Annotated in this window: 70 protein-coding genes; 9 read left to right on the top strand and 61 right to left on the bottom strand. The window is 54.9% G+C overall.

What is annotated here, in order from left to right; all coding sequences use genetic code 11:
• Positions 1-123 precede the first annotated feature (123 nt).
• Complete coding sequence (locus tag BCT27_RS25575; RefSeq protein ID WP_198597498.1) at positions 124-468, bottom strand: hypothetical protein; 345 nt, start codon at positions 466-468, stop codon at positions 124-126.
• Positions 469-472: 4 nt separating this feature from the next.
• Between BCT27_RS25575 and BCT27_RS02175 the strand changes: the two genes are divergently transcribed.
• The gene (locus BCT27_RS02175; protein WP_338417992.1) at positions 473-766 is read left to right on the top strand and encodes a helix-turn-helix domain-containing protein; all 294 of its coding nucleotides are present in this window, start codon (positions 473-475) and stop codon (positions 764-766) included.
• Between the two features lie 247 nt (positions 767-1,013).
• On the opposite strand, the gene BCT27_RS02180 is transcribed toward BCT27_RS02175, so the two are convergent.
• The 58 genes from BCT27_RS02180 to BCT27_RS02445 form a co-directional block, all read right to left on the bottom strand.
• A complete protein-coding gene (locus BCT27_RS02180) occupies positions 1,014-1,937 on the bottom strand; it encodes a DNA-methyltransferase (protein ID WP_198597494.1) in 924 nt (307 codons plus the stop codon).
• Between the two features lie 122 nt (positions 1,938-2,059).
• A complete protein-coding gene (locus BCT27_RS02185; protein WP_102394893.1) occupies positions 2,060-2,296 on the bottom strand; it encodes a hypothetical protein in 237 nt (78 codons plus the stop codon).
• Between the two features lie 86 nt (positions 2,297-2,382).
• Entirely contained in the window at positions 2,383-2,775 is a 393-nt protein-coding gene (locus BCT27_RS02190) for a hypothetical protein (protein ID WP_102394894.1), read from the bottom strand.
• 15 nt (positions 2,776-2,790) lie between these two features.
• Entirely contained in the window at positions 2,791-2,925 is a 135-nt protein-coding gene (locus tag BCT27_RS25955; protein WP_277871995.1) for a hypothetical protein, read from the bottom strand.
• Between the two features lie 81 nt (positions 2,926-3,006).
• Positions 3,007-3,231: a hypothetical protein gene (locus tag BCT27_RS02195; protein ID WP_102394895.1), complete on the bottom strand. Its 225-nt coding sequence runs from the start codon at positions 3,229-3,231 to the stop codon at positions 3,007-3,009.
• 80 nt (positions 3,232-3,311) lie between these two features.
• Positions 3,312-3,938, bottom strand: coding sequence for a ParA family protein (locus BCT27_RS02200; protein ID WP_102394896.1), 627 nt, complete (start codon positions 3,936-3,938; stop codon positions 3,312-3,314).
• Positions 3,939-4,095: 157 nt separating this feature from the next.
• The gene (locus tag BCT27_RS25445; protein WP_157939225.1) at positions 4,096-4,266 is read right to left on the bottom strand and encodes a hypothetical protein; all 171 of its coding nucleotides are present in this window, start codon (positions 4,264-4,266) and stop codon (positions 4,096-4,098) included.
• 39 nt (positions 4,267-4,305) lie between these two features.
• The gene (locus BCT27_RS25960; protein WP_277871996.1) at positions 4,306-4,440 is read right to left on the bottom strand and encodes a hypothetical protein; all 135 of its coding nucleotides are present in this window, start codon (positions 4,438-4,440) and stop codon (positions 4,306-4,308) included.
• A 13-nt stretch (positions 4,441-4,453) separates the two neighbouring features.
• Positions 4,454-4,681, bottom strand: a complete 228-nt coding sequence (locus BCT27_RS02205) for a hypothetical protein (protein WP_102394897.1) — start codon at positions 4,679-4,681, stop codon at positions 4,454-4,456.
• A gap of 309 nt (positions 4,682-4,990) precedes the next feature.
• Entirely contained in the window at positions 4,991-5,248 is a 258-nt protein-coding gene (locus BCT27_RS02210) for a hypothetical protein (protein ID WP_102394898.1), read from the bottom strand.
• A gap of 239 nt (positions 5,249-5,487) precedes the next feature.
• The gene (locus BCT27_RS02215) at positions 5,488-5,892 is read right to left on the bottom strand and encodes a membrane lipoprotein lipid attachment site-containing protein (protein WP_102394899.1); all 405 of its coding nucleotides are present in this window, start codon (positions 5,890-5,892) and stop codon (positions 5,488-5,490) included.
• A 14-nt stretch (positions 5,893-5,906) separates the two neighbouring features.
• The gene (locus BCT27_RS02220; RefSeq protein WP_102394900.1) at positions 5,907-6,332 is read right to left on the bottom strand and encodes an AcrIF11 family anti-CRISPR ADP-ribosyltransferase; all 426 of its coding nucleotides are present in this window, start codon (positions 6,330-6,332) and stop codon (positions 5,907-5,909) included.
• A 281-nt stretch (positions 6,333-6,613) separates the two neighbouring features.
• Entirely contained in the window at positions 6,614-7,243 is a 630-nt protein-coding gene (locus BCT27_RS02230) for a site-specific integrase (protein ID WP_102394902.1), read from the bottom strand.
• Between the two features lie 794 nt (positions 7,244-8,037).
• The gene (locus BCT27_RS02240) at positions 8,038-8,865 is read right to left on the bottom strand and encodes a hypothetical protein (RefSeq protein WP_102394904.1); all 828 of its coding nucleotides are present in this window, start codon (positions 8,863-8,865) and stop codon (positions 8,038-8,040) included.
• 520 nt (positions 8,866-9,385) lie between these two features.
• Complete coding sequence (locus tag BCT27_RS02245) at positions 9,386-10,357, bottom strand: contractile injection system protein, VgrG/Pvc8 family (RefSeq protein WP_102394905.1); 972 nt, start codon at positions 10,355-10,357, stop codon at positions 9,386-9,388.
• A 16-nt stretch (positions 10,358-10,373) separates the two neighbouring features.
• Positions 10,374-10,577: a tail protein X gene (locus tag BCT27_RS02250; protein WP_102394906.1), complete on the bottom strand. Its 204-nt coding sequence runs from the start codon at positions 10,575-10,577 to the stop codon at positions 10,374-10,376.
• Positions 10,574-11,005 (bottom strand): phage tail protein, encoded by a 432-nt coding sequence (locus tag BCT27_RS02255; protein WP_102394907.1) that lies wholly within the window; start codon positions 11,003-11,005, stop codon positions 10,574-10,576. Before BCT27_RS02255 ends, BCT27_RS02250 begins: the two co-directional genes overlap by 4 nt.
• Before the next feature lie 45 nt (positions 11,006-11,050).
• Positions 11,051-13,906, bottom strand: coding sequence for a phage tail tape measure protein (locus tag BCT27_RS02260; protein ID WP_198597496.1), 2,856 nt, complete (start codon positions 13,904-13,906; stop codon positions 11,051-11,053).
• Positions 13,907-13,965: 59 nt separating this feature from the next.
• Positions 13,966-14,118 (bottom strand): GpE family phage tail protein, encoded by a 153-nt coding sequence (locus BCT27_RS25360; RefSeq protein WP_106427224.1) that lies wholly within the window; start codon positions 14,116-14,118, stop codon positions 13,966-13,968.
• 2 nt (positions 14,119-14,120) lie between these two features.
• Complete coding sequence (locus BCT27_RS02265) at positions 14,121-14,381, bottom strand: phage tail assembly protein (protein WP_102394908.1); 261 nt, start codon at positions 14,379-14,381, stop codon at positions 14,121-14,123.
• 77 nt (positions 14,382-14,458) lie between these two features.
• Positions 14,459-14,971: a phage major tail tube protein gene (locus BCT27_RS02270; protein WP_102394909.1), complete on the bottom strand. Its 513-nt coding sequence runs from the start codon at positions 14,969-14,971 to the stop codon at positions 14,459-14,461.
• A gap of 13 nt (positions 14,972-14,984) precedes the next feature.
• Positions 14,985-16,121: a phage tail sheath C-terminal domain-containing protein gene (locus BCT27_RS02275; protein ID WP_102394910.1), complete on the bottom strand. Its 1,137-nt coding sequence runs from the start codon at positions 16,119-16,121 to the stop codon at positions 14,985-14,987.
• 107 nt (positions 16,122-16,228) lie between these two features.
• Positions 16,229-16,486 carry a phage tail assembly chaperone gene (locus BCT27_RS02280; RefSeq protein ID WP_102394955.1) on the bottom strand — a complete coding sequence of 86 codons (258 nt, stop codon included), beginning with the start codon at positions 16,484-16,486 and terminating at the stop codon, positions 16,229-16,231.
• Positions 16,487-16,544: 58 nt separating this feature from the next.
• On the bottom strand, positions 16,545-17,261 hold the full coding sequence (locus tag BCT27_RS02285; RefSeq protein WP_102394911.1) for a hypothetical protein: 717 nt from the start codon (positions 17,259-17,261) through the stop codon (positions 16,545-16,547).
• Positions 17,262-17,275: 14 nt separating this feature from the next.
• On the bottom strand, positions 17,276-17,941 hold the full coding sequence (locus BCT27_RS02290; RefSeq protein ID WP_102394912.1) for a hypothetical protein: 666 nt from the start codon (positions 17,939-17,941) through the stop codon (positions 17,276-17,278).
• The gene (locus BCT27_RS02295; protein WP_102394913.1) at positions 17,942-18,253 is read right to left on the bottom strand and encodes a hypothetical protein; all 312 of its coding nucleotides are present in this window, start codon (positions 18,251-18,253) and stop codon (positions 17,942-17,944) included.
• Positions 18,246-18,608 carry a hypothetical protein gene (locus tag BCT27_RS02300; protein WP_102394914.1) on the bottom strand — a complete coding sequence of 121 codons (363 nt, stop codon included), beginning with the start codon at positions 18,606-18,608 and terminating at the stop codon, positions 18,246-18,248. Before BCT27_RS02300 ends, BCT27_RS02295 begins: the two co-directional genes overlap by 8 nt.
• A gap of 9 nt (positions 18,609-18,617) precedes the next feature.
• Positions 18,618-19,142 (bottom strand): phage tail-collar fiber domain-containing protein, encoded by a 525-nt coding sequence (locus tag BCT27_RS02305; protein WP_102394915.1) that lies wholly within the window; start codon positions 19,140-19,142, stop codon positions 18,618-18,620.
• A complete protein-coding gene (locus BCT27_RS02310; RefSeq protein ID WP_102394916.1) occupies positions 19,139-19,882 on the bottom strand; it encodes a phage tail protein I in 744 nt (247 codons plus the stop codon). Before BCT27_RS02310 ends, BCT27_RS02305 begins: the two co-directional genes overlap by 4 nt.
• Positions 19,879-20,718 (bottom strand): baseplate assembly protein, encoded by an 840-nt coding sequence (locus BCT27_RS02315; RefSeq protein ID WP_102394917.1) that lies wholly within the window; start codon positions 20,716-20,718, stop codon positions 19,879-19,881. The genes BCT27_RS02310 and BCT27_RS02315 overlap by 4 nt, the downstream gene beginning before the upstream one ends.
• Entirely contained in the window at positions 20,711-21,058 is a 348-nt protein-coding gene (locus tag BCT27_RS02320) for a GPW/gp25 family protein (RefSeq protein WP_102394918.1), read from the bottom strand. The genes BCT27_RS02315 and BCT27_RS02320 overlap by 8 nt, the downstream gene beginning before the upstream one ends.
• 5 nt (positions 21,059-21,063) lie before the next feature.
• A complete protein-coding gene (locus BCT27_RS02325) occupies positions 21,064-21,258 on the bottom strand; it encodes a hypothetical protein (RefSeq protein ID WP_102394919.1) in 195 nt (64 codons plus the stop codon).
• A gap of 11 nt (positions 21,259-21,269) precedes the next feature.
• Positions 21,270-21,872 carry a phage baseplate assembly protein V gene (locus BCT27_RS02330; RefSeq protein ID WP_102394920.1) on the bottom strand — a complete coding sequence of 201 codons (603 nt, stop codon included), beginning with the start codon at positions 21,870-21,872 and terminating at the stop codon, positions 21,270-21,272.
• Positions 21,869-22,396, bottom strand: coding sequence for a hypothetical protein (locus BCT27_RS02335; RefSeq protein ID WP_102394921.1), 528 nt, complete (start codon positions 22,394-22,396; stop codon positions 21,869-21,871). The genes BCT27_RS02330 and BCT27_RS02335 overlap by 4 nt, the downstream gene beginning before the upstream one ends.
• Positions 22,397-22,404: 8 nt before the next feature.
• Positions 22,405-23,025, bottom strand: a complete 621-nt coding sequence (locus BCT27_RS02340; protein WP_102394922.1) for a hypothetical protein — start codon at positions 23,023-23,025, stop codon at positions 22,405-22,407.
• Positions 23,006-23,383 (bottom strand): head-tail joining protein, encoded by a 378-nt coding sequence (locus BCT27_RS02345; protein ID WP_102394923.1) that lies wholly within the window; start codon positions 23,381-23,383, stop codon positions 23,006-23,008. Before BCT27_RS02345 ends, BCT27_RS02340 begins: the two co-directional genes overlap by 20 nt.
• Positions 23,383-24,402, bottom strand: a complete 1,020-nt coding sequence (locus tag BCT27_RS02350; RefSeq protein ID WP_102394924.1) for a major capsid protein — start codon at positions 24,400-24,402, stop codon at positions 23,383-23,385. Before BCT27_RS02350 ends, BCT27_RS02345 begins: the two co-directional genes overlap by 1 nt.
• Before the next feature lie 42 nt (positions 24,403-24,444).
• Positions 24,445-24,801, bottom strand: a complete 357-nt coding sequence (locus BCT27_RS02355) for a head decoration protein (protein WP_102394925.1) — start codon at positions 24,799-24,801, stop codon at positions 24,445-24,447.
• Between the two features lie 42 nt (positions 24,802-24,843).
• Positions 24,844-26,181 (bottom strand): S49 family peptidase, encoded by a 1,338-nt coding sequence (locus BCT27_RS02360; protein WP_102394926.1) that lies wholly within the window; start codon positions 26,179-26,181, stop codon positions 24,844-24,846.
• Positions 26,171-27,658: a phage portal protein gene (locus BCT27_RS02365; protein ID WP_102394927.1), complete on the bottom strand. Its 1,488-nt coding sequence runs from the start codon at positions 27,656-27,658 to the stop codon at positions 26,171-26,173. Before BCT27_RS02365 ends, BCT27_RS02360 begins: the two co-directional genes overlap by 11 nt.
• Positions 27,658-27,873: a phage head-tail joining protein gene (locus BCT27_RS02370; protein WP_102394928.1), complete on the bottom strand. Its 216-nt coding sequence runs from the start codon at positions 27,871-27,873 to the stop codon at positions 27,658-27,660. The genes BCT27_RS02365 and BCT27_RS02370 overlap by 1 nt, the downstream gene beginning before the upstream one ends.
• Positions 27,874-27,882: 9 nt before the next feature.
• Positions 27,883-29,946: a phage terminase large subunit family protein gene (locus tag BCT27_RS02375; protein WP_157939226.1), complete on the bottom strand. Its 2,064-nt coding sequence runs from the start codon at positions 29,944-29,946 to the stop codon at positions 27,883-27,885.
• Entirely contained in the window at positions 29,936-30,439 is a 504-nt protein-coding gene (locus BCT27_RS02380) for a DUF1441 family protein (protein WP_102394930.1), read from the bottom strand. Before BCT27_RS02380 ends, BCT27_RS02375 begins: the two co-directional genes overlap by 11 nt.
• 69 nt (positions 30,440-30,508) lie before the next feature.
• Positions 30,509-30,805 (bottom strand): Rz1-like lysis system protein LysC, encoded by a 297-nt coding sequence (lysC, locus tag BCT27_RS26035; protein WP_422386134.1) that lies wholly within the window; start codon positions 30,803-30,805, stop codon positions 30,509-30,511.
• Positions 30,714-31,094 (bottom strand): hypothetical protein, encoded by a 381-nt coding sequence (locus tag BCT27_RS02385; protein WP_102394931.1) that lies wholly within the window; start codon positions 31,092-31,094, stop codon positions 30,714-30,716. The genes lysC and BCT27_RS02385 overlap by 92 nt, the downstream gene beginning before the upstream one ends.
• 9 nt (positions 31,095-31,103) lie before the next feature.
• Entirely contained in the window at positions 31,104-31,685 is a 582-nt protein-coding gene (locus tag BCT27_RS02390) for a lysozyme (RefSeq protein WP_102394932.1), read from the bottom strand.
• A complete protein-coding gene (locus tag BCT27_RS02395) occupies positions 31,682-31,978 on the bottom strand; it encodes a hypothetical protein (protein ID WP_102394933.1) in 297 nt (98 codons plus the stop codon). Before BCT27_RS02395 ends, BCT27_RS02390 begins: the two co-directional genes overlap by 4 nt.
• A 210-nt stretch (positions 31,979-32,188) precedes the next feature.
• Positions 32,189-32,479: a hypothetical protein gene (locus tag BCT27_RS02400; protein ID WP_102394934.1), complete on the bottom strand. Its 291-nt coding sequence runs from the start codon at positions 32,477-32,479 to the stop codon at positions 32,189-32,191.
• A complete protein-coding gene (locus BCT27_RS02405; RefSeq protein WP_102394935.1) occupies positions 32,476-32,865 on the bottom strand; it encodes a hypothetical protein in 390 nt (129 codons plus the stop codon). Before BCT27_RS02405 ends, BCT27_RS02400 begins: the two co-directional genes overlap by 4 nt.
• Entirely contained in the window at positions 32,855-33,073 is a 219-nt protein-coding gene (locus tag BCT27_RS02410) for a DUF7940 domain-containing protein (protein ID WP_102394936.1), read from the bottom strand. The genes BCT27_RS02405 and BCT27_RS02410 overlap by 11 nt, the downstream gene beginning before the upstream one ends.
• A 347-nt stretch (positions 33,074-33,420) precedes the next feature.
• The gene (locus BCT27_RS02415; protein ID WP_102394937.1) at positions 33,421-33,603 is read right to left on the bottom strand and encodes a hypothetical protein; all 183 of its coding nucleotides are present in this window, start codon (positions 33,601-33,603) and stop codon (positions 33,421-33,423) included.
• A gap of 39 nt (positions 33,604-33,642) precedes the next feature.
• Positions 33,643-34,887: a tyrosine-type recombinase/integrase gene (locus BCT27_RS02420; RefSeq protein ID WP_102394938.1), complete on the bottom strand. Its 1,245-nt coding sequence runs from the start codon at positions 34,885-34,887 to the stop codon at positions 33,643-33,645.
• An 18-nt stretch (positions 34,888-34,905) separates the two neighbouring features.
• The gene (locus tag BCT27_RS25455; RefSeq protein ID WP_157939228.1) at positions 34,906-35,064 is read right to left on the bottom strand and encodes a PA3496 family putative envelope integrity protein; all 159 of its coding nucleotides are present in this window, start codon (positions 35,062-35,064) and stop codon (positions 34,906-34,908) included.
• The gene (locus BCT27_RS02425; RefSeq protein WP_102394939.1) at positions 35,057-35,437 is read right to left on the bottom strand and encodes a hypothetical protein; all 381 of its coding nucleotides are present in this window, start codon (positions 35,435-35,437) and stop codon (positions 35,057-35,059) included. Before BCT27_RS02425 ends, BCT27_RS25455 begins: the two co-directional genes overlap by 8 nt.
• 8 nt (positions 35,438-35,445) lie before the next feature.
• Entirely contained in the window at positions 35,446-35,652 is a 207-nt protein-coding gene (locus tag BCT27_RS02430) for a hypothetical protein (protein ID WP_102394940.1), read from the bottom strand.
• Positions 35,649-35,891 carry a hypothetical protein gene (locus BCT27_RS02435; protein ID WP_133153363.1) on the bottom strand — a complete coding sequence of 81 codons (243 nt, stop codon included), beginning with the start codon at positions 35,889-35,891 and terminating at the stop codon, positions 35,649-35,651. The genes BCT27_RS02430 and BCT27_RS02435 overlap by 4 nt, the downstream gene beginning before the upstream one ends.
• Complete coding sequence (locus BCT27_RS02440) at positions 35,888-36,316, bottom strand: hypothetical protein (protein WP_102394942.1); 429 nt, start codon at positions 36,314-36,316, stop codon at positions 35,888-35,890. Before BCT27_RS02440 ends, BCT27_RS02435 begins: the two co-directional genes overlap by 4 nt.
• Positions 36,313-36,558, bottom strand: coding sequence for a helix-turn-helix domain-containing protein (locus BCT27_RS02445; protein WP_102394943.1), 246 nt, complete (start codon positions 36,556-36,558; stop codon positions 36,313-36,315). The genes BCT27_RS02440 and BCT27_RS02445 overlap by 4 nt, the downstream gene beginning before the upstream one ends.
• Before the next feature lie 192 nt (positions 36,559-36,750).
• Between BCT27_RS02445 and BCT27_RS02450 the strand changes: the two genes are divergently transcribed.
• From BCT27_RS02450 to BCT27_RS02485, 8 genes are all read left to right on the top strand, one after another.
• Positions 36,751-37,401 (top strand): XRE family transcriptional regulator, encoded by a 651-nt coding sequence (locus BCT27_RS02450; protein WP_102394944.1) that lies wholly within the window; start codon positions 36,751-36,753, stop codon positions 37,399-37,401.
• 110 nt (positions 37,402-37,511) lie between these two features.
• A complete protein-coding gene (locus BCT27_RS02455; protein WP_102394945.1) occupies positions 37,512-37,784 on the top strand; it encodes a hypothetical protein in 273 nt (90 codons plus the stop codon).
• Positions 37,777-38,115: a MalT transcriptional regulator family protein gene (locus BCT27_RS02460; protein WP_102394946.1), complete on the top strand. Its 339-nt coding sequence runs from the start codon at positions 37,777-37,779 to the stop codon at positions 38,113-38,115. Before BCT27_RS02455 ends, BCT27_RS02460 begins: the two co-directional genes overlap by 8 nt.
• A gap of 11 nt (positions 38,116-38,126) precedes the next feature.
• Positions 38,127-38,744, top strand: a complete 618-nt coding sequence (locus BCT27_RS02465; protein WP_102394947.1) for a DNA N-6-adenine-methyltransferase — start codon at positions 38,127-38,129, stop codon at positions 38,742-38,744.
• Complete coding sequence (locus BCT27_RS02470) at positions 38,741-39,112, top strand: hypothetical protein (RefSeq protein ID WP_102394948.1); 372 nt, start codon at positions 38,741-38,743, stop codon at positions 39,110-39,112. Before BCT27_RS02465 ends, BCT27_RS02470 begins: the two co-directional genes overlap by 4 nt.
• Before the next feature lie 95 nt (positions 39,113-39,207).
• Positions 39,208-39,996, top strand: coding sequence for a coiled-coil domain-containing protein (locus BCT27_RS02475; protein WP_133153365.1), 789 nt, complete (start codon positions 39,208-39,210; stop codon positions 39,994-39,996).
• The gene (locus BCT27_RS02480) at positions 39,993-40,382 is read left to right on the top strand and encodes a hypothetical protein (RefSeq protein ID WP_102394950.1); all 390 of its coding nucleotides are present in this window, start codon (positions 39,993-39,995) and stop codon (positions 40,380-40,382) included. The genes BCT27_RS02475 and BCT27_RS02480 overlap by 4 nt, the downstream gene beginning before the upstream one ends.
• Complete coding sequence (locus tag BCT27_RS02485) at positions 40,379-40,603, top strand: hypothetical protein (RefSeq protein ID WP_102394951.1); 225 nt, start codon at positions 40,379-40,381, stop codon at positions 40,601-40,603. Before BCT27_RS02480 ends, BCT27_RS02485 begins: the two co-directional genes overlap by 4 nt.
• A gap of 29 nt (positions 40,604-40,632) precedes the next feature.
• Here the strand turns inward: BCT27_RS02485 and BCT27_RS02490 are convergent, their stop codons facing one another.
• Together BCT27_RS02490 and BCT27_RS02495 are read right to left on the bottom strand one after the other, a co-directional pair.
• Positions 40,633-41,952, bottom strand: a complete 1,320-nt coding sequence (locus tag BCT27_RS02490) for an ISL3 family transposase (RefSeq protein WP_102394952.1) — start codon at positions 41,950-41,952, stop codon at positions 40,633-40,635.
• Positions 41,939-42,880, bottom strand: coding sequence for a DNA-methyltransferase (locus tag BCT27_RS02495; RefSeq protein ID WP_198597497.1), 942 nt, complete (start codon positions 42,878-42,880; stop codon positions 41,939-41,941). The genes BCT27_RS02490 and BCT27_RS02495 overlap by 14 nt, the downstream gene beginning before the upstream one ends.
• Positions 42,881-42,963 lie beyond the last annotated feature (83 nt).

Here is a 42,963-nt window from a genome sequence, read left to right on the forward strand (position 1 = left end):
ACACTTAAATCCGAATACCCAAAATAGAATCAACAGGGGCAATTAATATCAGCATCAAACCTCATTTAAACGAAATAACCTAGACCACCAAGCCCAAAAGGCCCGCATGATGCTGGCCTTTTTTTATTGGGCGGTCACCCCTTCGATACGCTCGACCAGGCAGGCGATTAATATCAAGCCGGCCAGGGTTTCTTTCTTCACGTCATCCGTTGACAAATTCGCATCCTCTAACATTCGCAAAATGCATCGAACGCTATCGCATTTTGCAGCGATTAGCGCGCTTTTTTCGATATTTATCACGTTTAACCTTTCATGAAAAACGGGGCAACTCCCGAGGGCGGCGAATATACTGCGCTTGCGGGCAACATAAAACCCCACTCCCCAAAATGGTCTCATTCTTGCGTTAAACTCCCCGAAATAGTCCTTTTTTGGTGAACGGATGCTAAGAGAACCGATTATAGAAGTCATAAAAATGCGCCGAAAAGCGGCGGGCATGACACAAACGGCACTCGCAAAAAAAGCCGGGATGACGTTAAAGACCTACCAGCGAATAGAGCAAGGGGCCGACATGCGGCTCAGTTATTACCGCGCCGTCATTGAAGCGCTAGAACTTGCCGATCTCGACATTTCGCTCGACATGCTCGACGTGGACACCACCACCGCGCACGATGTGGCCGCCGCGGCGCGATTGCTCAGTGAAGAAAACCGCCGATTGCTCATTCAGATCATCATCAGCGAATGGCAGCGGCAGCAAGAAGAAATATAACAGGCGCACCCAAACCCGGTGCGGTTTAGGCGCTATATGTTAAATAGGCGCGTTGTGGCGCGGTTTTGAGGCGTTGGCGGTGATATGGGCAGCAAGGCCGAGAAAGTGCGGGCAAAATGGCGCACAGGGGGCTTAATGGCGGGTGAAAGTTTATGACAGTTTGGCGGGTATTTTGGCGGGCGTTTTGGGCCGATCAGTTTGATGACCATAAAACGACGAAACCGCCAAAAGTGGCGGTTTCTTGTTTTTATACTGCAGCGTCCATTTCATCTTTGGCCGTGGCCAATCGGTCACGGGCAACGCCGAAATATTCCGGGTCGCGCTCGATGCCAATAAAAGGGCGGGCGGTTTTTAGGGCCGCAACACCCGTTGACCCTGATCCCATCGTGAAATCGAGCACCGTATCGCCGGGGCGGCTGTAGGTCTCGATCAAGTCAACCAACAACGCAACAGGCTTTTGCGTTGGGTGCAGCCCGGTTAAATCGCGCTTGTATTGCAACACATTACTTTTAAACTTCTTGCCCGGTGCAAGGTTAAACGTTCGCGGCCAGCGGGCCTTAATTTCATCACGGAACGCCTGATCAATGCGTTTAATTTCGGCATAAGGCTTATCAAAGCGCCCGGTGGCCGCTTGTATGGTCTGCAGCTTGCTTTCTGACGGCACCGTAAATTGACGCCCATCCGTGAAATAGTGCCCCGCCGTCGAACCAAAGCGCTTGACCGCCTCTGCGCGCGTCAGCCCGGCCGCAATCAATTCACTATCAAACCACGGCTTTAACGGGTGCTCTCTAAAATCATCACTCCGCTTAAAATAAACCACCATGTCTTCGACGTAATTGGCGGGCACCTTGGACACCATAAACGGCGAGCCGAAATGCTCTTTAATCCAAACAAGGCGGTGCGAGAACGGCATCGAGCCGTGCCCGGATAAAATCAGCTTGCTCGTGAATGGCTCTTGACCAAACAATATCAATGCGCCATTAGGGCGAAGAATACGAAAGCATTCGAGAAACATGGCGGGCATGTCGATCACATCGTCCCAATCTGTTCTCATGCCTTTGATGCCCTTGATAGTGCCATAGGGCGGGTCGGTCAAAATCAAGTCCACACTGCCCGACGCAATGCCCTTCATTTCCTCTAGGCAATCGCCGCGGAAAATGGTGTATGTCATTACAATTTCCTCTACTACGTTGATGACGTGCCAATGAGACCACAAAGCGTGGTTAAATACATCACAGCGCAGATTTTAGGCACAAAAAAAGCGCCAGCGGCGCTTTCTTCTCTCTTTTCCCCTTAATTCGGCAACTGTGGCCACTTGCCACCGTTTCGCATGATGCGCTCAATCGAGGCGGCGGGGTTTTCTGGGTCATACAGCCCCCAATAACGTTTGGCGCGCTCGCCTTTGCCGTCGTGGCCAACATCCAAGCATTGGACAAACGCAAACGCCCGGCCATCGGCTTGGCTCGTGATGCACAGGCACTTTTCATGCTGCGCGTCATACACAAGGTTTGTATTCGTTTCTATTCTCATGATCCCTTTTCCTTATTCCCTGTCAGCCATCAGCACATCATAAAAAAACGGTGGGCGCGATACTGGTTAAAAAAACATGTCCACTTTTAGGACACATCAAAGATAGTGATTTGCTCATCGTCGGCTTGCTTGACGTCCAGTTGTTCGCCCGTGCGGTCGCGGTAAATCCCGGCGGCCGTGTGGCGGCCCACATTTGATAAGCGTAAAAACAAACTCAAATTGTGGCCGCGTTCGACGTCAATCAATCCGCGCGAGGCCATCGTGTGAACCCCTTTGCGAAAATTCGACGGGTCAATGGGAGCGGGCCGCGTGGTCGTGGCCATGTCCCTCACCCGCGCGGCGGGGATTAATCCCGTTTTGCCATTCACCTCAAGCAAGGCCAACAAAAACAGCACGTCTTTTTGTGTCTGTGATAATCGTTGCGCTTTCATTTTCTTAATCACCTCACGAGTGAATAAGGGCGAACGGTTTGCCACCATTAGCCCACCCTTTTGTTATGCGTTGGCTTGGCTCATGGCCGCGCGCAATTCTGACAACAACAAACGCAACTCAGACCCCGACAGCGGCCCCAAATGAATTGATTTACCCGCGGCGTGCGCTTTGATAAGATCGTTAACTAAATGGCTCATGTAGTACCCCTATGTGATGTTGTTTGAGCCGCCGATGGCCTGCAAAACTTTCGGCGGCTTTTTCTTGCCTTTATCTAAGCGCTACAATGCGCCGTCTCTCTCTAGCTTTTCTCTCACGGCTTCCAGAATGTAAGCCGAAAATGAAAGCCCCGTTCCGCCGCGATTTTTCAATGCGTCGTGACCGTCAAAATAACTCACAGGCACAGCGCTCAAAAGTTTAGGTTTGCTCGACTTGCCCGCGTTGTCTTTGTTTTCTTTTAATGGGGCCGCATCACCGACCTTGCCCAACTTATCCCAATCCGCCATAACCGCACCTATATTTAAAATGTATCCCTTAGATACTCTTTGAATATACATTATATATATAAAGCATATCTAATGTATATTTATTTCCCTAGTAGGGCATCAATTTCACCCTTAATGCCTCTCATATCCCTAGCCGCATCGCTGTACTTGGTGGCCCGACACTCGACAACACCAAGCCCCTTAGCTGCCGCCGTTGGGTAGCTTTTACGCATTGGCATAATCGTCTGCAAACGAGTGAGATGTTTAGCGTTATTAATAAAGGCTTCGGCGTCTTCAAATCGGCGGCGATTTGGGTGTACACGATTAAAGATGACGTGCGCCGTGATGTGCTTATCCATCTCTTTGCTGACCGTCGCCAAGACATCATCAAAACTACGCAAACCAATTAACTCGTTAATGTCGTCATTGGCAGGAACCAGAACAAGATCAGCAGCAGCAACAGCAACCCGGTTTAAATCAGAGTCAAACCCGCCACAGTCAACAAGCACTGTTTTTCCTTGTTCACTTTGTCGTAATTGCGCAATCAGTTCGCCCCGGTCTTTACAGGTCACCACGTTGAGCGGTACATCGCGCAACGTGTTGAGAATAACCAAGCTCTGGTGCAAGTCTTGATCGATGACGATGTCAGGATGAATCACGGCCGACAAGTTGAGAGAGAGCGTGGTTTTACCCACACCGCCTTTATTGTGCGCAACTGCAATAATCATGTTCTATATCCTTTGTTTGAGTGCATGTGTATATATTTAAACTATATCCACTCCATACGCAAGAAATATCCTTTATATATACAACATATATATAAAGGATATTGAGAGTACAAAAAAACCGCCAGCGTGGGCGGTCAGTCTTTGACAGGAAATTACATCAGCGGGGCGGGCTTGTCTCTTTCAATGTCTCCAGCGTGTAACACATCAACAGCGCCGCCAAATCATTCGTGGCGACAGTAGACACCCCGTCCTTGCTGTCGATAAGCGCCGCGCGGCTTAGGCGTTCAAACACGGCTTTCATTTCCTCGGTGTTTGTCATGATGGCCATACATTCCCCTTTGTGGGCACACGTGCCCACCTGTCAAATCTACTCTCTGACTAAAACAATGCCGTCTTCTGATGGCATAGCCCCTGTAATTACCGTTCCATCTTCGGTGCGAACCAAGCCAAATTCTTCGGCGTCTTGAATGGCTTGTCGTAGTGCTTCTAGTGCTTGTTCCATTGAAACATTCCCCTTAGTTTTCCTCGGCCTTCTTTTCGACCGAAATTTTGAGTGTGGTGAGGTCATAACCTCGCTTTTCTAATTCTTCCAAAAACGAGTCGTTCCAGACCTGACTGACAGGGCTAAACGTTTTTCCGCCAACCAGGTTAAACAACAACGCCCGATCACAACGTGGGATGCCTTCGCCGTAGGCAATGACATGATCATCGCAGCCATCGACGCGGCCGTACTGCAGCTTCATTTGCCCCGGCCTTGCCCGAGGCGTCCCATACCGTTTAGCCACTGAAAAAATTCCCCTTTAATTTTTATCTGGTTTTACCTAGCGCAACCAGTTCATCCACATATTTAGCCTTGGTTCTGCCGCAGCCACTACACCCCGGCGCGTCACAAACAACTGTTGAATAATCGCTAGTTGTGTAGTGATAGCCACTAAACGCCGAGTGATGACTTTTGTATTGCAAGACACGCCACTGACGATCTTTAAGCGGTTTCTTACGCTCACCACACTTACAATTAAAACTCGCGGCCATGGTCAAAAATTCCCCTTAGATTATCCCGCCGTTGAATGCACTTGATTTGGAAATTCGAGAAAGACGCCAAACGCAGCGCCCAATTCATCACAAGCCGTGCAAAACTCGCCAGAACCCTCATGTAAGCGATCGTGAACTTCATCAACCATCGTGACATCGAAAACACCAACGTCACGATCGCCATTAGCGTAGAACCCAAGGCGCTGACTCGGACACGCATCAAGTAACTTTTGCATGTCCTTAATCCAATTTTTCTCTTTTGCTGTTAGCTTTGCCATGGTCAAAAATTCCCCTAAGATTTCTTTTTAAATGATTTGCATGGGTAGCTGCCAATCGACGGAGTAGCTATCAAATACTTATTCTTAACATTGCACTTGCCGGTCTTAAACATTCTACGACCAGCTTTATCTTTATTGAAAAATGAATGAGCGCAGCCTTTACACTTGCCGTTGTACTCAAATTCATCGTTCGTATACATGTACTTATCTGGCTCAGTCACGCGAAAATTCCCCTTAGATTAATGCCTGTCGTTCAATAGTTCCGAGCCGTCAATATTCAGGTCGATTTCAGGAACAATGGTTTGAGGTTTGAAAACGATTCGATGGTGATAAACGCTCACATCAGTTCCCGTTAAATGTTCCGCGAAATAGGTGACGTTATCAGACAGCCCCAACTGGTGACGCTTGAAAGAGTTTGAGCCAGTTTTACAAGTGACTTGCACCTTGTGGCCGCTGTCTTCAATTGAACACTTGCCCTCAATCGTCAGCATGTAATCGCCAGTAATGCCGTTATAGAAAACAACACGACGGTCGATTTCAAACATGTCTGCGGCCTTGGATAGATTGCTTGAAGCAACTTGCGCGTCTCTGCTACATCCTGCTAAGGCAGCCAAAACCACTGCTGTAAAAACGATTTTTTTCATATTAAAAATTCCCCTTATTTAGTTTCAATTAAGTCAGCTTCGCGGCCTGACATTGGCACGATATACACCGTGCCTTGCTCGTCTTCGTCTTCACACGCATCAAAGCCCATCTTCTTTGCGCACTCGCCGCGTAGCGCTTGCAGTTTCCAAGATTTATCGGCATCGCAATCAAAGTCCCACTCGCTTTCAGACGCATCAAGCAAGCTCTCGGCTTGTTCTTCGTCGCAATCAAACAACGCGGCAATTTCAGACACAATCGCTTCGTCATACAACTTTGAAGCACTGATCACTTTGCTGTCGTCCAGTTCCAGCGAGTAAACAACGTGGCTACCCGATGCAGTCATCACGTAAACGTCAGCAGAGAAAAACAAGCAATCGCCAAACGTGCCAAAGCGCGTGATGGTTTCGATTTTCTGAGGGCTAGTGTGGAAAACTTTCATTGCGTGTCTCTCTAAACGTGATGTTGTGATAATGGAATTATTGTACATACATTAATTAACCATTTCAATTATTTTTTGTGTGTACTAAAATGAGCGCATGAAAACAGAGAAACGCCCGGTAGGGCGACCAAAAAAAGAAGTCACAGCAGATAAGCGCGTTGGCCTTCGAGTAAATAGCACGCAGCATCAAGCATGGGCTGAGGCTGCGATTCGTGACGGGTACGAAAAGGGAGGTGAACCCAATATAAGCGGCTGGTTGAAAGACCTAGCCGATCAGAAAGCTAAAACGCCATCTCAGCAATAGCGCCCATATCGACCGGGTCTGAATCCAATAGCCTGTAAGTGGTCGATAAATCTTTATTCCCCAGCATTAAATGAATTGTCGGCACGTCAACACCGTGCCGTTTCAATCTCACCGCAAACGTTCTACGCCCTGACAAGATTGACGGGCTTTCTATACCGCCATCGTTTAACAGCCTTTTAATGTGATTATTTAGCGCGTTACAGTGATAACTGTCATTCCCCCTTGCCGTCGTCCGTCTTTTGACATTAAACGCGTCTCCGTTGCTCCTAGTGAAGAATTGGCCGCTAGGGTCATGCCCTTGAAAGTAATCAGGGTGATCGCCGTCTTTCTTGCGCTTCTCGATGTAGCGTTTGACCAACGCTTTTAAATCCCCGTTCGACAGATAGAAATCCCGCTCAACATCGCCACGAACAGCAAAGCACCGAGCCAGTTCTCCCGACTTGGTGATCACGTCACCGACTTGAACCCGGCACAGTTCGAGCGTAGTCATGCCCGAACCCAAAAAGAAACCGAGCAGGCACAGATTAAGGTCAGCTTCTTTGGATTGGGCTGTGACTTTAAACAACCACTTTCTTTGTGAGTCTTCGATTAATGTCGGTAGGGCCATGTGTGCAGATTCCTTTTAAACACTCGAATACATAAACACTAGCAAAGGAATAAACGGGAATTGATGTTTTGAACTGGATTTAAAAAGGCTTTCGGGGAAAAAGAGAGCAAAGAGAGAAAAAGGGAAAAGACCAGGAGGGAACGGGGACACGGTTTGCGCGTGTGACGGCGTCACGCCTTGCTCGCAGGTAACGCCCGGTGCGGGCCGTGGTGCTCTTGATGGTCGCAGACCATATAAGCCGCATCAAGATAGGTGTTTATTGCATGGCGGTTGATAGCGGCGCGCCCAGCGTCATAAAAAAGGCCCTGATCACCCCCTTTGCTGTTAGGCCCCGCGAAGCGGTTTGCGTCCGTTGAGAGCCTGCGGTGTTGGTGAGCGCAATCTTGCGCCAGCGAGACGAGAAGGCCATCACCAGAGCACCACCACCGCAATGGCTTGGGGTTGTCGTGTCTTGTGTGTGGTGCGACGGGGCCCGTTAAATTGGCGGGCCAATGTTTGGGGGTTTATCTCGGTAATGGGTCCAATTTCATGGGAGGTAACTTTGTCGCGAAGCGACACTATTGTGTTTCTTTTACTATGGGAGAGTGTGCGCTTGCTGTAAAAAGTTTGCACGCCATTTACATGGGGATAAGTTTTGCGGCGGCGACAAAAGGGGGTGATACGCGCCCTGACATCGCCAAGAACACGCCCTTATTGTACCCCAAACCCCACGCCCAGGCCGTGATGTTGCGCCGTTTTACGGGGCGCTCAACGGGCTTTGACCGCAATTAAGCGGCATGGTCATTTGAGGTTATTTAATAGGGTATGTCGTCGGTTTTGTCGAAATGCGCTTGAATGGCCTCGCGCGTCATCCCTTGCTCTAGCAGGGCCAGCGTCTCGGCGGTGCGGTTGCTTTTCTGTGCGTCGGCCAGGGCCGCCACACGGCGGGCGGTGGCCGCCTCGGCGCGTTGGTTCACGCGTTTGACGCGGACCGTTTCGGCGGTGGTGCGGTAGCTGTCGAGCACAACGTCGGTCGGCGTCTTGGTCACTTTCTTGATGTCCTGGCGCTGTTTGGCGTTCGCGCGTTGCACGCTCGCCTCACGGCCCAATCCCAGCCAGTTAAACAGGCCCATGTTTAAACGCTTGATCGAGGCGCGGCCGCGGTGGCCTTCTTTCGTGCTTTCGCGCTGCTCAAAAGACAGGTATAGCCCGGCCTCTTTGATGGTCGCGATCACGTTGTCCACGGTGCGCGGGGCCATGCCCAGGCGGTCGGTGAACAAATCGTTTTCACAGCGTTGCAGCTTGCCCATCTTGTCGCGGGTCGCGACCAGGTTCGCGGCGAGATCGTAATGCACGATCGCCGTGGCCAACACTTTTATGCAATTTTGATAGTGATCGCCGCGCTGACATAAGCGGGTAATGAATTTTTTCGGGTCGGTGGCCGCGGCGCAGACATCGCGCGCGGCTTGCAACAACACGAACGGCAAGCGCGGACTGACAGGAAAACCAAGGAAATCAGAGATGTATTTTGCGTTGTCGGCCGCGTTTTTCTTGGCCCAGGTGCTCTTTTCGGCCGCGGTGTACTCGCGAAACTCGGGGGTAGCCGGCACCAGGGCGGGCACAGTTTGCGTCATATTGATCATAACGGTTGCATTTTAACCTTGTTTGGGCTTGCAGCAACCGAGTACAGGAAGTAAACTTAGCATTGAGTTTCCCGGTATTCTAAATTCTGCCGCCAAAACAGATTTAGAGGGTTGCTAAATATGGCTTCCTTTGTACCCGGTTCTGGACCCCGCCTTGTGCGGGGTTTTGCTTATCTAAGCCGGGGTAATTTGTCTTGTTTGCCCGCTGAGTCGCCAAACCACAGCCCACAAACCTCGTATTCTTGTCTTTCTCTTGCGTTGCTTTCGTCGTGTTGCCCTGCGCACAGTAACAACATTTCGCGGTAAGATTACCACACGATGCGGACACTCGCACCAAAAAAAAGATCACGGTGTCACGCTTTCACGATCACGGCGGCGCGTTTGCTGCTTTTTTGTCCGGCCTTGACCGGCGCACACGCGACCCCGCGCTGTCTACTCTAACGATCTCCACGTTGCAATTAAAGCGGGTGTGTTCAACTTTTGCACACCCGATACAGAAAAATCATGACCTTGGCCCGGTTTAGGTCGCCATCACGCAACTGGCCGACGTGGTGGCCGCCCGTCCTGGCTCCAACACATGATCGACACTTTCAACCAGCCAGCGCCCATTGGCGCTTTGTTTGTGGTTTTCCAGCACGACAAACCCCTCGGGCATGATGTCGAGCGTGAGCGGGCGCGTGATGGACAGCGAGCCATTGCCACGGCGAAGGCTCGCGAGCTTGGCCTCGGCGGCGCGCATGGCGGCCTCGGCGTCGGCGTGGTTTTTACGGATCACGAATTGCGGGTCGCCCGCGCCGGCGCGCTCGGCCACTTTCTCTTGGGCGGTCTCATCAAACCAATAGGCCACCACGGATTGGTAATCATGGCGCTCTGACAAGGTGACATGGCCGCTTGTGTTGTGCGGGTCGCTCACGGTCACCGTGGGCAAGGTTTTCCCGCTCACGGATTGGCCCGCGGCTTTGGGCACCACGACCACGCGCCCGGCGGCAATCTTAAACACGGCGTTATTGTCCGCCGCCAGGCGGGTTAATAAGTTCATGTCCGACTCGCCGCGCTGATCGATGTGCGCCAGGGACACCCCGGCCAGCGCTTGCGCCACCGCGGGTTGATACCCGTGACGCTCGGCAATCAGCGTCGCCAGCTCGCCCAGGGTGAGCGGATCATAACTGGCGTCGCGCGGGGCCTTGATGCCTTGCTTGATGTTGGCCGCCTTGGCTTTGATGGTGAGAATGTCCTCATTGAGCGGTTCGTCGATTTCATCCACGGTGTACGTGCCACGAAACGACAACGCGCCGGCGTAACCGAGGTAAATGTCCCACTCGGCCCCGGTGGGCGGCACCGCCACCGCGCCGCCGCGGTTGTCGAGTTCAATCTCGGCGGTGTCGCTTTCGACCCCGGCTTCGTCATGCAACGCCAAACGCAACAAGCGATCGGCAATTTTCGCGGTGATGTCTGCGCCGTTGGCCACGACTTTAAACACAACGTTTTTCATTGCGATTTCTCCTTGTTTAATCCCACAAAGACACCTGATTGTCACGCGGCGCGGGGCCGAGGTCCGGCAACAGGATCACCGTGCCCGGTGGCAAGATGGCGCCCACTTTGGCCAGGCCCGGATTGGCGGCGAGTACCGCCTCCATGGCCCCGGTGCGCGCGCCATAGTATTGGTGGCAGACCGCGTCGAGCATGTCGCCTTGATTGGTGCGGTATTTCATCCGGTCACCTCGTCGTCACCGTATTCACTGATCGTGATGCTGCCTTTGATTTCGAGCGCGATGCCGTTATCCAAAAAGGCGCTTTCGTCGATGTCGAGCTTTTCCATCACCCACAGGCCCAGATCTAGGCCCGCGGCGCTGGCTTGGCCATTGAGGCGTTTCAATGCACCGGCAATCAAGCGAAGCGGCTTGCCGGTGTCGCCCAGGGCGCGCAAGTTGCCGACCACGTCCAGGTCGCGCGCGCTTTGCGGATAAATGGCAATCGATAACGTTTTGGTGGTGCTGTCCGCGCCTTGAAATTGTTTGCCCGGCTTGCGGCCGTGGCGGTCATATTTGGCCCAGCGCCAGGCCATCGACGTTTTGAGGCTTTGGTATTGGGTGGTTGACACACTGAATTGAAACTCGCCGAGCGCCATCATTACAGACATACGCGTCACACAGGCCGCCGGGGCGGCCCCTCCTTGATTGAATGATTAATCGTATAAACGGCCGCGGTGTTTGCTGGCCGCTTGGCGGTCGCGGGCCTCAAGTTGGCGACGCACTTCAAGCGCGATCGCTTCCGGGTCCATGCCAGGGGCGGCATGAATGACAATGTCACCGTAGGAGGCCGACGGGGCCGCGGGCGTGGTCTGGGCGGCGGGCACTTGGCCCGCGCCGGTCACCTTGACCGCGCTCACCTGGCCGCCGGCCTCCGTGGACACGGCCGCCGGATTGACCGCGGCGGGCAACTGCTCGCCCATGTGTTTGACCTTGGCGGCGACTTCCACATCGCCCCCACCAAACACCGCATTCCAGGCCGCGCCCAGGGCGTTTTTAATGGCGGCTATCGGGGCGAGTACCGTCGATGAAAGCCACTCCATCGCCGCGCCGAACGTGCCCTTAATGCCGTCCCACAGGCCGCCAAAAAAGCCGGTTAACGGCTCCCAGGCTTGCACCAACAGCCCGATCGGGGTCCAGGCAAGCAATGACTTAATGAACGCCCAGCCGTCCGAAAACGCGGCGGTGACACGCGACCACACGCCGCTAAAAAAGGCCCCGAGCGGTTCCCAATATTTCACCACCAGGGCGACCACACCGACCAACGCCACCACGGCGGCGATCACCAGCCCGATCGGGTTGGCCATCATGGCCGCATTGAGCGCCCATTGTGCGCCGGTCATCACGGCCGAACTGGCCGCCAGCGCCTTTTGGGTGCCAGTCATCAACACCAGGGCCGACACCGCGGCCAGGGTGCGCATTTTTGAGGCCACCATCAGCGCGCCGGCACGCAGCGTGGCCCCGTTGGCCAAGGTGGTGGCGAGGGCCTGGGCTTTTTGCGCCGTGGCCAAGGTCCAGGTGGCCGCCGCACTGGCGAGCGTTTTCACCCGGTTTACGGTCATCAGCGCCGTGCTTTTGAGTTGGGTCACGTTGAGCATGGCCAAGGCTTTTTGGCCGAACAGGACCGCGTCCGAGCAATACGCAAAGGCCAAGCGCCCGGCAATCGAGGCGGTTTTAAACGCCAACATGCCGACCACCGCAAACGCGAGCACCTGGGACAAGATCGGGAACGCTTCAATGAAGCCGCGCAGCCCGATCGCCGCGTCGCCGATCACGGTCGCCACCGCAATGGCCGCAGGGGCGAACAATTCCCCCAACGCGCCGGCCGTGGTGCTGACGCGCTGGCTCAAGATCTGGAACGATTCCGCGGTCCCTTTGCCGATGGACTCGGCCATCGCCTTGGTGGTGTCCATGCCGCCTTGCAGGTTCTTATCCATCGCCGAGATGTTGCTGTTTAGGGCGTCAATTTCCGGGTAAAGCAACTGAATGAGGCCGACCGCCTCGTCCGTGCCAAAGGCTTTTTTCAGATCTTGCGCTTCGACCGCATCAATGGTTTCGCCGTACTTGTCGCGAAGCTGGCTCAAAATCGCCGGCATCGATAACAGCTGATCGTTGGTGTCGGTAAACGACAAGCCGAGCTTTTCACCCGCGCCGGCCGCCGCGCCGAGAAAGGCCCGGTATTTGGTGGCCGCCTCGCCGCCGCCCATCGTGGCTTGGAGTTGGCCAAGAATAGAAAGCTGCTCAGAAAACGGCACATTGGCCGAGGTGGCGGTCGCGCCCAGGTTCGAGATCGCCGCGCTCATTTGCGCGCCGTCGGTTTTAAATTGGCGCACGCTGTTCGCAATGCCCGAGGAAAAATACTCGCCGAATTTGATGTCGCGCTCTTGCTCTGACAGCGATTCCCAGCCGTCCACCGTGGCGGTGGCAAACTGGCCAAACTGTTTACGGTAAATGCCGTAACCGGTGGCAAACAGCGAGGTCATTTCCGCCGTGCTCGATTTGGTGCCGGTCGCCGTCAAGGCCGCGATTTTGGTAAATTCGCCGACCGCCACATCCGACAGCGAGGCGATGCCGGATTTGATGTCATACGACGCCTTGATGAAATTCGAGGTCGTGGTCCCGGCCCATTCGTCGGAAAACGCTTTCGCTTTTTGGGTGATGGCTTCAATGCCCGCGGCATCGATACCGAGCGATCCAATTTCCCCCTGGGCGCTGCCAATCTCGCCGGCCGCGTCCACCAATTGCTTGATCCCAAACACCGCCGCGCCGACGCCGACCGCGTCCGTGGTGGCGGACATTTTCATGTTGCTGTTACGCTCGGCGAGCTTTGTCATGCGCTCTTGGCGCGCGTTCACGTCATCCAGGGCTTGTTGCTGGGCTTTCAGTTGGGCGTTATAGCGGGCGGTTTCTTGGCGGATCTTACTGGTTGCGCCGGTCAGGTTTTTGGTGGACACCCCGGCGGTTTGTAACGTCGCGCGCAGCTTTTGCAATTGCGCGGTTTCGTCGGTGGTTTGGTTTTTGAGTTTTTGAACCGCCCGGCCGTTTTGGTCAAACTCGCGGGTGAGTTTTTTATAGCCAGACTCGCCAGCTTTGACTTGGCGGCCTAGCATTTTAAGTTCATTTTGCGCGGCTTTGAATTGGTGCGTCAACGCTTCGCTGGGTTCTTCCGCGAGGCGCATTTCTTGCGCCAGGCGATCCACGTTTTGTTGGGCGGCGCTGTATTCTCGGCGTAACGATTTGAGCGGCCCCTCTGACGCTTTCAGCGCTTGTGATAACTCGCCGGTTTTCTTTTGCGCCTCGGCCAAGGCCGCGCCGGTGTGTTGGGTTTCGGTTTTGAGCTTGCGAAAATGCTCGATGTCTTTTGACATGCCGCCGAGCTTGCTCAACTGATCCGAGGTGGCTTTGATTTGCTCCCCGGCTTTACTGGTTTGCGTCGTCACTTTTTGGATCGGGGTGGTCAGCTTATCCACCATCCCCATGACCAGGTTCAGGCGCATATTGGTGTCGCTCATTGTGGCCCCCACATACGAAAAAAACGCCCAGCCCCCACACAATCGGTAGGCGCTGGGCGTCAGGTTGTTTCATTGGCTTTTTCGTGGCGTTTTATCGCGATACGGTGCCAATGCATCAATTCAGACAGCGACATCGCCGCCGTGGTTAACGCGTCCCAGCCGGTGAACACGAGAAAGAGATCGGCCTCGACTTCCATCACGTCCGGCGGCACGGTTATTCCATGAAAAAACTCGCCACCTCATTGGCCACGATGGCCAAGTCTTTGGGGCCGAGTTGGTCGAATTCGTTCGCCGTCACGGTCGAGATGCGCGGGACCAGGGTGCGCAAGGCGGTGACGTCCATGCGCAGCACAGAAAACAGCTCCAGGCCGCGCAATGCGCCGGTGTTCGGCTCGCGCAGTTCAATCGCGGTGATTTGTGTGTCGCCACGGGTCAGGGGTTTAAACAGGGTCACGTTTTTGGTGGTTTGGGTCATGGGTTTTACTCACAAAAACGCCCCGGCAATGGCCGAGGCGGACAAGACAAACCGCCCGAGTGAGGGCGGCGGGCGGGTTACTGTGCGAGGGCTTCGCGGATCGCTTGGTTGCGGTCTTTGCCGTTCACGCGGAAAATGTTGTTTGGCTTGTCGATAAACACGACCTCTTTGCCGTCAATTTCCAAGCCGTACACGTCCACGGCGATGGCGAATTTCAGCGTGGCTTCTTCTTCGCCTTTGAAATCGCCGCCGTGCTCGTAGCTTTTCCAAAAGCCTTGCATGCGAATGATCACGCTTTTGATTTGGCCGTCGGCATCCACCGCGCCGCGGATGACGAATTGCTCGTCACGGCTCGCGCGGTCGCCGACCAGGTCGATCACTTTCGGGTCGAATGCCGAGATCGTGACCTCAGATTCGAGTTTTTCCAATTTGCCGAGATCGCGTTCAATGTCGCCCGCGTAACCGGCGAGCACCATGTCAGTGGTTTTCACCACCACTTTCGGCAAGGTCACGGTGTTACACAAACCGGCGAAACTTTCGTCTTTAAAAAACGCGTTGATGTCGTTAATGATGCTGGGTAAACGTGCCACATGGCCCCCTTAATTAGCTGAAAATGGCTTCGTTGTAACGGTCGGTGACGTGTTGGCGGAACGTCAAACGCTCGGCCACGTCGTAGAAACCGAGGTCATAATCCCAATACACTTGGGCGGTGCCGATGGCGGCGACGTTCAGCTCTTTGTCGAGCCAGCACTCCCCGCCCGCGATCACTTCGCGGGATTTTAGGCGGCGCAACAGGCTGTTAACGCGGCCTTTGACGCCGTCCACATAGGCTTTGGTGACGTTGCGGTCCACCATTTCTTGGTGGGCGTACAAAATCGAGTCGCCGACGATGTAGCGAATGCGCTGGTGCGGCAACATGGTCCCGTTGGCGAGGCGGTTGCCGTACAAGAACCAGCCCCCTTTTTGGTTCACAATCACCGCCACGTTTTGGGCGTTGTACAAGTTGGCTTTACTGGTCAGTGAGCCGATGGCGTGGTCGATAGGCTCCGAGGTGCCGACAATGCCGTAAATTTTGCGACTCGACGGCGAGTGCCAATAGCCCTCTTCGTTATCCACGCGCACGATATGGCCGGCAATGGTGGCCGAGGCTTTGCGGGTGATCTCTTCCCCTTCGGCGTTAATGAGCTTAATGCCGCCATTGACAAAGAATGCCTGGTCAAAGTTTTTCACCTCATTGACCACGTCAGAAAAGCCGTTTTCGCTGCCGTCGATGATGGCGATCGCGTTGAGCTTTTTGGCGACGGCTTCCATTTCCGCGCCCACGCCGAGTTTGTGCGAAAACTCCGGGGCAATGATCAAGCGTGGGCGCACGCCGAGGCGGCTTTCTGCAAATAACAGCGCTTTTAAGCCGCCGTAACTGTTCGTTTCGTGGTCCAACTGCCCGATCACGTTGCCAATGGTGACGCCCTCTTCGGCGTCTTCGGCCACACGCACCACCACGAGCACCGCGCCGGTTTGGCGGTAGATGTCTTCGAGGGTGTGCTTTAGCGTGCCCGTGGTGCCAGCCAGGGCGATTTGTTTTTCGCTATTGACCAGGGCGGGGGTGTTTAGGGGAAACGTGGCGGCGTCGGCGTCGTCGGCCGTCGCCACCACCCCGATGACCGAGGCGGCCAACACCTCAATCGGGCGGCCCATGTTTTCGAGAAAATACTGTTCAACGCCGTGTAAATAATCGGCCATGTTGCTCACTCCATAAAAAAAGCCCCAGCGAAGGCCGGGGCGTTGGGGGAAATTGGGGCACAAAAAAACCGCATTAAGCGGCGTTCGTGCTTTCTTACTTTCGTGCTTTAAAGCGTTGGCTTAGTCGGCCACACGACATCATCAGGGTTAGTGTAGGTTTGCGGAATATCGCGCAAGGCTTGGCGATACGCTAAAAACTCGGCTTTCTTTTCATTAGACAAAGGGCAATCAGGAACCTGCGTCCAGTCCGTTTTACTGATTAAAAGATCTCTGCGAGTGCGAATGATATTCCAGTTAAAGTTGGATACCACCCCCTTTCTTTCCTCAAGACTAATACCAGTAGAAGCCAATGCATCAACGGTCATTTCCCAACCTTGATACTTAGTACCATTATGCTCAAAATCGCCTTTCATTAACGTCCCCTTATGGTTCCAATGTGAAGCCAGAATCTAATGAGGTTGCAAATTTGAATAGCTCAAATTGACCACCACGGTTTTTATATAAAGCTGGCGTAACGGCTTGACCTGTTTTATCCAGCCCTGAAATACCTTTGAAATATGTAAATGAGCAATCCATTTTCCCGCCATCGGCGGCTATAAAATATTCCACACCACATGTCACTTCGACTTCTGACGATGCCGTTTCATGCGCACCAAACCGAATTACACCAAATGTTCCAATACACATACAGTTCCCAGCCCACCACTCAGCGCCTGTATCTTGTATGTCAATCTTTCCATAACGGAAATCCACGCGAAAGTTAGAGCCGCTGACAGCGCCATTTCTCATGGTCATAGTATTACCATTCAGGTTCACGATAATACTTTTTTCACCAGCGCCCAAAATAGACGTAACTGTGATGTCCGACAAAACATCAATAGAACCATATCCAGCGGTAGCAATAACATTGAATGCATGTTGCAATGTTTTAAACGGGCTACTTTGCGTGCCTTGGTTGCTATCACTACCACTCATAGCATTAACATAAACACGCTTCGACATTTCTTCTCGAATTTTTTCCGGCACTGCTGTCGTTGCTTCATCGACCTTTTGGTCAATTTCAGCAATCTTACCATTCACCGCCCCAGTCAAATTATTCGAGGCTTGCACCAAATTAGCGACTTGTTGTTCTAAGCTCATCGCGTTTGTTTTCCTTATTGTGTGAGCGTGCCGTTAATGGCGGCCGCGCCGTTATTAAAACTGTCTGCCAAACGCTGGAACGCGGTGCCGATTTGCTCTTCCAAGCTGTTTTGGCCCGCCGCGGTGGCGTAATGGTCCGAGGCTTTCCCCCCCAACAGCGCCGCATTGGCGGCGGTGCCCTCTTTGGTGACAAAGCTGGCGTCGATTTGCGCGACGGTGTACACCTCGGCGCGGTTGGCTTTTTTGGCCAATTCCGTGGTCATGCTGGCCGCGAAATTGGGATCGTTGCCGAGCGCCTCGGCAATTTCGACCAAGGTATCCAGCGCCCCCGGTGCGGCACCAATCACCGCCTGGATGCGGTCATCGATTTGCGCGGGGGTGAGCGTGTCCACCTTGTTGGCTTTGTCGGCCAGGCTCGGCACGGTCACCACCAGGGTGACATTATCACTGCCATCAAAACCCACCGAGCCGGTCGCCTGGCCGCCTAAACTTATCGTGCGCGACGTGCGCAGCGTCGAGGCCGTGGCCGCATTGGCCCCGAGGGTGGTCGCTGGGTCGTTGAGCTGGGTTTGGGTGTAAATCTCGGCCCGGTCCGCTTTGCTGCGCAACTTGCCGTTAATCACCCCCATCAGCCCATTGACCGCGGCGATCATGTTATTGATTTGCGTTGCTAGGCTCATTTAATCCCCTTGGGCGGCGATGCTGCCGGCGTGAAACACAAAGGCGGCATCCATTTTTTCAATCAGGGCGGCCAAATCCTCGGTGGCTTGGTCCGCCACGGCGGCGGCCAACTTGGCGGCGCGCTCGGCCGCTTCGGCGCGGCTGAGCACTTCCTCGGCCACGGTGCCGACCGGGCCTTGAACGCCCGCCCGGACCACGGTCAACCGCGGCCGGACCTGGCGATCAATGACGGTTTGCCGGGTGCCCTGTTTGAGCCGGACCACCTGGCGCACCACCTTGACCTGGGTCACGCGGTTGGTGGCATCAATCATTGAATTTGCCCTCAACAATGGCGACAAAGCCCATCATCAGCGAGTAGACATCCCCCGAGGGGAACGTGACGCGCAATTCGTAGCCCACATCGCCCAGCATGGCCCCGCGTAATCCCGCCGTTTTTGACGGCGGCAGATTGACCACCACTTCGCCGGTGTCACCGTTGAGGGTGATGCCGGCGCCCGTGCTGGCCGTGACCAGGGTTTCGCCGGTGTTTTCATCGCGCATCACAAAGCGGGCGGTGCAACCAGTGATGATCACCGGCTCAAACGCGCCGGCGTCGTTTTGCTGCTCCCACACGCTACTGAATGCGAGGGTGGTGCCGGTAACCAGGGTTAAATCACTGTCCGCCATGCGGCCCCCTTAGCGCTTTTCGAGGTCGTTCACGCGAAATAACAGCTCGACATGGCGGGCCATGTTGCCCACGTTCGCCGCCGCCACCGTGGCCAGTTGTTCCCCCCAAGCCGCCAGGGACAAATTGGCCCCGGTGCCGGTGACATTGACGGAATTAGCCGGCAAGGCGGCCAGGACCAAATCCAAGGCCAGCAACAGCGGCACCTCGGCGGACTTGTAGGCGAGCGGGTTGGTGTCAGACCACACGGCGAGCATGGTGCCGTCGGCCAGCATAAAGCCGATTTCACGGACCCAAAACTCGGTCTCCCCGTCGGCTAAACCGGTGAGGTGGATTTGATGGTCGTCAATGCGCGCGCCGTCTGCGACCGGGATGCGCATTCGCTCTTTGGTTAGCCCCACCTCGTTTTTGCTCGGGGTGCGGCCATGCTCACCCAAGGCAATGTGGGTAATTTCGGCCGAAAGGCCGGTATTTTGGCCGTTAAACACGGCGGCCAAACCGCGCGTTGTGATCACGGGGATCAGTGGATTGCTCACACAATAGCCTCCATTTGTCGGTAAACCACGACAGCCCCTTGCACCCGCGCCCCGATCACCATGGTGGTGGGTCTTGGGCGGGCATCAATGGCCGCCTGGGCGCGTCGTTGGGTGAGGTTGGTGCCGCTTACAGTCATCGCCACGCCGACATTGGCGCGGCTGTCTAACGGTTCTTGCACGCTCGGCGCGCTGCGCCGGGCAATGGCCGCCAGGCCCGTGATGGCCGTGGCCGCCCCGATGGCGTTCGGCCCAAACTTCGCCCCCACTTTAAAGCTGTAATGGCTTCGGGTGTTTTTGGCGTTGTTGATGGCCTGGCGCAATTGGTCATACAAGGCTTGATTTAAGTAGCCCGGCTGATCGGTGATGTACTCATTCGCCCAGGCGGTGACGTCAAAGGTGCCCCGCGGGGCGGCGGGGGTGGCTTCGAACCACTCCACCAAATCCACGGTGACGCCCAAGTCTTTTAACGCCTGGTCTACGGCGGCGCGGGTGCCTTTACGGCGATGCACCGACAGCGACGAGGCCACCACGCGACGTTTGACCACCTCGGGCCACTCGGTGCGCCACATGTCCACCGATAACGCCCAGGCCAAAAAGGGCAGCACGTCAAGCGGACAGCGCCACGGGTCCCACAAGGTGGCGATCGGGATGTCGATGTCTTCAATGCGCGCGAGGGCGATTTCAAGATCGCGCTCAAGCTCGGACACCGATGCCGGCAACAGCGAGTATTTATCCGTCATACCAGCCCCCCGATCGACACCGTCACGCCGGTGCAATAGGGCGCTTGTTGCTTGGTGGCGATCACATCTTCCCAGGCGGTGAGGCGCACCTCTTCGACCCCTTCCAGGGTCAAGGCGGCGTGAGCGCCCGACTCGACCACGCGCCCCGCGAGTTTGTGCTGGGCGACGAGGTAGGCCAACAGCCTGGCCTCGGCGGCCTGGCGCACCAACTCGGGATCGGGGCCGGCTTTAAGGTAAATCGCCGCGGTGACGCGATACGGCAACACCGTCGCGCCCACCACGCTCACCTGGTCCGTCATAGGGCGAAACGGCTTGATGTAGGCCGTGACCGCATCGAGCACGCTTTGCGGCGGCTCACCGGTGCCGCTATGGCTTAAAATCGACAGCACCACCTCGACCGGGGCGGGGCTGTCCACCGCGACGCCTTTCACGTCGGGGTGTGCGCTTCGGGCGTGGTACTCATACGCCCCATCCGGCCCGGCCACGGATAACCCCTCGGGGGATTTTTGCAACCGGGTGCGGTACGCGTCGTTTTCTTCCCCAGGCAAGCGCAGCACCGGCGCGCCGTCGGGGTGTTGGTAATAGGTTGCGCCGATGTGGTCCAGCTCTGGCCCCGTGGCGTATGCCAGGGTCAGGCCGAGCGCTTGCTCGTTGGCATCTTGGCGTAACAAAACCTCGCGGTAGGTGTTGGCCAAGGTGACACGAAACGCCGGATCGGACGGGCTGGCATTTTCTAAGCCCGCCCGCGCGACCACGTCGGCGATGATGGCTTCGTGATCAACTTGCTTCACCACGTCAAGCGGTGGCAACAAGGCTAAATTAATGCCCTCACTCATACATAAGCCCGTCCATTGTTATCGATTCCCCTTCGGTCGAGGTGCCGCTAATCGTGATCCCAAAATGCGCCGGGCCTACTCGCTCGACCACCATTTCAGAGAGGCGGAAATCCTCCAGGCCGTTGGCCGGGTTGTTTATCGCGTCAGATAAACGGATATACGCGTCCATGTGAAAGCGGGGGGCCACGTTGCGATCGACCAGTTCATAAAACCGGGACCCAAATTCGCGGCGACCGACCAGCGACCCAAGCGGGGTATTGATGACGTCATAAAGTCGCTGGCGCAAATACGGGACGCCGCCGATCGCGGCCCCGGTGTCGCGGTTGGTGCCTGTTTTCATGGCCTTTACTCGATGTTGTGCGCGCCGGCGCTCGATCCGCCCTTCACGATGGCTTTGCCGTTGGCTTGGATTTCATCCACCACCGCATTGGCCAGCGCTTCGGCAAACTTTGGCATCCAGGAATGCCCGCCCATGGTTGCGCCCAGCGCTTCAAACTCGCTAAGAATGCGCCCTTTGAGCGCGTCTTTATCCAATGCCATGACCGGCCCTTTTATTTACCGGCAATCACTTGCGACGAAATGTCGCCGTGTGGTTTGCCTGTGAAATGACACACACATTCCCCCGTGACCACCCCGGCCCCGCCGTTCAGTTTTATCTGGCTGCCGTTGGCGATGATCTCGCCCCCGGCGTTCACGGTGGCTTGGCCGTTGCATTTCACGTGAATGTTTTGGTGTGTGGTGATATTGACGTCGCCCACGTTCACCACGTCGAGTTTGTGGGTGCCGCGGTGATGGCTCACTTTTGACCCGTCGCCGAATTGAATCAAAAACTCGTCGGGGTCTTGGCTGGGCGCGGGGAATTCCCCGTGATAACTGCCGGGCAATATTTCCCCGAGGGAGACATCGCCATCGCTGATCACCGTGACGCCTTCGCCAATCTCAGGACACCACCACACAATGGCCTTGCCCGTGCGTGACGGTTTCCAATGAAGCCACCCGGTTAACTGCTGCTGACCGCGCGGCCCGTAGGCCACGCGGGCAACATGTTTCACGGGGTCCACGGCGTGTATTTTGCCGCGGATCACCATTTGCGCGAGGCGGCGTTCCAGCTCTTCCAGGCGTTGATAAATGGCGGTCAGTTGGGGGTCACTCATGGGCTGATTTTCTCGTAGTTGTCGATGTGCGCCGCGCCGATGTTTGGGGCCTCGCCGAGATACACCTCGGCGGGTAACCAGTCATCACCCAGATCCACGTCACCGAGGTGGAAATCCTGCTCCCAGGACACGACCCAGCTTTCAAACCCGAGCTTTTCACTAAACATGCCCGGAAACGCGCTCAACTGCCGCGGCTGCTCGGCGTTGTCCAAGCCCCAGCGGTTTAAGTCCACCACTTGCAACACCCGCGCGGCCACGTTGCGCACTTCCATTTGCACGTTGGCCGTTTTCAGGCTCAAGATGCAATGCGCGCAAAATTCCACATTCAGCGCCAGGCGGCCGCCGGATCGTTTCTCGCCCGGTTTCACGGCCACCACTTCGAGCAATATCGAGGGGGTTTGTATGGCCGTGTGGCCGGTGAGCATTTCCGGGGCGTAATCTGACACTTGAAAACTTTGCGGCATCGCGGCCGCAAACACGGCCGTTTGCGCGGCATGTATCCGCGTAAAATCATCATCACGCATACGCGCCCTCACTTGGCTTTTTCATGGTTAACCGCGAAATTCAATTCTTGTTCAATCAAGGTGTTGAACCGGTCAATGGCGCGCCGATTAAGCCGGCGGAATATTTCGGCGGCGACGGTTTCAATTTCGACGCCCAGGCGTTGAACCGGAAACCGCCCCGCGTATTCGGGGGCGAGTTTCTGGCCGCTTGGCTTGCGCGGTTTTTGGGTGAGCGTGGTGTAACCCTGGTTGCGGCGGGCACGTATCCACACATTCGGATCGGCGTTGTAAACCGCCCGATAAAACGCGCCCTCAAATTGACGTTTGCCCACGGTGACGCCCTTGCGGGATTGTCGGGCCTTGCCGGCGTTTTCTGCCGCCAGGGGCCGCGCCCCTAACCACAAAATATGCACCTGATCCGAGCCTTTGCCCGCGGTGCGTACTAATAGGCGTTTTTTCAACACCTTTTGCGGCACCCCGAGTTGCTGGCCCAGTTCTTTGGCCACGCGTCCCGATAGCCAGCGAATGGTTTTTTTCATGGCCCGCTCGCTGGCCTTGGTCAATTGCGCCGGGGTGGCTTGAATGCGCGCGGTGATGTCCCTTAATGCGCGCGCAAAATTCACCTCAACGTTAACGCCATTTTCCGCCATCGGCCTGTTCATCCTCGAAATTGCTGTCTGGGACGGCATCCGCGAGCACGATAACCATGCAGCCCGCGCCGTCGTCAAACGATTGGGACGGCACCGGGTAAAACTCGCTGTTATCGATAAACACGCGAATGTCTTGGTGCAACGCGGGGCAATCTTCCGACACCACGGTCAGCGTGGGCACGCCCGCTTTTAACGTGAGTTGCCCGCGCTTGCCTTTGGTGACGACGTCCTTTTCGGGGCGATTGAACACCCCGACCAGGGGCACCGTGACCCCGTTTTGTGTCACCAGTTTGACCGGGCGACCGAGGCGCTTCACGATCCGCTTGGCAGCCCGCTCGAACGGGTCACGGCGCGCCATTATTGCGCCGGCGTGATGGTTTTCGGTGTGAACTTAATGCGACGCACCGACAGTGGGCTGGTGCATAGGTTCAACGGGTTAGACTGGCCTTCTAGATCCACGCCTTTGTTGAACTTCTTCGGCTCAGATTTGACGTAGTACGGCAAGCCTTTGGTGTTGACCGTTTCGCTGTAGTTCGCGGGCGCAAAGCGGGTCAGGAATAAACCTGGCTTGCCTTCCGGCACCATCACCGCGCCGTATTTCTCCGGCATCGGGTCTTTGTCGCCGAATTTCTCGTCGTATTCTTCCCAGAATGCACCCTGCCAGGACACACCGCGGCGCACATCTTCGCGTAGCGCTTCGCCGTTGTTGTAGCGATTGAACGCCTTTTCGAAACTTTCATCGCCGAGCATTTGGTCAAAAAAGGCCGGGCGGCACAATACACGGAATGCGCGCGCTTTCGGGCCTTTGATCTGCTTTTCTGAGGCGCGTTTTACGTCCAACAGTTGAACGGGCAACGGCTTGTTAAAGTCGATGTGGTTTTCGCCGTCGGTCTCTTTGATGTCAAACGCCTTAAACAAATCCAGCACCACCACGCCTTTTTTGTTGTAGACCTTGCCGAAAATCGCACCAAAGCGAAAATACTCGATCGTGATGTCGATGCTTTGACGAACAATCTCGGCTTTTTCGTCAATCACAGCCTGTAACGATTCGAGTTCGTCTTCTTCGCCAAAGGCGCGGGTGTTTTGAATTTCATCGGCCATGATGCTCGCTGGCACCGGCAAATGTAGCGCTTTGAACGTCACGGTCTTTCGGTCTGGATCATCAAGCGGCTCACCGTCTGCACCGCGTTCAACGTCCTGCACCAGTTGAATTTGACCGTCTTTGTATTCGATTTCGATCGAGGTGGTGCTAATGCCTTTTTCTTCGAACAATTTCAATTCAGCAAGGCGGGTACGAGGGACGGTCACGTTGTTGATGGCCGCCGTCAGTTCACGCAGGGAAAACTTTTCAGATTCTAGGGCTTGTTGCAATTCCATAGGGATGGCTCTCTTTGAAAAATCAGGGGAAACGCCCCGCGCTTAGCGCAGGACGATATTTTTTACTGCCAACGCCGCGATGGCGGCTTCTTTTTGCACTGAGGTGATGGCCGGCGGCCAGGTCAGCTTGGCGTCATACAAGGCGCACACGCGGGCATGGGCGACGGCCGGGGTTTCGTCAGCGGTGTCAATGTGGCCATACAGGACCGCCGCGGCGGTGCCCGCTTCGGGTGCATCGACGGTGATGTCCAATTGCGTAAAAGTGCCATCGTCATTTTGACCAAGCACGGTGCCCGAGGCATACGGGCCACCCACTACGACAATGCTATCGCGTGACACGGCATCCACTTCGCCCGCCACGTGAGCACCAATGCGCGCGCGCATGTGTGTAATCGTCATGTTCTTTCCTTACTGTGATAGGAGGATAAACACGCCCGCCGTTTAACGGTTGGCGTAAATGTCTTTGCTATTGAGGGAGGTGGTTTTCTTTTCGGTGTCCGTCACCACGCGGGTTTGGTCGCTGGACTCATCGCTCGCGGCTTTGGCTTCGTGAATGGCTTTGCCCACCATGGCGACCGGGTTGTCGATGCTCGCCAGTACGGTGTCAAGGCTGCCCGACAGGCCCGCGGCCGCCAGGGTGTCTTTTAACTCGCCCGCCATTTTGATGGTGGTGTCCGCGTGGGCTTTGGTGACGCCCTCTTTGAGCAAGGACGCCGACAACGCCGGCAAGCCCGCCACGGCGCACGCTTGCACCAGGTCGGCCGCATGGGCGAGGGCCATGTCAGGGGTCGGCGCAAGGGCGGCGATCGCGTCGGGGCGCTGTTCGGTGATGGCGGCAACCAGGTCGCTCGCGCTCATCACGTCCGCGCCGGGCAGCGACAGCACCACCGGGACGGTGTTATCACTGGCGTTTGTCTGGGTATTTGGGTCCATAGTGGCTTTTTTTCCTGTTTTAAGTTCGGCGATCACGCCCTCTAGGCTCCCGAGACGGTGAGCCATGCCTTTATCAACCGCGGCTTGACCAATCAAGATCCCGCCGCCGCCGAATTCATTAATCACGGTGTCACGGCTGACGGCCATGTTTCGGGCCACGCGCTGGACGAACACTTCGGCCAAGTTGTCGAGGTGGTCTTGATACGCGGCGCGCCCGGTTTCTGTGCCAGGGTCTTGGCGCTTGTTCGGGGATTGGCTGGACACGATTTCGATGGTTTCGAATTCGTCATCCTCGCGCGGCTTGCGGCGGCGCATTTCGAGCACGGTGCCGATGCTGCCCGCGCTGCCCGTGGCATCGATGACAATCTCGTCGCAGGCGCTCGCAATCCAATATGCCGCGGAACACGCCATGCCGCCCACGTAGGCGATCACGCGCTTTTTGCCGCGGGCTTGGTAAATCATTTCGGCCAGTTCGTGAATGCCTTTTGCTTCCCCGCCGGGGGAATCGACATCGAGCACGATGGCTTTAATGGCCGGGTCATTCAGGGCCGCGGTGAAGTCGGTCGCCAACAATTGGGTGGTGGTGCCGCCGCAAATGTTGGTAAACAAACTGGCGTAACGGCTAATCACGCCGTTGACGTGGATCAGGGCGACGCCGCCCTCGCGTTTTTCCATGCCGCGGGTGAGCGCTTTGCCGGCTTTCCCCGCCAGTGACTCGGGGGCGAAATCGTCCAAGGTGAGCGTGGCCGCGTCACGGTTGGCGATGTCGCTCATCAGTGACAGCAACGCCTGATCCAGCGCCCAGGGCTGAGACATCAAATAATTCAGGGCGAACTTATGTTTCATCGGTTATCGCTCCGGGGTTGTCTTGAGGGGTGAACAAGCCGCCGAGCTTGCTCGGGGTCGTCACCTTTTCTTCGGCGCAAATGTCTTCCCACTGTTTGAGCAGGCGCGCATTTATACGCATGTTGTTCTCGATGTCGGTGCCGTATTCGGCCGCCTCGCGCTCGGCGTTCGAGATGTGCGACGACACCGCCTTGTTACGCGCGTTAATGTCTTGCTCTGGGTGCAAGTGCTTAAAGGCGTCGGGGCGAATGTCGAGGGCAAAATATTTCCAGCGGTCATTGGCGAACCCTGGGGCGTCGAGCTTGCCGACCAAGATCGCCGCTTCAATCACCCAGCGCCAAATCCCCTGGACCACTTGAAAGCCGGATAAGTTGGTCTGATCAAACCCAATCGCGCGGCGGTACTCGTTGAGCATGGCGCGCACCAGGCGATCGTTTAACCCTTCCCAATCACCCGTGAGCAACGGATACGGGATCTCTTGCCCGGCGGACATCAACAGCCATTGCGCCCGGACAAAATCTTTGTACCCCGCGCCGGTGTCGTCACCGTCGAACAATTGCAATTTTTCACCGGGCAACATGCGCAACATGGTGCCGGCGCGCACCGTCTCGGACGTGTCATGCGCGGTTGAATCCGCAAACTTTGCTTTGCCCGTGTGCGGGTCAAATTCCCAATCATCCTCGCCGAAACTTTCGCGGTATAACGCGCCCGTGAACGCGGAGCGGTCTTTTTTGCGCACCAGTTCGGCGTCGTCATATTCGTGATAGGTGCGATCTTTCAATAGCACCGCGGCGGTTTCTGGCTCGGCGCGAACCTGGCCGGGGCGGCTGGGTTTGTAATGGTGGATCACGTCTCGCGCGGGCACGCGTTCGAGCTGGTTTAAGCTCGCGACGTCGATGCCGTCGTCCGGGTGCGCTTTGTAAAACCACACCGCGACCTTTTTCTTTCCATCAAACTCGATGCCTTGAATGATGCGGCGCGTCGGACTTAAACGGCGGTTTAAGTCGTGCGGGCACATGTCGGCCTCTAACAGTTCGACCTGGACCGGCACTTCGAGACCGGCATCAATGCGGCGATGCACACGGCGGATAAACACCTCGCCGGACATGCGGCGCGATAACACGGCCAAATGCAGCAAGCCGCCGAAATTCAAATCGCCCCAGGGGTCGAGTTCATTGGCAACAATTTTCCACAGTCCATTGCTGGCCTGGCGAAAGGTGTCATCGATGCAGGTACTTAACAGGGTGAACCCTTTGCCGACCTCGTTGGTGGTGTTCTTGTTCAGGCCCGAGCGCATGAGCAGCGAATTTCGATACCCCGCACGGGTGCGGTTTCGCAAGGGTTTCGCGGCGCTGGCCAGGGCGCGGTTCGGTCCGACCGAGGGCGCGGTCCAGCCTTCCCCGCGTGGGGCGCGTGTTGCCCCCTCGTAGGGTTGCGAGGCCAGCGGTTGACCGTTTAGGCCGACAATGACGCCCATCAGCGAATCCCCCTATCCAATCGGGTAGTAATGCCCGCCAGTGGGTTGGCTTTCACGCCCGCTTGACGCGCCAAGGCGCGGACCACCATGCGGCGGGCCTGGCGCAAATCGGCCATCGAGCGGTAGGTGATTTCGCGGCCGTCAATTTTCACCGTCAGCTCTGCGCCGACGATCGCCTCGTCGAGTTGAACGAGGTCTTCGGTTGTAAATGCCATAACCACCTTTTACACACTGGATGCGCGGCGGCGGCGCGTGGGTAACGTCACCGTGTCACCGTCGCCGGTTAGTAATTCCGAGCTTTCATTGATAGGCACGGCCCAGGCGGGCGGCGCGCTCCAATCAATGCGATCGGCTTTTCGTTTGTAAATGCACGCCCAGTTGTAGACGAACAAATCAAGCGTTTCGTTGCGCTTAGATACTTGGTCCCACCTGCCGTTGGCGAGCCTTTCTTCGGCGAGCAATTCGTCGAAAAACGTTTCGGGTAACCACTTCGGAAAATGGACATAACGGCGGCCAGGCTCGGGACGTTCTAGGGCGTTGGCCACGGTGTCTTTGATTCGATCCGTGTTGAGTAAGTACAACGGCACATCGCCATAGGCGCGCGCTTTGCGGTCGCTTCGCTTGGTGTTGTCCGGGAAACTTTCCAGCATGACAGGTCCAGTGCCGCGGCCCTTTATCAACATGAAACGCCGGGTTAACCCCTCGCCTTTGAGCTTTCGATAAAACTCATAGGCGTTGTCTGACACGCCATCCTCGCCGCCCGAGTCGCACGCGGTGAGCATGACGGGCATCCGCCGGCCGGTGTCGTCGTCGAGGGCGTAAGATTTGTTAATGACACGCTCAACCAACAGATCCCAATCTTCGATATACGCCGCCGGATTGACCCGGACGAACGTGTCCGGGTTATCCGGATCGACGCGCTTGGATTTTTCAATCTTGTAGCGGTCGATCACCTGGCATTCCAATTCAGAACCCCAGGCCAGCACCATGACGTCAAAGCGGGCCGTTTTTGCCCCGGCTTGAACGTCAACGGCGGCGGTGAGGAACCGCGCCCACGGCGGCACCACGCGCACACCTAGTTCGGTGCGGCGCTGCATCATGTCATGGGCGTTTTGGTTCCCTTTACGCGGCGGCGTAAATGGTTTTCCTTGGTCCGTGTTGACCGTGGTTTGTAAATCGTTGAGGCTGCCGGTTTTCTCATACGCGGCAAGCGCCGACAGGTATTTATAAACAAGCTCGTTCCAGGTCTGAAACGCGGCGGTCGGGCCTTTTTGCCAGAAACTCGCAATGCGGGTGTCTCGGCGTTGGCCTGTTACCACGCCGTTTTGGTCCACGGCGCACCCTTGCGGGACCCAAAGTCCGGCGGTGTTGAGCGTCATTTTTAACGACAAGCCGCCCGGCATTCGCTGGCCTTCACTGTGCAAGCTGCCGCAATGGGGGCACCCGATAAACACCTCTTTCGCGGCTTTGCCCGGATCGGTGATGTCTCGGTCCCATTGCAACAGCGGGAAATCAGGCTCGAACCATTCGCCACACTCGGGACACTGCCAATAAAACAAGCGGCGGTCGCCTTGGTTGTACAGCGACAAAATGCCCTCGGTCGGCGGCGCTTCGTGCGGCGAGCTGACGCGGTACATCGGATCGGTAATGTGAAAACCGGGCGAGCCTTCGGCGAGTGTCATGCCCGAGGACATGAACGTTTGTGTCCGTTTGGACGCCAACAAAAACGCCGAGCCTTCGCCGTCCACGTTGAGCGGAATGCGATCGTAATCGGTGATCGCAACGTTCTTCCAATCTGACGAGGCGAAAATGTTTTTCGAGGGCCAGCCAATTTTTAAAAAGTTGCCGGCTTTAAAGACTTTGTCATGAACGTTGTTGTCATGCGCCCGCGGCGATAGGGCCGCCAAGATTTCCGGGCTGGCGTTAAACTCACGCGCCAGGCGCTTTTGTGAGAACTCGCGGGCTTTGTCCTGGCTAATTTGCACCAGAAGAAAATCGCCGGGGTTGTTGACGATGGTGTCACACACCCAGCCATCAATGAGGCTAACGGTTTTCGACGTTCGCGCCGGGCCGACAAATATCACGGCACTGTAAAGGCGCGATTTCAAACAATCTTGTGGCTCGTGAATGTACGGGACCAGGTCACCGTCCCACGGGACCATTGAACCGCCTTGTTCAACGTACAACAACCGGCGCGCGCTTTGCGACACTGGCTCACGGTTCGGCGGTTTGATCAGGTTGGCCACGTCGCGGCGAACCTTCGCGGGCGAGGCGTAGCTAACGTGCATCGGCATCGACCTCTAACACTTTGTTGTATATCCAGGCGCGATTTTCATCGGCCCATTTTTCAACGTGTTCTAGCACTTCGGGCGGCACTTTATAGCGACGCTCTAAGTTATCCGGCAGCGACTCGAACGCACTGACCAAATATTTCAGCGTGGCGGCCAAGTCGAGGCGGTATTCGCTATCGGGGATTAACTCGCCGATCTCGGTTTGAAATTTCAGGCGCTCGCGCTCGGATTGAAAGAAATCCTTTCGATCTTTTGGGGCCATTTTGTTGGGGTCGTAATCGTCTTCGCTTTTGTTGCCCACTTCGGCAGAAAACAAAGCCGGCCCCACATCGGCCATCGCATACACATCGACCCCGGACTTTTTCCCTGCGGGCTTGACCAGCGCTTCTTTCAAACGCTTGCGCACCGTGTCGCGGTGCAATTCGAACATGTGGGCGATTTGTGAAATATTGCGGGTGCGCGCGTCGTCGAGGTTGCTGATCGTTCCCACTTTCCCCCCTTGAACGTAGCGCGACCCGAGCCGTTTGGGCGTCGTTCAAGTGATAGTGAGAGTGATCCCCTATTGGCTCGGGTCGTTTTCGGTTGGCGATGGCGGCGTATTGCGCCAGGCGCGAATGTATTTAAACCGTTTGTCGCAGGCGGTTATCACCGCAATCAATGCCGCGTTATCCGCGGCCAAGTCGGCCCAGGTGTTCCCCGTAAATGGCGGGACCACACAATCCACCGTGTACGCGGCGGGCGGGGTGCGATAAATGACAGCGGTTTTAACTGGCGGTGGCGGTGGTTCGCTCACGGCGCAAGCGGATAAGGTCATCAGGCAAAGGCAAGCCACCACAATCTGATTGTTTCGCCGCATCTTCAAAATCCTTTTGACTCTTGGCGCGGGCGCGGTTGGCTTGCTCTAAATCAAGCACCAACGCCGCCACGCGGGTTTGTTCGTGTTCATAACTGCGCGACATGGCGACCAGTTCGCGCCGTTCGGCGGCCAAGTCTTCGCGCAATTGCGTGTTGCTTTGCTCTAGCTGGCCAAGTGCGCCGAGGGCGGCGTCGCGCTCGTCGGTCACGGCATCGAGCCGCCACAGCAAAACAGCCCCAGCGGCGAACACGGTCGCCGCCAGAATGGCTTTTAATTTATTGATGATCATGCCGTCGCCTTATGGGGTGAGACAGATGGACTTTTCAACGTTTCGGCGCGAGACCAGGCCGGGCAATTTCACCCCGCCGCCGTACACCCAGCGGGTGAGCTGTTCGCAGGCTTGCGCGTATTGCCCTGTTCGCACGAAATAGCCGATGCGGGTTTCGCTGCCGTCGCGGTTATGGCGAAAACGGGTGCAACCGGTGTTGAAAATAAAACTGGTGAACGCGTCAACCTGCCCTTGCGTTAGCGCGGGCGCGCCTTGCCAGGCAAACAGGCATTGCTCAGCGGACTGAATGTTTTTCACCCAGTCTTTCGCGATTTGCTCATCGCTGACCAACGCGTCTATCACGCCGTGGGTGTTGCCTACCCCGTTCGTGACCAGCCCCGAGGGGCAACGGTACGGATCACGGCGACACCCTTCGGCGTTGCCAACAACATCGAGCGCCCGCGGCGAAATCGCCAAGGTGCCCGCCGGTTGGCCATCAACCAGCACGGCCCCGATTGGGGCGGTGTAAGCCGGTTGCGTCGAGGTGACGCCGCCGGTGATCAGGGCCGCGACCGCGGCAACAGAACAAAGAACACGTTTAATCCCATTCATTCGGCGGCCGCCTTTTTCTTGCGATAGGGGCGCTCGTCAAAATATTTCCAAATGTCGAACACGAGCCGAACGATCACGGCAGTGATACCCAAAATGGATAACGTTGACCCAACGGTCACGCCAGGGATGATGTAATAGTGCAGAATATCGGTAGCTTGTTGCGCGGCTTGGGGTGCATGTTGGACCGTGGCGACAGAATCCGAGCTGTAAACGTAAACGCCACCGCCGCCACCGTATGCAATAAGCCGCCCTTTCCATTCGGTGAAACGATCAAGGACTGTATTCATAGGCATAAAAAAAGCCCTCCGTTTGACGGGAGGGCTAACGCTGCTTGCTTGCTGAGAGGGTTGGCTTTGTCCGTCCGTTGGACGCAATAAAACCACGTTATGAAAAACGATACGGCAATAGCTCACCAAAAACAACGTTTTGTTGTTAAAAAAACTTTTCGTTGTTGACCTTTATCACACTTAACCCCATGTTGGCGGATTTCATGGCGTGACATGTCACGCTTGCGGGGTGATGTCCGCGCGTGACGTCACGGTCGTGGTCATGCCCAGCGCCGCCCCCAGGGCGCGCGAGAATCGGCGCACCGCCTCACCAAACCGGCGAAAAGGGCGCAGCCTTTGCGCTTCCAAACGCGCGAGGCGTCTTTCTCGCATAGCCATGACGCGAAGGTCTACCGCCTCGGCGCGGCCCTTATCACTCAATGCTTCGGACCAAGAAAACACCACGGCCAGGCGTAAACGTCGGGTGCCTTTCTTGTGCGCGATTTTTCGTTTGTGGCTTAATTTCATAACATCAATTCCTTGTGTTGCCAGGTTCGCCAACATTCGCCATCGCCGCGAAACGTGTCACCGCACCCGGCGGGCAAGGGGGATTTACATTTCCCACAACAGCCCAGGGCGGCCACTTGCGCTTGGTAGCGTTCGGCGTCTTGCTGGATAAGTTCGGCGATATATTCTTCGCGGGTGTAAGGCTCCCCCGCCACCGCGCGTTTTTGGCGCATGTCGTCCAGGCGCTCACGATCGGCATGGGTGAATGTCAGCGTGACATTTTCCGCGCCGAACTGGTTCGCCTTGGCGTTGGCCGCGGCTTTCTCGCGGGCGCGTTGGTTTGCTTTACGGCGACGATCATCGGCACGGCGTTTTTCTTTCTTTTCTTGCTCGGTGTTACTGGTCATTGCCGGCAAGCGCCTCGACAGGGATTTGAGCCAACACGCGCAGCAGCGCGACCCCGCCCGCAAGGGCCGCATTCACCACCGCATACACGGTCACACTCATGACGTCTTGCAGCGCAGGCAGCGCCGCCAATAGTACGTTAACCAGGGCCAACAATAGCGCACACTGTACGCTCCATAATTTATACGCCTGCTTCCAATCACTAATCATCACTTTCCCTTCTCCTTATTCACCCCACAGGTGATTAAGCTTACCCAAACAAGGCCGGCCCCACGGCCGCCATGTCATACAAATCAATGCGGCGATCGCCGCGCTTCGCCGGGGCCACACCTGCCGATCGCAGACGCTTTCGCACCGTGTCGCGACTCAAGGCGAACATGGTCGCGATTTGACTGATATTTAAGTAACGCATCGACATCACACTCAATTAAAAAGGATCATTTCGGCAGTGGTCAGCCCTTGCCCCGTCTAGGATTCGCCAGGGATCTGGCGAGAGTGCTGCCGACGCATAGAAAATCCGAAAATTTCCCAAATACCGCGGGCCTCGCACCCGTGGTTTACTTTTTCGGCCCCAGGGTCCCCAGCGTTTTGGCGACGCGCTGCCAAATCACGGCACACACTGACGCCTCCAAGCCACTGATAATTAAATTAAATTGCTCATCACTTACAGCTTTCTCACCCGCTGCGATCGCCTCGAACTCTTTAGCGAATCGGCGGAAACTTTCCAATTCTCTTGCCATGTTGTTTATTCCCCTGTGATAAATGGTCGCTTTGCTGGCTCATGCCGCGCGGGCGCTTGTGTTGTTGTGTTCAATAGATCGCGACGATCTCGTCTCTGTCTCGGCGCGTAAACGTTCAAAGCCGCGGGTGTCTAACCAGGTGTGATATGTCGTCAGTGCGTTGAGCATGGGCACGTCATAAAGTGCCTGGTCGTAGGCTTTGCGGGTGCGGTCCATGGCGTGGTTGAGAATGCGCTCACTCACCGCGTCATTGATGCTTAATGCCTCGGTGCAAATGGTCTTTAAGGCTTTGCGGCAATCGTGGGCGGACCATTGGCTTACACTCACTTTTTGAATGAGTTTTCTTGCGCTTGAATAACTTAATGGCTTGGCGTGACCATGCCCTGGGAACACAAACACGCCGCGATAACCTTTGCGCTTTTGGGTGTCTCGGTAGGCGGTTAAAAAGGCCGTCATGGCCACGGTTAACGGCAGTTTGTGCCATTCGCTGGTTTTGGTGTCGGCCATCGGCAACCGCCAGTAACCATCCACCAAATCAATGTTTGACCATTTCGCCGCCAGGGTTTCGGTGATGCGGGTGCCATGACCGAGCAACATCACGACCAAGCATTGCGTGACGCGGTCACAATCTAAGAGGCCGTTAAACACCGTTTCGATGTCCGTGGCCAACAATCGCCCGTCTTTCTCTTTGAGTGGCACGGCGATAAAGTCAGTAAACACCACGCCCGCCAAGGGGTTGACGTCAAGGCGGCCGACCTTGTCAGCTTGTTTAAAGGCTTGCTTTAGGACAGATAACACGGCTTTGACCGTGGCGAGTGAATGCGTTTCTTGCAGTGGCCAGATCAGCATGTCATCGAGGGCTTGACGGGTTAATCCCTTGAGCGGTAGCGCGCCCAGGCGGGGCAATAAGTGACACTTGATCGCGCTTTGTATTGAGGCTTTTCGCTCTCTTGAGCGGTGAGCGTCTTTGCTGATCCGGGTGGTGTACCAGCCCAGCACGTCGGCCACGGTGTCGAACGTTTCGCGCAACGAGACCGATTTGTTAATCGCCAGGGCGGCGAGCTTTTCCGGCAGGACCTTTTTCACGGCTTTCACCGTTAATAACGGCCAATGCCCGAGGAAATACCACACGTCAGATCGCACCACGAACCACGACCCCGACACGCGCGATTGATGGAAACGAAAGCGCAACGCTTTATAACCTGGGTCGCGCAAGGTGATCGCGGCCCCGGTTTGTTGCGCTTTAATGTTGGCCTCTGAAAAGGCAATCACGGTTGTTTTCATTGTCGGCGTTGTCTGGGTCTACAGTTCAAGCTCGGCACGCATACGGCGCTGCTCGTGAATGTCTTCAATGCGGCGGCGAGTCTCGGCGGCCTTGGGGTTGGTCACTTTTGACGCGCGCGGGGTTTCGCCTCGGTAGCCATGATTGAATGGATGACTCGGATCGGAGGTTTTAAGCATGTCGTTTTACTCGCTTCTCGGTTAATTGCTGGATAATGGTTTCGCGCGCTTTCTTTAAGCGGCGTTTATAGGTGGGCAAGCTGATCCCGGTGCGGTGGGCGCGCTTGAGCTGGGTGTCGTCTTGCACATGAAAGCCAAGCGCACCACACTCAATACGAAACACGGTCGCGGCTGCTGTATCTTCTGCCGCCAAACGTAACACCGCTGCCTCGACTTCGGCTTCGATGCAATCTAAAACAGGGCCGCCACCGCCGCCGCCAAACACACCTTGATTCTCGATCAGCTTGCCCAATATGGACTGGCCCGCCGGCACCAATGACCCGGAATGCACCCACCGTGCCCACTGGTCAAAAATGTCATCCCAGCTCGCCATGATTTCCCTTACTTCACATCAACGATATACAGCGGCTTTCCTTCGCCATTCTTGTGGCGAGTCGCGCGCGACATTTCCGCCCGTTTGTTCTTCACACACCAAAACACATGTGTCCTATTGCTACCGGCGCGGATTGGAGTCACGCCATACAGCGCTTTTAACTGCGCCTCCGCATCACTTTCGCTCGTGACACACAACTGGTTTGATTTACTCATGATTTTTTCTCGTGATTTGATTGATTAAGCCAATCGTTAAATAATCGCACCAGGGCGTGATAATTAGCGGCGGCGCGGGCGTTGGTGTTCAATTCGCCGCGGGATTTCACGCCACACACGTGGCGAATAATGCCGGCGGCCTGGTTTTCTGTTTCAATCGACGCGCCGACCTTATCGGCCAAAAAGGCACGGAATCGGGGCATCTTGCACAGCCTCGCCGACCCCTGAGCCAACTTCACGCGGCCCCCTGGGTGCGGCGCTGTTTGCGCGCGGCGGCGCGGCGTGTAAAGCACTCGGAATACGCCTCGACAGCGTCCAGCACATGCTCAGGGTGGACCAGGTCGGCGCTGATCATCAGATCCAACGGTCTGACCGGGACCATGGCCGACACACGGCCGCGGCGGTAGGGATGGCAGACCACCGCCCCCATATTTCGCATCGCGTCAGCCTCGGCGGGGGTGTTAATCCCCACCACCAAGGTGACATTTTCGTCGCTTCCACGGGTGCGGGCCTCGATGTTCAAGCGGCGAATGCGCGCATCCTGGCACGGTAAAAAACCCACAAAGACACGGCGAACACGCGGCGCGCCCAGCTCTCGCGTTAGGGCGAAATGCACCGCGTCGCCGGTGTCGTTACCCTCTCCCACCAATGCCATTAGAATCATGCTACTGTCCCCGCCTCGATCGCTTCTTCTCGCTCGGCGATGGCTTGTTCGTATTCAATATCAAACAACGCGAAATCAACCTTCCCTCCTGAGATTCGGCGGATCGCGTTTCGGGCTTTCGTCTTGGGTGAACGGCGCAAGTTCATCCATTCACTGACCGTTTTAGGGCTAAGATCGAGCAATCGCGCGACCCGTGATTGCCCACCAAAACCCAACGTTTTGATCCAGTCTTGAAACCTCATTAAGTTGTCCTTTCCGCGATTTGCGACATAGATTAACAACAAATCGTTGTTATAACAATGATCGAGGTGTGCCAAATTCCGCATTCTGTGGTACATTTAAGCGATAAAACGCCGCCTGATAGGCGACGGCATGACAAAAGCACATTAAAAAGCGTTAACTCACTAACAAAACCACCCCCGGAACAGGGCCAAATGATGAAAGTAGACACGAAAGAAATCACCGGCGAACGCCTCCGCGCACGGCGTTTATTAAAAGGCTGGACGGCGCGCGAGGCGGCATTGGCGGCGTCACTGGCTGCGCCTGAACCTATCTCGACCGGGCGGTGGCAAAACTGGGAATGCGCACAGCGCAGCCCAGGGACCGATTTATACCCGTTTCTGGCCAAGGTGCTCGACACCACGCCGCAATATTTAGCGGCCTGGTCAGACGAACCCGGGATCGGGGTCGAAACCAACAAATACGCCGTGGCCAACGTTAACCAGGGCGGGCGCGATGACCCGATCGCGTTTAACGTGGAGGCATTGAAAAAACGCGGATTGGATGAACTGTATTTGCATCTTTTGACGACCGCCGATGACGCAATGGCCCCCGACATCAAGCGCGGTGAAATGGTGCTTTTTGATAAGACAAAAACCACGATTGAAAGCGGCGGCATTTACGCCTTGGTTATGGGTGAGGATGTGTTTATTCGGTTTGTGCGCCGCGACATCGGCAAAGGTTACAGCGTGTACGCAAGCAACGAAAAACACGCGCCGCTACAATCCTTTAGCGACAGCGAATTTAAACAAATTGACGTGATCGGCCGCCTGGCATTCAAAGGCACCTGGCTCACTGAAAAATAAGCGTCACTAAAAGCGCGGGGGGTCCGCGTTTTTTAGCAATCAATTAACAACATTTTGCAGTGCATGGCGACAACGCCAAAGCAAAACAAACAACGCAAAAGGAATACACCATGTTAGACGGTCAACTTACAGTGCTACGCATCACCACGCCGGCCGAGTTCCATAGCGTGACGCGCAATCAAAAACAATGTGTTCAAGCGGCCGCCGCCATGCAGTTGGCCACCTCGGTATTATTAGAAAAAGCGCTCGACAGCAACCTCGACGAAGAAGCGCACGCCCTGGTCAACGCGGCGAATTTTCAAGTCAACGAATTGAAAAACACGCTGGGCAAATTGATGCAACAGCTCGACAGCGTCACCTTGGAGGATTTCCGCCATGACTAACCCCATCAGCGCCCCAGGGACGGGGCTTGATTTTGATGAATTGCTGGTCCTAACCCGTCACGCGGCGGGGATTTCCCCGGCCGACGTGGCCAAAGAGTTGGCCGTCAGTGCGCCGGTGCTAAAACTTATCGAGCAAGACATTCGCCGAAAGCTGGGCGCAAAAAGTCCGATGCACATGATCGCCCGCGCGTTTCAGCTCGGGATATTAAAAGCGCTTTGCCTCGTGCTTTGCTTTTCCTTTGTCACCAGCGTGGACACCCAAGCGACCCGAACGGGCAGCGCAAGAACCAGCATGAGCCGCCCCGCGCGGTCGCGAAACGATTTCATTTAAGGGACATTGAAATGGGAAAAAATAACGCGAACTTAGTCAACCAAACCAGCGGGAAAGTGGAATATTACACCCCGCCAGAATGGACCGACGCGGCGCGCCAGGCGCTCGGCACCATCGAGCTAGATCCGGCAAGCTGTGCCACGGCAAACGACAACGTGAAAGCCGTGCGATTTTTCACCAAACACGACGACGGGCTGGCCCAGCCCTGGACGGCGGCCACATTATGGATGAATCACCCTTTTCACCGCGGCGAAAAGGCGTGCCCAATGCCTCACACAAAATGCAGAAAAAAAACCTGTATTGATCGGGGTCATCACATCGACCACGCCATCCCGAGCAATGACGACTGGATCAGCAAACTCCTTGCCGAATACCAAGCGGGCAACGTGAAAGAGGCCATTATCATCACGTTCGCCAACACAAGCGAATCGTGGTTTAAAAAGTTGCTGCCTTTTCCTCAATGTATGCCGAATAAGCGGGTGCATTACTACAAACCCGACGGCAGCCTCGACAAGAACTGCACCAAAGGGAGTGCGATCACGTACTTAGGCCCCAACCTTGACACCTTCGCGGCGGTGTTTAGTCGCCTGGGAACCATCAAAATCGAATACAAAAAAGGCCAAGCATGAACACCATCGACGCGCACGACATCACCCTGATGGCCACCTTGCTGGCCGACGGCATCAAAGCCGCCGAGGTCGCGGAAAAGTTCGAAATAACCATCAAAGACGTATTGGCGGCGGTTTATCCCGATCTGCCCGCGCCGGGGTTATATGTCAAACGCTTGAATCGCGGACAGGCCATCACGGGCGAGTTTGGCATCGAAAAACGCTGTCCGAAATGTACCGACTTTCACCCCGCGACCGCCGAGTTTTGGCATCACTGCCACAAAAACACCGATGGTTTTCATTGGTGGTGTAAAGCCTGCGAATGCGAACGAAAGCCACGCGCGAAGCGGGCAACAAACCAAACGACACACAGAGAGATCTCGCTATGACAGACCAGCGCACCATCACACTCAACGACGACGCCGCCGATTGCTTAGAAACGTTTGTCGGTTTGTTTAACGGGATGATCCGAGACTCGGACGAAATGGCCGCGGAAATCAACACCCTGAGCGCGCGTCAGCTCGACTACCACCACCACAAAAACCGCGCCAAGGGGCTAGAAAATCAGATTGAAGCACTAGAGGCCCAGGTCGCCGAGCGTGACGAAATTCTCGGCGTTGCAAAACTGGTCGCCGATGAAAAAATCAGAATGGAAAAAGTCGCGGCAAGCCAGCGCGCGCGCATTGATCAGCTTGAACGCGAGTTGAGCATGTCACGTCAACGCGGCGGCGAACTGCAAAAGCAACTCACGCAACTAAAAAGCGGCGACAACCCTCAAAAGCTCAAAGCGCAAAACCAGCGGCTCAAAGAAAACGGAAAAGAAAAAGACGCAAAAAACGCGAGATTGGAACGGGAGGCCAAGATCTACAGAAAAGAGATCAAAGAGTTAAACATCAAACAAAACCAGGCGTTCGATAAAATCAAGGCATTGAAAGCGCAAGGCGGCGAATTAACGGGCGTGTTTCATAAAGGGGACCACCATCTGATTGTGTGGCCACAAACAATCAAATCAAAAAGCGAAGAATCTGGCATCACACACGAAAGTCGCGCATTGCTTCACATGCACCAATCCGGCACCGCGCGCTTAATCACATATGACAGAGATAATGCGCAGCTAGTCATTCACAAGGCCCCGGCGGGCGGGGTGCGCTTAAATAAAGAAATTGAGCGCTTTGCCGAGGATTGGCTGTTTAATGTCAATATCACGCAAAGCGGCAACGTAACCGCCGCCGATTTGTTACAAACCAACCTCAACACAAAAGGAGAATCATGAGGCACACACTAAGACAAGGAGAGCATTTTTGCATTGGCCCCGCATTACAACTGCCGGGGCCGACACTGCCCTCTCAAGACTGGACGAGAGAACACGGGATTATTACAACGGGATCAGGGGCGTCAATGACGATTGTTGATTTTGCAACGCCGCGAGAATGCATGATCGAGGGGATGGTTTTCACCACGGATGGATCAAACGTCGCGCTTGATGTTTATTTCGGCGATTCGTCCAAAGAAAGCACATTGACATTTGATGCGGGAGAACTAGCGGGAACATGGCAAAAATTCAGATTTTCATTTAATTTCAAATCCCTACGACTGAGAGCTAGAAACAATTCAAGCCCGACCAAGTTTAAAGAAATCACAATAAAGGAGATATTATGATTTTGGAAAGCAATAAAAACTACGCAGTGACGAAAGAAGGGCTTCATCAACTGGTCATAGCTGGCGAGGAAGGAAGCGAGGCAACGCTCTACATCTCGCAAGATGGGCTGCCATTTCAGCCCATTCACACCTACACCCAACAATCACCGCCCGAACAAATAAACCTGCTTTTTTCGTGCCTTAAAATAGAGGGTATGCGGATTAGAGTGAGTATTGATTAAAATTTATACTAATCAATACTCTACCTCTGTTATTTCTTCTTGTGTGTATTTGGATGTTTCATGTGCTGTTCAAATAGCTTCCTAACCATGTCATGTCGGAACCCATGAAAGGACATTTCAGGTTCATCAATCAAGATCATTTCGTTAGGCTCTGGGCGCGGCTGGTTAAGTGAATCAATGGTGGTTTCAAGTCCACCTTTTGTGTAAAGCAATTTAGCCCTGAGCACTTCAAAGCTGTATCCTCTGCCGTTCCTGAAGGTTCCTTTTATGGAGTTATTCAGACTCTCTGTGACGGCATTAGTGTATGGATAATCCCACCAATTAAAGATTTCCTCATGCCAGTTATCTATCGCTCGAATGGCATCACTAAAGTATTTTCGGACGGTTGGAGTTGCTACGCTTTTCCAGTTCTCCCAGTAGTCCTCAGCTTGCTTTCTGGTAGGCATATCCCACATACCCAAGAAACCCTCTTTAGCGTTGTAGACTTCCATTAACTGAGGATACTCATTAGTCCAGAAGTCAAAAGACGCTAACTCATTTAACCCTTTAATGTTGTCTCGGCGTTTTAGAAGAATTTTGCGGTCATTCTTGAGTTTCTTACGCTCTTTTACTGTCAACTCCGCACGAACAGATTTACGGGCTTTCTCCATAGCTTCGCCCGCCATTTTCGCAACATGAAATCGGTCTACAACAACCACTGCATTGGGTATGAGCTGCTTAACTGCACGGTGGTATGGTCGCCACATATCAATACAAACGATCTCTATGTTCTTCCATCCACGAAGACGCATGATCGCCTTTTGAGTGGCGTCTTGCGATCTGTCCTTACGCATATCCAGAAGAGTTCTCTTCTCGATGTCAGTCATTACAAGGTGCATTTTCTGGCTAAAGTGCGTCTCATCGATACCAAGAACTCGCGGCGCTTGCCAGTCATGCTTATTTTCAATAGCAGTAACGTAGTTAGCGAATACATTTCTGATCGTCTTCTCATCAACGCCAAGCTCACTGGCTACGCTCAAGAACGGAACCTTAGCAGCACGCTTAACTATGTAGTCAACAGTGCGCTTTGGCATCCTGAAATCTTCGTGAAGCCACTCCAACGGTTCGAAATACGTCTTACCACAGGGCTTACACTTCAGGCGTTTTCTAGTGAAGCTGATACGGACTGTCTTAGCGTGCATCTGAGTATCGACAAAACCCTGAATGCGCTTTCCGATTACAACAGATTCAGCCGACCTGCACTCAGGACAATCCCTTATTGCTACCGAAGATTCAGCATGAATAACATAGCTCTCATCGTCTTCTTCTAAGTTTCTAACTACAACATTTGGGAGATTAAGAAGCGGCATTAGCAACCTCAAACAAGTAAGAGTAACGTTTTGATATTTGCTCTCGAGATACGCCACACTCTCGTGCAACTGCAGCTTTGCTAACTCTCTTGTTTGCCAAGCGTAGTTCGTGAATTGCTTTCATTACAATTTGCTCAGTTTTTTCCGTTCTTATTTTATGTGTGAAGTATGCCCCTTTTGAAGTGTGATGTATGCTATTTGAACCCTCAGGGGATTCAATTTCACCGATACGAGCAGACGCGATATCAAAGTATTTGCGCTCTTTCTCGAACCCAATAAATGATCTTCTCAAACTCTTAGCTGCAACTCCTGCAGTACCTGAACCCATACAAAAATCCAGTACAACATCTTCTTCATTGCTATACGTTTTGATTATGTACTCGAGCAAAGAAACAGGCTTTTGAGTTGGGTGTAAGTTTTCTTTGTATCGGTCACTGTCAAACTTTTGAACAGAGCGAGGATATCTCTCGGTTGAGTCATATCTGGTTAACTTGTCTTGCTTTCCATAACAGTCGCTATTGTCTTGGCTTCTAATTGCGACCTTTCTTTTGTGGCCTGTGGTTTTTTGAGCATTGTAAACAGGGAGCTTCTTGTAAAAGACAAGTACGTTCTCATGCGCTTTCATCGGCATCTTTTTGGCGTTTAAATGACCTGTAGAAGTGTTCTTTTCCCAGATCCACTCATAGCGCAACATAGGCAGATTTGAAGCACCAAGAACTTTGTCAAAAGGAGTTTGAGCAAAGAGAACAATCGCAGCTCTCTCTTTCGTTACTCGTTTAAGTTCAGGCCATAAAGCATCAAGGTCTATTAAAGTATCCCACTTACAACGCGTTGTTCCATATGGCATATCCGCACACACCAAATCAACGCTATTGCTAGGTATTGATTTGATTAGCTCTAAGCAATCTCCGTGTCTTAAATCTATCACTCTATACTCACTATAATCCGAATCGCATAACTATGATTCTACAAGTTAGTTATTTATTCGTACACACTTAAATCCGAATACCC

Source organism: Enterovibrio norvegicus (assembly GCF_002876705.1).
Taxonomy (GTDB): domain Bacteria; phylum Pseudomonadota; class Gammaproteobacteria; order Enterobacterales; family Vibrionaceae; genus Enterovibrio; species Enterovibrio norvegicus_B.

Bases quoted from the DNA above. Each gene is read 5' to 3' on its own strand.
- BCT27_RS02320 (WP_102394918.1), bottom strand. From the start codon at position 21,058: ATGAAAACAGGCACCAACCGCGACACCGGGGCCGCGATCGGCGGCGTC.
- BCT27_RS02465 (WP_102394947.1), top strand. From the start codon at position 38,127: ATGGGAAAAAATAACGCGAACTTAGTCAACCAAACCAGCGGGAAAGTG.
- BCT27_RS02200 (WP_102394896.1), bottom strand. From the start codon at position 3,938: ATGATTATTGCAGTTGCGCACAATAAAGGCGGTGTGGGTAAAACCACG.
- BCT27_RS02180 (WP_198597494.1), bottom strand. From the start codon at position 1,937: ATGACATACACCATTTTCCGCGGCGATTGCCTAGAGGAAATGAAGGGC.
- BCT27_RS25455 (WP_157939228.1), bottom strand. From the start codon at position 35,064: ATGCTTAAAACCTCCGATCCGAGTCATCCATTCAATCATGGCTACCGA.
- BCT27_RS02415 (WP_102394937.1), bottom strand. From the start codon at position 33,603: ATGGCAAGAGAATTGGAAAGTTTCCGCCGATTCGCTAAAGAGTTCGAG.
- BCT27_RS02425 (WP_102394939.1), bottom strand. From the start codon at position 35,437: ATGGCGAGCTGGGATGACATTTTTGACCAGTGGGCACGGTGGGTGCAT.
- BCT27_RS02265 (WP_102394908.1), bottom strand. From the start codon at position 14,381: ATGACCCAAACCACCAAAAACGTGACCCTGTTTAAACCCCTGACCCGT.
- BCT27_RS02230 (WP_102394902.1), bottom strand. From the start codon at position 7,243: ATGGCCCTACCGACATTAATCGAAGACTCACAAAGAAAGTGGTTGTTT.
- BCT27_RS02175 (WP_338417992.1), top strand. From the start codon at position 473: ATGCGCCGAAAAGCGGCGGGCATGACACAAACGGCACTCGCAAAAAAA.
- BCT27_RS02185 (WP_102394893.1), bottom strand. From the start codon at position 2,296: ATGAGAATAGAAACGAATACAAACCTTGTGTATGACGCGCAGCATGAA.
- BCT27_RS02365 (WP_102394927.1), bottom strand. From the start codon at position 27,658: ATGGGCGTCATTGTCGGCCTAAACGGTCAACCGCTGGCCTCGCAACCC.
- BCT27_RS02220 (WP_102394900.1), bottom strand. From the start codon at position 6,332: ATGAAAGTTTTCCACACTAGCCCTCAGAAAATCGAAACCATCACGCGC.
- BCT27_RS02455 (WP_102394945.1), top strand. From the start codon at position 37,512: ATGTTAGACGGTCAACTTACAGTGCTACGCATCACCACGCCGGCCGAG.
- BCT27_RS02485 (WP_102394951.1), top strand. From the start codon at position 40,379: ATGATTTTGGAAAGCAATAAAAACTACGCAGTGACGAAAGAAGGGCTT.
- BCT27_RS02330 (WP_102394920.1), bottom strand. From the start codon at position 21,872: ATGAGTGACCCCCAACTGACCGCCATTTATCAACGCCTGGAAGAGCTG.
- BCT27_RS02245 (WP_102394905.1), bottom strand. From the start codon at position 10,357: ATGAAAAACGTTGTGTTTAAAGTCGTGGCCAACGGCGCAGACATCACC.
- BCT27_RS02295 (WP_102394913.1), bottom strand. From the start codon at position 18,253: ATGATTGATGCCACCAACCGCGTGACCCAGGTCAAGGTGGTGCGCCAG.
- BCT27_RS02290 (WP_102394912.1), bottom strand. From the start codon at position 17,941: ATGAGCCTAGCAACGCAAATCAATAACATGATCGCCGCGGTCAATGGG.
- BCT27_RS02300 (WP_102394914.1), bottom strand. From the start codon at position 18,608: ATGGCGGACAGTGATTTAACCCTGGTTACCGGCACCACCCTCGCATTC.
- BCT27_RS02210 (WP_102394898.1), bottom strand. From the start codon at position 5,248: ATGGCAAAGCTAACAGCAAAAGAGAAAAATTGGATTAAGGACATGCAA.
- BCT27_RS02375 (WP_157939226.1), bottom strand. From the start codon at position 29,946: ATGCACGTTAGCTACGCCTCGCCCGCGAAGGTTCGCCGCGACGTGGCC.
- BCT27_RS02490 (WP_102394952.1), bottom strand. From the start codon at position 41,952: ATGCCGCTTCTTAATCTCCCAAATGTTGTAGTTAGAAACTTAGAAGAA.
- BCT27_RS02205 (WP_102394897.1), bottom strand. From the start codon at position 4,681: ATGAAGCTGCAGTACGGCCGCGTCGATGGCTGCGATGATCATGTCATT.
- BCT27_RS02360 (WP_102394926.1), bottom strand. From the start codon at position 26,181: ATGAAACATAAGTTCGCCCTGAATTATTTGATGTCTCAGCCCTGGGCG.
- BCT27_RS02400 (WP_102394934.1), bottom strand. From the start codon at position 32,479: ATGAAATTAAGCCACAAACGAAAAATCGCGCACAAGAAAGGCACCCGA.
- BCT27_RS02420 (WP_102394938.1), bottom strand. From the start codon at position 34,887: ATGAAAACAACCGTGATTGCCTTTTCAGAGGCCAACATTAAAGCGCAA.
- BCT27_RS02480 (WP_102394950.1), top strand. From the start codon at position 39,993: ATGAGGCACACACTAAGACAAGGAGAGCATTTTTGCATTGGCCCCGCA.
- BCT27_RS02240 (WP_102394904.1), bottom strand. From the start codon at position 8,865: ATGATCAATATGACGCAAACTGTGCCCGCCCTGGTGCCGGCTACCCCC.
- BCT27_RS02325 (WP_102394919.1), bottom strand. From the start codon at position 21,258: ATGGCATTGGATAAAGACGCGCTCAAAGGGCGCATTCTTAGCGAGTTT.
- BCT27_RS02405 (WP_102394935.1), bottom strand. From the start codon at position 32,865: ATGACCAGTAACACCGAGCAAGAAAAGAAAGAAAAACGCCGTGCCGAT.
- lysC (WP_422386134.1), bottom strand. From the start codon at position 30,805: ATGCGGCGAAACAATCAGATTGTGGTGGCTTGCCTTTGCCTGATGACC.
- BCT27_RS02395 (WP_102394933.1), bottom strand. From the start codon at position 31,978: ATGCCTATGAATACAGTCCTTGATCGTTTCACCGAATGGAAAGGGCGG.
- BCT27_RS02345 (WP_102394923.1), bottom strand. From the start codon at position 23,383: ATGGCGCGCCGTGACCCGTTCGAGCGGGCTGCCAAGCGGATCGTGAAG.
- BCT27_RS25960 (WP_277871996.1), bottom strand. From the start codon at position 4,440: ATGGAACAAGCACTAGAAGCACTACGACAAGCCATTCAAGACGCCGAA.
- BCT27_RS02460 (WP_102394946.1), top strand. From the start codon at position 37,777: ATGACTAACCCCATCAGCGCCCCAGGGACGGGGCTTGATTTTGATGAA.
- BCT27_RS02410 (WP_102394936.1), bottom strand. From the start codon at position 33,073: ATGATTAGTGATTGGAAGCAGGCGTATAAATTATGGAGCGTACAGTGT.
- BCT27_RS02310 (WP_102394916.1), bottom strand. From the start codon at position 19,882: ATGACGGATAAATACTCGCTGTTGCCGGCATCGGTGTCCGAGCTTGAG.
- BCT27_RS02350 (WP_102394924.1), bottom strand. From the start codon at position 24,402: ATGGAATTGCAACAAGCCCTAGAATCTGAAAAGTTTTCCCTGCGTGAA.
- BCT27_RS02385 (WP_102394931.1), bottom strand. From the start codon at position 31,094: ATGATCATCAATAAATTAAAAGCCATTCTGGCGGCGACCGTGTTCGCC.
- BCT27_RS02315 (WP_102394917.1), bottom strand. From the start codon at position 20,718: ATGAGTGAGGGCATTAATTTAGCCTTGTTGCCACCGCTTGACGTGGTG.
- BCT27_RS02475 (WP_133153365.1), top strand. From the start codon at position 39,208: ATGGCCGCGGAAATCAACACCCTGAGCGCGCGTCAGCTCGACTACCAC.
- BCT27_RS02260 (WP_198597496.1), bottom strand. From the start codon at position 13,906: ATGAGCGACACCAATATGCGCCTGAACCTGGTCATGGGGATGGTGGAT.
- BCT27_RS02275 (WP_102394910.1), bottom strand. From the start codon at position 16,121: ATGGCCGATTATTTACACGGCGTTGAACAGTATTTTCTCGAAAACATG.
- BCT27_RS02450 (WP_102394944.1), top strand. From the start codon at position 36,751: ATGATGAAAGTAGACACGAAAGAAATCACCGGCGAACGCCTCCGCGCA.
- BCT27_RS25575 (WP_198597498.1), bottom strand. From the start codon at position 468: ATGACTTCTATAATCGGTTCTCTTAGCATCCGTTCACCAAAAAAGGAC.
- BCT27_RS02255 (WP_102394907.1), bottom strand. From the start codon at position 11,005: ATGTCTGTAATGATGGCGCTCGGCGAGTTTCAATTCAGTGTGTCAACC.
- BCT27_RS02440 (WP_102394942.1), bottom strand. From the start codon at position 36,316: ATGATTCTAATGGCATTGGTGGGAGAGGGTAACGACACCGGCGACGCG.
- BCT27_RS02335 (WP_102394921.1), bottom strand. From the start codon at position 22,396: ATGCGTGATGATGATTTTACGCGGATACATGCCGCGCAAACGGCCGTG.
- BCT27_RS02430 (WP_102394940.1), bottom strand. From the start codon at position 35,652: ATGAGTAAATCAAACCAGTTGTGTGTCACGAGCGAAAGTGATGCGGAG.
- BCT27_RS02445 (WP_102394943.1), bottom strand. From the start codon at position 36,558: ATGAGGTTTCAAGACTGGATCAAAACGTTGGGTTTTGGTGGGCAATCA.
- BCT27_RS02250 (WP_102394906.1), bottom strand. From the start codon at position 10,577: ATGAAATACCGCACCAATCAAGGCGACATGCTCGACGCGGTCTGCCAC.
- BCT27_RS02355 (WP_102394925.1), bottom strand. From the start codon at position 24,801: ATGACGATTACACACATGCGCGCGCGCATTGGTGCTCACGTGGCGGGC.
- BCT27_RS02285 (WP_102394911.1), bottom strand. From the start codon at position 17,261: ATGAGCTTAGAACAACAAGTCGCTAATTTGGTGCAAGCCTCGAATAAT.
- BCT27_RS02280 (WP_102394955.1), bottom strand. From the start codon at position 16,486: ATGACCGTTGATGCATTGGCTTCTACTGGTATTAGTCTTGAGGAAAGA.
- BCT27_RS02470 (WP_102394948.1), top strand. From the start codon at position 38,741: ATGAACACCATCGACGCGCACGACATCACCCTGATGGCCACCTTGCTG.
- BCT27_RS02195 (WP_102394895.1), bottom strand. From the start codon at position 3,231: ATGGCGGATTGGGATAAGTTGGGCAAGGTCGGTGATGCGGCCCCATTA.
- BCT27_RS02370 (WP_102394928.1), bottom strand. From the start codon at position 27,873: ATGGCATTTACAACCGAAGACCTCGTTCAACTCGACGAGGCGATCGTC.
- BCT27_RS25955 (WP_277871995.1), bottom strand. From the start codon at position 2,925: ATGAGCCATTTAGTTAACGATCTTATCAAAGCGCACGCCGCGGGTAAA.
- BCT27_RS02340 (WP_102394922.1), bottom strand. From the start codon at position 23,025: ATGGCGGAAAATGGCGTTAACGTTGAGGTGAATTTTGCGCGCGCATTA.
- BCT27_RS02215 (WP_102394899.1), bottom strand. From the start codon at position 5,892: ATGAAAAAAATCGTTTTTACAGCAGTGGTTTTGGCTGCCTTAGCAGGA.
- BCT27_RS25445 (WP_157939225.1), bottom strand. From the start codon at position 4,266: ATGGCCATCATGACAAACACCGAGGAAATGAAAGCCGTGTTTGAACGC.
- BCT27_RS02390 (WP_102394932.1), bottom strand. From the start codon at position 31,685: ATGAATGGGATTAAACGTGTTCTTTGTTCTGTTGCCGCGGTCGCGGCC.
- BCT27_RS02190 (WP_102394894.1), bottom strand. From the start codon at position 2,775: ATGGTGGCAAACCGTTCGCCCTTATTCACTCGTGAGGTGATTAAGAAA.